The following is a 57,081-nucleotide window of genomic DNA, read 5'->3' on the forward strand; positions in this document are numbered from 1 at the left end:
GTGGGGTAGGTGGGCTTGGGCGATGTCCCACTCGGCGTCGGTGAGGTCGGAGGGGTAGGGAGTCCTGGTGGGGACGCTCATGGTCCTACCGTGCACACATCACCCCCTTTGAGGACAACCTCTCAGGGCTGGGGCACGCCCAGCCAGTCGTACCAGCCGCTGTGCAGCACCAGCCACGCCAGCAGCCCGTACCCGGCCTGACCGGGGTGGGTGCCGTCGGAGGCGGCGAGGTCGGCGTACCAGTCCTCGTGCTCCAGCAGCGGGGAGAACGTGTCCACGTAGGCGACCCGGCGGCGCGCGCACACGTCCGCGAAGGCGTCGGCCAGGTCGCCGATGCGGTCGTTGCGGTCGGCGTCGGACACGGGGGTGGGGCCCACCACGAGCGAGGGCAGCCCCCGGGCCTCGCACTCGTCCAGGACGTTGGCCAGGTTGAGGCGGCTGCGCGCCAGCGTCGTGCCCGCGTCGATGTCGGCGTGGCCCAGGCCCACGACGAGGCGGTGCTCGTCCCCGCCGACGAAGCGGCGGGACGTCTCCTCGCGCCAGCGGTTGTTCAGCTCGGTCGTGGTCTCGCCCGGCACCCCGAGCGGGAAGAACGTCACGTCCCGGTCCTCGCGCGGCGTGCGGGCCGAGACGCGGCCCACCCAGCCCAGCGCGCGGGGGTCACCGACCCCGGTGACGAACTCGTCGCCGACGAGGCACACCCGCACGTCGTAGCGGCCGTTCACTGCTGGTCCTCGCTCACGCGGGTCGTGCTCCTGTCGTGGTCGTCTCGGGTCGTCTCGGGTCGTCCCGGGTCGTCCCGGGTGCTCTCGGGCCGTCCGGGGGTCGGGGCGAGGATAGTCGCTCGCACGCACGGACCCCGCCACCCGCACCGGGTGACGGGGTCCGCGGGCGGCGGGCCTCAGCGCGCGAAGGCCTCCTCGACCAGCGCGCGCTGCTCGGCCTGGTGGCGCTTGGCCGACCCGGCGGCCGGGGACGCCGAGGCGGGACGGGACACCAGGCGCAGCTTGGCGGTCAGCGCGGGGAACAGGCCCATCGCCACGTGCCACCAGCCGCCCTGGTTCGCCGGTTCCTCCTGCACCCAGACGGGTTCGGCGTTCGGGAACCGGGACAGGACGTCCAGCACCTGCTCCAGGGGCAGCGGGGCCAGCTGCTCCAGGCGCACGATCGCCGTCGTGGTGTCCGAGCGGGCGGCCCGCTCGGCGACGAGGTCCCAGTAGACCTTGCCCGAGCACAGCAGCACGCGGTCGACCGCCGCCGGGTCCAGCCCGCCCTGGTCGCCGATGACCTCCTGGAACGTGCCCGAGGTGAAGTCCTCCACGGCCGACGTCGCGGCCTTCAGGCGCAGCATCGACTTCGGGGTGAACACGACCAGCGGCCGGCGGGGGCGGGCGTAGGCCTGCCGCCGCAGCAGGTGGAAGTAGCTCGCCGGCGTCGAGGGGACCGCGACCGTCATGTTGTCCTCGGCGCACAGCTGCAGGAAGCGCTCGATGCGCCCCGAGGAGTGGTCCGGGCCCTGGCCCTCGTAGCCGTGCGGCAGCAGCAGCACGACCGAGGAGCGCTGGCCCCACTTCTGCTCACCGGCGGCGATGAACTCGTCGATGACGGTCTGGGCGCCGTTGAAGAAGTCCCCGAACTGCGCCTCCCACAGCACGAGCGCGTCGGGCCGCTCGACCGAGTACCCGTACTCGAAGCCCATCGCGGCGTACTCCGACAGCAGGGAGTCGTAGATCCAGAACTTCGCCTGCTCGGCGCCCTCGCGGCCCAGGTACAGCAGCGGGGTCCACTCCTGCCCGGTGGCGCGGTCGGTGAGCACCGCGTGGCGCGAGACGAACGTCCCGCGCCGGGAGTCCTGCCCGGACAACCGGATCGGGGTGCCCTCCATGAGCAGCGAACCGAACGCGAGCAGTTCGCCCCAGCCCCAGTCGATGCCGCCCTCGGTCGACATCTGCGCCCGCTTGTCCAGCAGCTGGCGCAGCTTGGGGTGGACGGTGAACCCCTCCGGCGGGTTCGCCTGCACCTGGCCGATGTGCTGGAGCACGGCCGCCTCCACGGCGGTCTCGCGCGCCTGCGCCGGGGTCTGCTCGTCGGCCTCCTGCGCGGACGGCTTCTCCAGCCCGCCGCGGCTGTCCCCGTCGCCGGACCCGCCGTTCTTCGTGCCCTTGGTCTCGGCGAACGCGCGCTCGAGCTGGGCCGAGTAGTCGCGCAGCGCCTCCTCGGCCTCCTCCACGGAGATGTCGCCGCGGCCGATGAGGCCCTCGGTGTAGCTCTTGCGCACCGAGCGCTTCTTCTCGATGAGGTTGTACATGAGCGGCTGCGTCATCGAGGGGTCGTCACCCTCGTTGTGACCGCGACGGCGGTAGCACACCATGTCGATGACGACGTCCTTGTCGAACTCCTGACGGAACTCGAACGCGAGCTGGGCCACCCGCACGCACGCCTCGGGGTCGTCGCCGTTGACGTGGAAGATCGGCGCCTGGATCATCCGGCCGACGTCGGTGCAGTACACCGACGAGCGCGAGGACGCCGGGGCCGTGGTGAACCCGACCTGGTTGTTGATGACGACGTGGACCGTGCCGCCGGTGCGGTACCCGCGCAGCTGGGACAGGTTCAGCGTCTCGGCCACGACGCCCTGGCCGGCGAACGCCGCGTCGCCGTGGATGAGGACGGGCAGCACCGGGAACGAGGCGCCGGCGAGGTTGATGCGGTCCTGCTTGGCCCGGGCCACACCCTCCAGCACCGGGTCCACGGCCTCCAGGTGGGAGGGGTTGGCCGCGACGTAGACCTTGGTCTGCTCGCCGTCCTCACCGGTGAACGTGCCCTCGGTGCCCAGGTGGTACTTCACGTCGCCCGAGCCCTGGACCGTGCGCGGGTCCTGCATGCCCTCGAACTCGCGGAACACCTGCGAGTAGCTCTTGCCCGCGATGTTCGTCAGCACGTTCAGCCGGCCGCGGTGGGCCATGCCCAGGCAGACCTCGTCCATCCCGGTCGTGGCCGCGCGCGAGAGCAGCGCGTCCAGCAGGGCGATGACCGACTCCCCGCCCTCCAGGGAGAACCGCTTCTGCCCCACGTACTTCGTCTGCAGGAACGTCTCGAACGCCTCGGCGGCGTTGAGCCGGCGCAGGATGCGCAACTGCTCGGCCGCGGTCGGCTTGGCGTAGGGGCGCTCCACCCGGTCCTGGATCCACTTGCGCTGGTCCGGTTCCTGGATGTGCATGTACTCGATGCCGACGGTGCGGCAGTAGGAGTCGCGCAGCACCCCGAGGATGTCGCGCAGCTTCATGTGCGCCTTGCCGCCGAACCCGCCGGTGGGGAACTCCCGGTCGAGGTCCCACAGCGTCAGGCCGTGGGTCTCGATCTCCAGGTCGGGGTGGATCCGCTGCTTGTACTCCAGCGGGTCGGTGTCGGCCATGAGGTGCCCGCGCACCCGAAAGGCGTGGATGAGCTCGACCAGGCGGGCGGTCTTGTTGAGCTGGTCGTCGTGGCTGATCGAGATGTCCGGCGTCCAGCGGATCGGCTGGTAGGGGATGTGCAGCGCCTGGAAGACGCGGTCGTAGAACCCGTCCTCGCCCAGCAGCTTGGAGTGCACGATCCGCAGGAACTCCCCGGACCCCGCGCCCTGGATGATGCGGTGGTCGTACGTGGAGGTCAGCGTGATGACCTTGCTGACGGCCAGGCGCGTCAGCGTCTCCTCGCTGGCGCCCTGGTACTCGGCCGGGTACTCCATCGCACCGACGCCGATGATGGCGCCCTGGCCCTTGACCAGGCGCGGCACCGAGTGGACGGTGCCGATCGTGCCGGGGTTCGTCAGCGAGATCGTCGTCCCGGCGAAGTCCTCGGTGGTCAGCTTCCCGCCGCGGGCGCGGCGCACGACGTCCTCGTAGGCGCTCCAGAACTCCGAGAAGTTCTTCCCCTCGCACGCCTTGACCGCCGGCACCATGAGCTGGCGCGAGCCGTCGGGCTTGGGCAGGTCGATCGCGATGCCGAGGTTGACGTGCGCCGGCTGCAGGACGGCGGGCTTGCCCTTGGCGTCGGTGGTGTACGCGGTGTTCATCGACGGCATGGCCGACAGCGCCTCGACGACGGCGAACCCGATGAGGTGGGTGAAGGAGACCTTGCCGCCGCGAGCGCGCTTGAGGTGGTTGTTGATGACGATGCGGTTGTCGACCAGGAGCTTGGCCGGGACCGCGCGCACGCTCGTCGCGGTGGGGACCTCCAGGGAGTCCTCCATGTTCGTCACGACCCGGGCGGCGGGGCCGCGCAGGGGCGAGACGGTGTCCTGGGCGGGGGCGGCGGGTTCGTCCGCGGGCTTCTGGGCGGGCTTCCCGGCGGCCTTCTCGGCGGGCTTCTGCGCGGGCTTCTGCGCGGGCTTCGGCATGGACTTCTGCGTGGGCTCCCCGGCGGCCTCCGCCGCCTGCTGCGGTGCCGGCGTCGGTGCCGGCGTCGGTGCCGGCGGCGGCGGGGTGGTCGAGGTGGTGGACCCCTGCGCGGCGGGCTCCTTCGCGCCGGGCTCCTGCGCCCCGGTGCCCTGCGTCGTGCCGTTCGTCCCGTGCGCGCCCGAGGACTTCGTGGTCTCCGCCGGGCTCTCCGCGGGGGAGTAGTCCTCGAAGAAGTCCCACCACGCCTCGTCGACGGAGTTCTTGTCGGTCTTGTACTGCTCGAACAGCTCGTCCACGAGCCACTCGTTGGGACCGAAGGTGGCAGCGATCTTGTCCTCGTGGTGCGAGGGCTGTGATGGCACGGCGTTGTCGCCTTCTTCCTGGATGACCGAACGGACGTACGTTCTCGACTGCGGGCGCCCGTCCACCCTATCCCGGTGTGGTATGCGCCTGCCCGTCGCCCTACGGCCGCGCCGCCGCACCACCAGAGGACTTCGTCACACCCGGTGCTTCCTCAGTGACTCTGGGGAGGTGGACGTCGATGCGGCAGCCCCCCTCCGGCGGGGTCGGCGCCACGCGGATCGTGCCGCCGTGCAACTGCACCGCCCAGCGCGCGATGGCCAGGCCCAGCCCCGTGCCGCCGTCGGTGCGCGCGCTGCCGCGCTGGAAGCGCTCGAAGACGCGCTCGCGGTCGGCGTCGGCGATCCCCGGCCCCTGGTCCTGCACCGTGATCCGCACGACCTGACCCACGGTCACCGCCGAGACGAAGACCTTCCCGCCGGGCGGGGAGTGCCGCGAGGCGTTGTCCAGCAGGTTGGCCACCACCTGGTGCAACCGGGCGGAGTCGACCAGGACCTCCAGCCCCGGCGGGTCGACGTCCAGGACGAACTCCACGTCGCGCCCGGTCATCTTCATCGCCCGCGTCGCCTGGGCCAGGAACGGCTCCAGCGCCAGGTACTCCCGGTCCAGCTCCACCGCCCCGGCGTCCAGCCGCGACAGGTCCAGCAACTGCTCCACGAGCCGGCCCAGCCGCTCGGTCTGGGCCAGGGCCGTGCTGAGGGTCTCCTGGTCCGGTTCGGTGACCCCGTCGACGAGGTTCTCCATGACCGCGTGCAGCGCCGAGACCGGCGTGCGCAGCTCGTGGCTCACGTTCGCCACGAGCTCGCGGCGCTCGCGGTCGACGGCCTCGAGGTCCTCGGCCATCCGGTTGAACGCGTCGGCCAGCTCACCGACCTCGTCGCTGGACGTCGAGCGCACCCGCCGGGAGTAGTCACCCGTCGCCATCGCCCGGGCCGCGGCCGTCATCTCCCGCAGCGGGGAGGTCATGCCCCGGGCGAGGAGCTGCGTGAACACGAGGGTGACGACGATCGAGGCGGGCAGCGTGTAGCGGGGCCCGATGTGGATCTCGGCCAGCCGCAGCCCCGCCCACACCAGCAGCGAGGCCAGCGTCACCGACGCCGCCACGAGCAGGCCGAGCTTGGTCTTGATCGAGTGCACCGGGTCCAGCGGCCGCACGTCCGGCCACGGCCGCCGGGTCGCGGTCCTCGCCGCGCGGACCCGAGCGTCGTGGGCCGCCCCGCTGATCGGGATCGGGCCGGTCAGGCCCGTGCCGGCGGGGTCGGAGGAGGGGCCCGTCACGGGGCCTCCTGGGTGCCGGAGGGCTCGAAGGCGTAGCCGACGCCGTGCACGGTGCGCACGAGGTCGGCACCCAGCTTGCGGCGCAACGCCTTCACGTGGCTGTCCACGGTGCGGGTGCCGGAGGCGTCCACCCAGTCCCAGACCTCCTCCAGCAGCTTCTCGCGCGTCAGCACGGTGCGCGGGGACTCGGCCAGGCACACGAGCAGGTCGAACTCCGTGGGGGTCAGGTGCACCTCGGCCCCGGCCCGGCGCACCCGCCGCTGGGCGCGGTCGACCACCAGCTCCCCGTCGGAGACCTCGAACCGCATCGCCTCGGTCGTCGGCTGCGGCGCCCCCACCAGGGCGCGGGCCCGCTCCACGCGGCGCACGAGGCCGTTGACCCGGGCCACCAGCTCGCGCATCGAGAACGGCTTGGTCATGTAGTCGTCGGCGCCGACGCCCAGGCCGACGAGCTTGTCGGTCTCGTCGTCGCGCGCGGTGAGCATGAGGACCGGCACCGGCCGGGAGGCCTGCACGCGCCGGCACACCTCCAGGCCGTCGAAGCCGGGGAGCATGACGTCGAGCACGACGACGTCGGGGGCCACGCGCTCGCACAGCTCCACCCCGGACGGGCCGTCACCGGCCGTCTCCACGGTGTACCCCTCGGCGCGCAGCCGCCGGGCGACGGCGTCGGCGATCGTGGGTTCGTCCTCGACGACGACGGCCGTGCGCGGCGGCTGACCGTTCTGGGGCCCGCCACCGGAGGGTGCCGACGTGGTTCCGATGCTCATGGCGGCCAGCGTAGGACGGCCCGGGCCCGGTGGACCCGGACGGGAGCCGGACGGCGGCTGTGTGCACGAGCCCTGCACACGCCCTCCCGATCCGGTGCGCCGCCCGTGCGCCCGTCCGCCCGTCCGCCCGTCCGTCTGGCCCCGCCCGCCGCCTACCCTGGGGACGTGCACTTCCTCGACGGTCAGCAGCCCCGCCACGACCTCACCTACAGCGACGTCTTCCTCGCCCCGTCGCGCTCGGCGGTGACCTCCCGGCTCGACGTCGACCTGTCCACCGGCGACGGCACCGGCACCACCGTGCCCGTGGTCGTCGCCAACATGACCGCCGTCTCGGGGCGGCGGATGGCCGAGACCGTCGCCCGTCGCGGCGGGATGGCCGTCCTACCCCAGGACCTCCCCCTCGACGTGGTCGCCGAGGTCGTCGCCTGGGTCAAGGACCGCCACCCCGTCTTCGAGACGCCCGTCGTGCTGCGCGAGCACGACACGGTCGCCGACGCCCTCGCCCTCATCCCCAAGCGCTCCCACGGCGCGGCCGTCGTCCTGGACGAGGCCGGGCACGTCCTCGGCGTCGTCACCCCGGCCGACTGCGCCGACGTGGACCGCTTCACGCAGGTCGGCACCGTCATGAGCCGCGAGCCGGTCACCGTCGACGCCTCCGTCGAGGACGACCTCGAGGCCGCGTTCGGCGTGCTGCACGCCACCCGCCGCCGGTTCGCCCCCGTCGTGCGCGACGAGGGGGATGGGCCGGTCCTCGTCGGCGCGCTGACCCGGACCGGTGCGCTGCGCTCCACCGTCTACCGGCCCGCGCTCGACGCCCGCGGCCGGTTGCGCGTCGCGGCCGCCGTCGGCATCAACGGTGACGTCGCGGCCACCGCGAAGGCGTTGCTGGACACGGGGATCGACACCCTCGTCGTCGACACCGCGCACGGGCACCAGGAGAAGATGCTCGAGGCGTTGCGCGCCGTGCGGGCCCTGGACCCGGCCGTGCCGGTCGTGGCGGGCAACGTCGTCACCGCGCAGGGCGTGCGCGACCTCCTCGAGGCCGGCGCCGACATCGTCAAGGTCGGCGTGGGCCCGGGCGCCATGTGCACCACGCGGATGATGACCGGCGTGGGGCGCCCGCAGTTCTCCGCGGTCCTGGAGTGCGCCGCCGCCGCGCGCGAGCTCGGCGGTCACGTCTGGGCCGACGGCGGTGTGCGTCACCCCCGCGACGTCGCGCTCGCCCTGGCGGCCGGGGCCAGCCAGGTCATGGTCGGGTCCTGGTTCGCCGGGACCCACGAGAGCCCCGGCGACCTGGCCGTCGACGCCGGCGGCCGGGAGTACAAGGAGAGCTTCGGGATGGCCTCGGCCCGCGCCGTGGCCGCCCGCACCCGCGCCGACTCCCCGTTCCAGCGGGCCCGCAAGGGGCTGTTCGAGGAGGGCATCTCCTCCTCGCGCATGCACCTGGACCCCGCCCGCCCCGGGGTGGAGGACCTGCTGGACCAGATCACCTCCGGGGTGCGGTCCTCCTTCACCTACGTCGGCGCGCGCTCGGTGCCCGAGTTCGCCGAGCGCGCCGTCGTCGGCCTGCAGTCCTCGGCCGGCTACGACGAGGGCCGCCCGCTCCCCACCGGGTGGTGACCGGTTGATCCTGGAGGGCGTGCGACGCGCGGACGGGACCCCCGTCGACGTCACCACGTCCGGTGCCGGGCCGGGGCTCGTCCTCGTGCACGGCGCCCGGCCCGCGGCCGACTACGGCAAGCTCGCCGACCGGCTCGCGGGCCGCTTCACCGTGCACCGCTTCGACCGGGAGCAGACGGGCCGGGACGGGGCCCGCTACGCCGTCGCCGACGACGTCGCCCTCCTCGGGGCCGTCCTCACGCGCACCGGGGCCCGGCTCGTGCTCGGTCACGGGCTGGGCGGGCTCGTCGCGCTGCTGGCCACCGCCGGTCTGCTGGACCGCTGCGTCGACCGGGTCGCCGTCTACGACGCCGTCCTGCCCATCGACGGGTCGGTCCCGGAGGAGGCGCTGGAACAGGCCGCGCGGGCGCTGGCCACGAACGCCCCCGACCTCGCGCTGGCTCACCTGGACCGGCACCTGCGGACGTCCTCGCTGCAGGCCGTCGCCCGCACCGAACGCGTCCAGCGGCTCCTGGGCGGGGTGCTCGCCCGCACCGAGTGGGGACGTTCCACCGCCGCCCGGCTGCCGCAGGTGCTCGCCGAGACCCGCGCCGGGTTGCAGTTCGACGGGCCCGCCGAGGTCTACGCCGACCTGCCCGCCCGCGCCCTGCTGCTGACGGGGGAGCGGTCACCGGCCTTCTTCGGGGCCGCGGCGCACGCCATGGCCGCCGCCGTCCCCACGGCGACGGCGCTCGTGGCCGGCGGCTGCGGTCACGACTCCCTGCTGCGGGCGGCGCGGCGCTGCGTCACCCCGCTGGAGACGTTCCTGGGCGGGGACACCCTCTTCTGAGACGGGCCGCGCCGCCGGCGCGCGAGCGCCGCCACGACACCGGTCGGGGCATCGGCTGACGGGCCCGGTCGCACGTCCTGGCACTACCATCGGGGACGCCATGAGCTCAGATGCCCGGGTCGAGCCCGACCCTCCCCCCAGTCGCCACCGTCCGCACCCGGCATCTGCTGACGCACCCGCACCAGGGGTGTCCGGGTGCTGACCGAGTGGCTCCTCCTGCTCGTCGGGATCGTCCTGACCCTCGGCACCGCCGTCTTCGTCGCCGCCGAGTTCGCCTTCGTCACCCTCGACCGGTTCACCGTCGAGAAGGCGGTGGAGGACGGGGACCGGCGCGCGGCCGGGGTCCTGCCCGCCCTGCGCACGCTGTCCACCCAGCTCTCCGGCGCCCAGGTCGGCATCACCCTGACGACCCTGCTCCTGGGGTACCTCACCGAACCCTCCCTGGCCTCCCTGCTGCGCGGCCCCCTGGCCTCCCTCGGCCTCGGGGAGCGCCTCGCGGCCTCCTCCGCAGGGGTGCTCAGCGTGATCGTCGCCGCCGCGTTCTCGATGGTGGTGGGCGAGCTCGTCCCCAAGAACCTCGCGCTGTCGGTGCCGCTGCGCACCGCCGGGGTCGTCGCCCCCCTGCAGCGGGGGTTCACCTGGTTCACCGGGCCCCTGCTCGTCGTCCTGAACGGCAGCGCCAACTGGTTCCTGCGCCGCATCGGCGTCGAACCCCAGGAGGAGCTGTCCGGGGCCCGCTCGGCGCGCGAGCTGGCCGCCCTGGTGCGCCGCTCGGCCGACCTGGGCACGCTGGACGAGGGCACCGCGAACCTCATCAGCCGCTCGCTGCTGTTCGGGGACCAGACGGCCGCCGACGTGATGACCCCGCGCGTGCGGATGGAGGTCGTGCGCCTGGAGGAGTCCGCCGCCGACGTCGTCGCGCGTGCCCGGGCGACGGGGCACTCCCGCTTCCCGGTGACGGGGGACGACGACGACGACGTCCGGGGGGTCGTCCACCTCAAGGCCGCTGTCGCCGTCCCGGCCGAGCGCCGCCACGACGTGCCCGCGGCGGCCCTCATGACCGACGCCCGGCGCGTGCCGGACTCCCTGACGCTCGAACCGCTGCTGCTGCAGCTGCGGCAGAAGGGGTTGCAGCTCGCCGTGGTCGTCGACGAGTACGGCGGCACGGCGGGGGTGGTGACCCTGGAGGACCTCGTCGAGGAGATCGTGGGGGACGTCTCCGACGAGCACGACCGTGACCGGTCCGGGGTGCGCCAGCACCGCGACGGCAGCTGGACGGTGCCGGGGCTGGCCCGGCCCGACGAGGTCCGCGACGCCACGGAGGTGGAGGTGCCCGACGACCCGGCCTACGAGACCGTCGGCGGTTTCGTCATGGCCCGGCTGGGGCGCATCCCCGCCGTCGGCGACGAGGTCGAGGTCGGCGGGACCGTCCTGCGGGTGGCGCGGATGGAGGGACGGCGGGTGGAGCGGCTGCGGCTGCGGCCCCGGCCCGCCTCCGAGACCGGCACCAGCACCGGCACCGACAGGGCCGAGGCCCTGGGTGGAGGGGGGTCCCGGTGAGCGACCAGGCCGCCCTCGTCCTGGCGGGGCTCCTCATCCTGGGCAACGCCTTCTTCGTCGGCGCCGAGTTCGCCGTCCTGTCCGCCCGGCGCAGCCAGATCGAGCCGCTGGCCGAGACCAGCGCGCGGGCCCGGTCGGCGCTCGCGGCGATGGAGCACGTCTCGCTCATGCTGGCGGCCTGCCAGCTGGGGGTCACGCTGTGCTCCCTCGGGCTGGGCGCGGTGGCCGAACCGGCCATCGCCCACCTGCTGGAACCGGCGTTCCACGCCGTGCACCTGCCCGAGGTGCTCGTGCACCCCGTCTCCCTGGTCATCGCGCTGTCGATCGTGACGTACCTGCACGTCGTGGTCGGGGAGATGATCCCCAAGAACCTCTCGATCGCCGGACCGGACCGCGCCGTCCTCGTCCTGGCCCCTCCGCTGGTGGCGATCGGCCGGGTCATCGGCCCGGTCATCCGGGCGCTGAACGCGCTGACCAACGCCGTGCTGCGGCTCATGGGCGTCGAGCCCAAGGACGAGGTCTCCAGCGCCTTCACCGTCGAGGAGGTCCAGTCCATCGTCGCCGAGTCGCGCCGGGAGGGGACCCTGGACGATTCCGGCGGGGTGGTCACCGGGGCGCTGGGCTTCTCCGACCGGACGGTCGGGGACATCGCCGTGCCCCTGGCCGAGCTGCGGACGCTGCCGGTGGGGTCCTCCCCGGCGGACGTGGAGGCCCTCGTGGCCCGCACGGGGTTCAGCCGCTTCCCGCTGGTGGACCCCGCCGGGGACCTGCACGGGTACCTGCACCTGAAGGACATCCTGTACGCCGACCCCGGTGAGCACCCCGAGCGCTACGCCGAGCCGGTGCCGGACAAGCGCGTCCGTGCGCTCGGCACCCTGGGGGCGGGGGAGGAGGTCGAGGACGCCCTGGCCGCGATGCGGCGCACCGGGGCCCACCTGGCCCGCGTCGTGGACGCGGCCGGCGCGGTGACCGGGGTGGTCTTCCTGGAGGACGTGCTGGAGGAGCTGGTCGGGGAGGTCAGCGACGCCATGCAGCGCGCCCGCTCCTGAGCGGAGCTGGCGCGCGGGGGGATCAGCGGCGGGCGAGCCGCCGGCCGCTGGGGGTGTCGGCCGGGGAGTACTCCATCCCGTAGTGCACGTAGATGCGCGGCTCGTCGTCCGGGCCGAGCTCCTCGTCGGTGCCAAACGTCGGCGCCGCCTTCACCGTCTCGCGGGGGAAGGCGACCCGGATGTCGTGCCGCCCGACGGCCGCGCCCTCCAGGGGGACCAGGACGACCTTGCGGAACCCCACCACCCCGGTCTCCACGGCGGCGAAGAGCCACTCGTCGGTGGCCGCGTCGACGTAGACGGAGGCGAGGTTGCCGACCTTCTCGTCGCTCACGTCCAGGACGGGAGCGCCCTTCCACTGGTTCAGGTCCTGCACGAGGATCGTCATGGCCCACACTCTGGCGGCGCGGGCGCCGCGGCGCGACAGGAGCCTGCGCGGGACCCTTCACAGGACCCGACCGCTGCGCTGCCGGGACCCCCGCGGACGGGCTGCCACGATGAGAGCGGAATGAGCGAGCAGACCCCACCCCGGACGACCCTGACCATCAACTGGCTGCAGATCGCCGGCGGAGCCGGCGCGGCCGTGACCTCCGCCCTCCTGCTGGCCGGGCTGCGCACCTTCGGCACCTACGGCACCCTCGTGGGCGCCGCGCTGGGCAGCGTCATCGCCTCGACCGCCGCCGCGGTCTACGGGCACTACCTGCACACCAGCCGCGACCGCGTGCGCGAGGCGGCCCGCCGGGCGCGCGAGCGCCGGTCCGGTCCCGTGCCGCCGACCCCCGGCGAGGACGGGCCCGTGCCTGCGCCCGCGCCGTCGCCCGAGCCTGTGCCCGAGCCGTCGCCGGGACCGCCACGGCGCTCCCGGGTCCGGGGTGCGGTCCTGCTCGGGGTGATGGCATTCGTCCTGAGCGTCGGGGGGATCTTCGCCTTCGAGTCCCTGAACGGCCAGAGCGTCGCCGCCAAGTTCCAGGGCAGCTCGGACACGGTCAGCCGGACCGTCCTGGGGACCAGGGTGACCACGACCCCGCCGGCTCCGCCGACCCCCGCGTCCACGCCGACCGGGACGCCCACGGCCCCGGTCACGGACGGCGCCACGGCCACCGGTGGGGCCACCGGTGGGGCCACGGCGGAGCCGAGCCGCAGCCCCGGGGCGTCCCGGACGGGCACCGGCGAGGCGACCTCGACCGGCTCGTCGTCGCCGACGGCGACGTCGGAGCGGTCGAGCGCGGACCCCACCGCGACCGGGAGCTCGGGGTCCCGGGACGAGGCCCTGGCGCCCGCGTCCGCCCCGTCGAGCACGCCGTCGAGCACACCACCGAGCACGCCGTCGAGCGGGACGCCCTGACGTCCACCCGGCCGGCCGGGGTCGGCGTCGTGTCTCAGGGCACCGGTGGCACCTCTCGGTCCTGCGGCCCCGCCCTGCTGCACTCGGCCGGTCACCGCGGGGCGCGGACCTTTCCTGCACCAGGCGGGCAGCGCCAGGTGAGCCGTCAGCGGTTCACCTGCACCGCCTCGATCTCCTCGACGTCACGGTCATGGACGTCACGGTCACGGACGTCACGGTCTTAGCGAATGGCGCGAGGCCGGTCCCACGGCCGGTCCGACGTCGGAACGGCGGTGGGAACGGCGAGAACGTCGCTCTGACGGCCACCAGGCCGTTCCCACCGCCGTTCTCATCCCTAGTTCGACGTCACGGTCACCCCGCCGTCCGAGCGCTCGACAACCTCGAGGTCTTGGCGAAGAGCGCCTTCACCGCATGAGGCGAACTGCCACGATCACCGGGTGTCCCGTACCGCAACGCCCACCGCCGAAGAAGTCATCGACCGGCCTGCCGAGGTCCAGTTCGAGACCTTCATCGATCAGCACCGCGCCGCGCTGAACGCCTGCCTGGATGGACTCAGCGAACAGCAAGCCCGCGCCCGCCTGGTGACGTCGAAGACCACGCTGCTGGGCCTGGTCAAGCACGCCACCTTCGTCGAGAAGGTCTGGTTCGCCGAGGCCGTCACCGGTCGCTCCCGCGACGAGCTGGGCATCGAAGCCGGTCCCGACGAGTCCTTCGACCTGACCGAGCACGACACCGTCGCCACGGTGCGCGAAGCGCACCGGAAGGCCTGCGAGGCCTCGCGCCAGGTGGCCGCCACCCTGGGCCTGGACGACCTGGTGCACGGCAACCGGCGCGGTCCGGTGCCACTGCGCTGGGTGTACCTGCACGTGCTGCGTGAGCTGGCCCAGCACTGCGGGCACGCCGACGTCCTGCGTGAGCAGCTCCTGCACGAGCCCCTGGGCGACTGAGCGCTCACGTCGATGGCCCGCTGTTCTCGTGGCTGACGTCGTCGATCATCGCCACCACGACGATGAGGACGGGGTGCTCGACTTCGCTCGTGCTGACCGGACGAGGACGTCGTGGTGCCATCGCAGGTGGCTTCCTCATCGCGTTGACCGCCTGCTCTGCGCAGGAGTCCGCGCCCGTGCAGCAGGTCGTCGTCTGCTGGGGTGCCGAGACCCAGCCCCCAGGAGGTGACACCGTGACCTTCACCTTCGAGCAGCAAGGCCACGAGGTCGCCAGCGCGACCGCCTCGAAGGGCATCGCCCTCGCCGCGACCGTCCCCGCCGGGAAGGTGACGACGGTCCTGGCCAACGGACAGCCGCTCGGGGAAGTCGGCACGAACACCGACGAGGAGGACCTCGCCGTCGACGACGACGGTGGGACGCTGGGGTACTACGCCCTGATGGGACAGGGGTGCCCGGACCCAGCCCCCCTGGGCGAGCAACCCCCGACCAGCTGAGCGCGGTCGCACTGGCCAGGACTCGGGCCTCGACGCAGCGCACGGTCATCCCGCCGTGGGGTGGCTCTCCTCACCGGCCTCACAGGGCCAGGTGCAACCGCAAGGCGTCGTCCAGGGCACCCAACGCCTCCAGCGGCAACCGCCCCAGGGCCGGTCCCAGCCGGTCCACCGAGACGGCACGGACCTGCTCGGCCTGGGCCTTGGAGTCGACGTGCAGGCCGCTGTCCTGGGCGGTCAGCAGCACCTGGAAGGGGAACACCTGGGCGGTGTTGCTGGTCACCGGGACCACGGTGACCACGCCTCGCCCCAGGCGTTCGGCGACCGCGTTGGCCCGGTCGTTGCTGACCACGACCGCGGGCCGGCGCTTGTTCGCCTCGCTGCCCTGGACGGGGTCGAAGTCGACCAGGCGGACTTCCCCGCGGCGCATCAGCGCAGGCCGTCAGCGGTGGCGCCTTCCCACACCTCACGGTCCCCGGAGTCGTCCCAGTCCTTCCACGCGGCGGCGTAGTCCTGCTCCAGCCGTTGGTGGGTCAGGGCCCGGATGGCTCGCTGGACCGCTGCGGACCGTGACGGCAACCCGGCCTCGCGGACGTGCTCGTCGAGGGCGGCGACGTCGGCTTCGGGCAGGCTGATGCTGAGCTTCACGCACCGGATGCTACCCGGGTAGCATCGGGTGTGCCACCGCCCGATCATCCCGCTGCCGAGGACGTGTGCCGGCACGCCTCAGCCCGCCAGCCGCCCACGGTCCCGGGGCAGCGCTCTGGTCACGGCCACCCGCATGTCCATCGGCCACCTTCGACGTGTGCACCTCCGGGAGGTCCGCCCTGAACAAGACCCACATCGACATCGACGAGGACCTGCTGGCCCAGGTGGCTGCGATCACCGGGACGACCACCGAGCGCGACACCGCCGAAGCCGCCCTGCGCACCACCCTGCGCCACGAGCGTCGCCGCGCCGCCGCCGAACGCCTCATCACCCGCGCCGAGAACGGCTGCTTCGCCCCCCTCCTGCAGGAGCACCCGAAAGCCGCCGGCCAGGACGCCGACGCACCGCACACCGCGCACACTGGTGATCGAGCGCACGGCGCCGCGTGAGCTTCCTGCTCGACACGTCCGCCCACGCCCGCTGACACCTACCGGTCGTGGCCGCCCGGTTGAACGACCTCCTGCGGAAGGACCTGCTGAGCATCGCCCGGCCCAGCGTGCTGGAGATCGGGTTCTCCGTCCGCTCTTCCCAGGACTACCGTGAGGTCATCGAGGTCAGTGCGCAGATCAGCGCCCGCGCGCACGACCTGCAAGAACGTCTCACCCACCGAGGGTGGCACCGGGCGCCGGGTCCGGTGGGCCTCCTGCTCGCCGCCACGGCCATCGAGCACGAGGTGACGCTGCTGCACCTGGACGAGGACTTCGAGCTGATCGCCGGCGTCAGCTCCTCGCGGCAAGAGCGCGACGTCCCCCGAGGAACACCCACCGCCTGACCTCGACGAGGCGGCGGAGCGCCGCTGGAGCGGTACGTCCCACGCCGTACCTGCGCGGTGAACGGGTTGCCACGCACCACTTCCGCGGTGCGGCACGTTCCACCGCGGCGCACCGGCGACCACCCGGTCATCCCGCGACGGTCACCGGGGTCCTGGTGCACCACGGCCGGCCGGGGTCAGCGGGCGCGGGTGGTCTCGCCCCGCCGCAGCTCCTTCGGGACCAGCTCCAGCATCTCCTCGGGCAGCAGCGGCAGGTCCAGGAGGCTGAGCTTCACGCGCGCCCGCCGCCCGTGGTCGGTGGGGTCTAGGCGGATCACGTGCCCGGCGTCGCGCTCGGCGTGGACCTCGATGACCGACCCGGGCGGCAGCTCCCCGGCCCCGACGCCGTCGACCTCCACGACGGGCGGGCCCGAGCCCTCCAGCAGTTCCACGCGGACGGGTTCGTCCACGCCGAGCACGATGGGCCGTCCGATGCCGGACATCGGCGCGACGGGGGTGACGAGCAGGGCGTCGGCGGCGGGGGAGACGACCGGGCCGCCGGCGGCGTAGCTGTAGGCCGTCGAGCCCGTCGGGGTGGCCAGGACGACGGCGTCGCAGCGCAGGTAGCCGATCCGCTGGTCGGCCACCGACAGCGCTGCGGTGACGGTGCCCCGCCCCGGGGTGCGGGCCAGGGCGATGTCGTTGAAGGCCACGGCCTCGCGCCGCTCGCCGCCGACGTGCAGCTCGGTGCGCAGCGACAGGTGCGGTTCGACGGTGAAGTCGCCGGCGGAGATCCGTTGCAGGGCGGCGGGCAGCTCGCGGGGTTCGAGCTCGACGAGGAACCCGAGGTGGCCGAGGTTGACGCCGAGGACGGGCACGCGCCGGCCGACGACCAGGCGCAGCGCCCCGAGCATGGTGCCGTCCCCGCCCAGGCTGACGACGGCGTCGACGGTGGCGGCGAACTCCTGCTCCCCGACCCGCGTCACGGTGGAGGGCAGCCGGGCCGCGTCCGCGCGCAGCCCCACGACCTCCTTGCCGTGCTCGGCGGCCCAGCGTTCCACGACCCGGGCCTGCTCGACGGTGTCGCGCACGGGGTGCACGACGAGTCCGAGGCGTCCGAGGGGTCCGGGGTGCACGTGCGACACGCTAAGGGTCCGGTGGCCGGCAGGGCAGCGGGGGTCGCCCGCTCAGACCCGGCCGGGGGCCGGGGCCCGGTCCGGGGGCGGCCCGGGCTGGTGCCCGGCGTCCCGCCCCAGCCGGCTCGTGCGGGCCCGGGGGACCACCAGCGGCGTGCCGGTCTCGGGGTCGGGGACGACCACGCACGGCAGGCCGAACACCGCCTCGACCAGCTCGGCCGTGACGACCCGCGCCGGGTCGCCCTGGGCCATCACGGCGCCGTCCTTCATCGCGATGAGGTGGGTGGCGTAGCGCGCGGCGTGGTTGAGGTCGTGCAGGACGGCGACCAGCGTGCGGTCCTGCTCCTCGTGCAGCTGCGCGCACAGGTTGAGCACCTCGATCTGGTGGGCGATGTCGAGGTACGTCGTCGGCTCGTCCAGCAGCAGGATCGGGGTGTCCTGGGCCAGCGCCATCGCGATCCACACCCGCTGGCGCTGCCCGCCGGAGAGCTCGTCGACGGTCCGGTCGGCCAGGTCGGCGACCCGCGTCCAGGCCATCGCGGCGTCCACGGCGCGCTCGTCCTCGCGCGACCACTGCCGCAGCAGCCCCTGGTGCGGGAACCGGCCGCGGGCCACGAGGTCGGCCACCGTGATGCCGTCGGGGGCCGTGGCGGTCTGCGGCAGCAGCCCCAGCCGGCGGGCCACCTCCTTGCCCGGCAGGGAGTGGATCTGCTCGCCGTCGAGGAAGACCGACCCCCGCCGGGGTCTGAGCATCCGCGCCAGCGCCCGCAGCAGCGTCGACTTCCCGCACGCGTTGGGGCCGATGATGACGGTGAAGGACCCGTCGGGGATCTCCACGCCCAGGTCGCGGGCGATGGTGCGGTCGTCGTAGGCGAGGGTCAGGCCCTCCCCGCGCAGTCGGGTGTCCATGGGGTGCTCCGTTCCGGGAGTCGGCACCGGTCAGCCGCGGCCGCGGCGCCACTGCGAGACCAGCAGCCAGGCGAGGTAGAGGCCGCCGACGGCGCCGGTGACGACGCCGACGGGCAGCTGGGTGGGGGCGAAGACGCGCTGGGCGGCGAGGTCGCTGACCAGCAGCATGAGCGCGCCGGTCAGGCCCGCGGGGACCAGCCCGGCGCCCACGGCCCGGGTCAGGCGGCGGGCCACCTGGGGGGCGGCGAGCGCCACGAAGGCGACGGGACCGGCGGCCGTGGCGGCCAGGGCCGTCAGCGCGGTGGCCAGGACGAGGACGAGGGCGCGGGTGCGGCCCACGTCCACGCCCAGGGCCCGGGCGGCGTCGTCGCCCAGGTCCAACACCGTCAGCGCGCGCCCGGCGGCCAGCAGCACGGGCAGCAGGACGGCCAGGCCGATCCCCAGCGGTGCCGCCTGCTCCCAGCCGCGGCCGTTGAGGGACCCGGTGATCCACACCTGGGCGCTCTGGGCGTCCTCCACGCGGGAGCGGGTGAGCAGGTAGCTGTTCACCGCCTGCAGCACGGCCGAGGTGCCGATGCCGACGAGGATGAGGCGGTAGCCCTGCACCCCGCCCCGGCTGGACAGGGCGTAGACGACGGCCGCGGCCAGGCCACCCCCGGCGAGCGCCCCGAGGGAGACCGCCCACCCGCCGAGCTGCAGGACGAGCAGGACGACCAGGGCCCCGGTGACGGCGCCGGAGGTGAAGCCGATGACGTCGGGGGAGCCCAGGGGGTTGCGGGTCACGAGCTGGAAGACGGCGCCGGCCACCCCCAGGGCCAGACCCACGAGCAGTCCCGTGACGACCCGCGGCAACCGCAGGCCCAGCACGATGAACTCCTGGGCCCCGTCCCCGCGGCCGAGGAGGGTGCGCAGCACGTCGGGCACGGACAGGGGGTAGTCGCCGGTCGTCAGGCTCACCGAGACCACCGCGGCCAGCAGGACGAGCAGCAGCCCGCAGACGGTCACGGTGCGGCCCTCGACGCGCACGGACAGGCGGCGCCCGGCGCGGACGGTGCGTCCGGCGCGGGCCCGGTCGGCCACCGGGGGCCGGGGGACGGTCCCGTCCAGGCTCGCCGCGCTCACAGCTGCGCCAGCCGGCGCCGGCGGACCAGGGCGATGAGGACTGGGGCCCCCAGGATCGCGGTCACGATGCTGACCTCCAGTTCACCGGGCCGCACGACGACCCGGCCCAGGACGTCCCCGGTCAGGAGCAGGGCGGGGGACAGGACGCAGGACAGGGGCAGGACCCAGCGCTGGTCCGGGCCGGTCAGGGCCCGCACGAGGTGCGGTACGGCCAGCCCGACGAAGGCGATGGGCCCGGCGGCCGCGGTCGCGGCCCCGCACAGCAGGGTGACGGCCACGGCGGTCAGGACGCGCGTGCGCCCGACGTGCGCGCCGAGCGCGCGGCCGGAGTCCTCCCCGAGCGCGAGGGCGTTCAGGGCCCGGGCCTGGCTGAGCCCGAGCACGGTCCCGACGGCGAAGAACGGCAGCAGCTGGGCCGCGACCGACAGGTCGTGCCCGGCGAGGGTGCCGACCTGCCAGAACCGGAAGCGGTCGAAGGTGCGGGTGTCCAGCAGGACCTGGCCGCTGACGTAGGCGTAGAGGGCGGCCGAGATCGCGGTGCCCGCCAGGGCCAGCCGCACCGGGGTGGCCCCGCCGCGCCCGGTGGCGCCCAGCAGGTACACCGCGACGGAGACGACCGCGGCCCCGAGCAGGGCCGCCCAGACGAGCTGCAGGCGCGAGGTCAGGCCCAGGACCCCGACGGCGGTGACCATGGCGGCGGCGGCGCCGGCGTTGACGCCGAGCAGGCCGGGGTCGGCCAGCGGGTTGCGGGTCAGGGCTTGCATGAGGGCACCGGACAGGCCCAGGGCCACGCCCACGGCGATGCCGACGAGCGTGCGCGGGACCCGCAGCTCGCGGACCACGAGGACGTCCTGGGGGTTCGCGCCGGTCCCGCGCAGCGCGTCCAGGACCGTGCCGAGGGCGATCTCGCGGGAGCCGACGGCGAGGCTGGCCAGGACCGCGGCCGCCAGCAGCAGGACCGCCACGAGCAGGGCCACCGGGCGCCGCCCGCGCCGTCGGGCGCTCGCCGGGCGGCCCGGGGCGGCCGGCGCCGGCCGGGGCGTCGTCGAGGTGGGCACGACAGGTGAGGTTAGCCTCTCCAGCCTCTCCCGTGCACGGCCGGTGCGGTGCCGGTGCGGTGCCGGTGCGACGCCCGGCACGACGTCCGGCACGACGTCCGGCGCGACGCGCGGCTGAGGTCCGGCGGGCCGGCGCCGATGGAGGGGTGGCGTCCACCCGGGCCACGGCCCACTAGGGTGGGCGCCGGCGGTCACCGGAGGTGACCGCGGTCGAGTGTTCAGTCCGGGTGCGCCCGGGCGCAGGTCCCCCGTGGTCCACGGGTGCGGTCGGGCACCACGGCCGATCCCCGTGTCCGACCACCGGAAGGCTCTCCGTGACCTCGTCCGCGCCCCGCGGCTCCCGCACGTCCACCTCCAGCAGCACCCCCGGCGCCGGGCGTCCCGACGGCTCCGTGCCCGCCCCGCGCCGTCGCCGCCGCAGCGGCCAGGGCAGCGCCCAGAACGCCCAGGGCGCCCAGGCCCCCGCACCGCGCGGGCAGGGCGCGCGCCCGGCCCGGCCCGAGGCCGCCCCGAGCACCGTGCCGGGCACCGTGCCCGACACCGTCACCGAGGTCGGGACCGACACCCGCTCCTTCGCCGAGCTCGGCGTCCCGCAGGCCCTGGTCGACGTCCTGGCCGCCCGCGGGGTCCAGGACCCGTTCCCCATCCAGACCGCGACGCTGCCGGACTCCCTGGCCGGCCGCGACGTCCTGGGCCGCGGCCGCACCGGCAGCGGCAAGACGATCGCCTTCGCCCTGCCGCTGGTGGCCCGGCTGGCCGCCTCCGGGACCCCGCGCCGCAGCACCCGGCCCCGCTCGCTGGTCCTCGTGCCGACCCGCGAGCTGGCCAACCAGGTCGCCGCGACCGTGACGCCGCTGGCCCAGGCCGCCGGCCTGCGCACCACCGTCGTGTTCGGCGGGGTCGGGCAGAACCCGCAGGTCAGCGCGCTCAAGGACGGCGTCGACGTCCTCATCGCCTGCCCGGGCCGGCTGGAGGACCTCATCGGGCAGGGCCACTGCCGCCTGGACGCCGTCGAGGTCACCGTGCTCGACGAGGCCGACCACATGGCCGACCTCGGCTTCCTGCCCGGCGTCAAGCGGCTCATGGACGCCACCCCGGTCGTGGGGCAGCGGCTGCTGTTCTCGGCCACGCTCGACAACGGCATCGACGTCCTGGTCCGGCGCTACCTGTCCGAGCCCGTCGTGCACTCGGTCGACCCCGCGGTCGCGCCCGTGTCCACGATGGAGCACCACGTCCTGGAGGTCGCCATCGACACCAAGGCGGCCCTGGTGCGCGAACTGGCCGCCGGTCAGGGCCGCACGGTCCTGTTCACCCGGACCAAGCACACGGCCAAGAAGCTGGCCAAGCAGCTCACCGCGGCGGGCATCCCCGCCGTCGACCTGCACGGCAACCTCAGCCAGAACGCCCGCGAGCGCAACCTCGGCGCGTTCTCCGACGGGTCGGTCCGCGTGCTGTGCGCCACCGACATCGCCGCCCGCGGCATCCACGTCGACGAGGTCGGCCTCGTCGTGCACGTGGACCCCCCGACCGAGCACAAGGCCTACCTGCACCGCTCCGGGCGCACGGCCCGCGCCGGCGCCGGTGGTCTCGTGGTGACGGTGGCGACCCCCGACCAGCGCGGTGACGTGCGCACCCTGGCCCGCCAGGCCGGCATCTCCCCGCAGTGGACGCCGGTGGGCACCGGGCACGCCCTGACCGCCCGGCTCGTCGGCCCGACCGCGGCGTACGTCGACCCCGCCGACTCGCCCGTGCCGACCGCCCCGCCGCAGCCGCAGCGGGCGGCCGCGGCGCGCACGACGACCACCACGACCACGAAGTCCACCGGGACGGCCGGCAGGGCTCCCGCGTCCGGGCGCCCGGCCGGTGCGGGTGCGGCCCCCGGGGGCGCTCCGCGCCGTCGTCGCCGCGGGGGTCGCGGCGGCCGTGGCGGCGCCGGCGGCGCGGGGACCGCGACGCGCTGAGCCGTCCCGGCCTAGCCTGCTGCGGTGGGCGGGCGGCGTCGCTGGTGGGGGTACACCCACCCGCGCAGCCGCGCCGCCGTCCACCTGGCCTTCTGGCTGCTCCTCGCCGGCCTCGCCGGGGCCGTGTGGTGGTGGGTGCGCGGCCGGCGCGCGCCGCTGCGCCCGGCGCCGGTGCGGGTCGCGCAGGGCGTCGCGGCCGGTCTGGCCGTCGGTCTGGTCCTCGTCGGCACCACGTGGCGCAGCGTCACCGACCTCGGTGACGCCCCCGTCTGCTCGGCCCCGCCGGGGGAGGAGTGGGAGTCCACCGGGGAGGTGGGGACGCTCACGCCCGGTGTCCTGGCCCAGAAGGTCGCGACCTGGCCCGAGACCGGGCTGGCCATGCTCTACGCCGACGCGCGCGGTCTGTCCGTGTGCCGCTACGCCGCCGCCGACTACTACGTCGGGGTGGACCCCGTCGCGGTGGCCGGGCGGCGGACGGTGAACGTCGGGGACATGGTCATCTCCCCGCGCTTCCCGACGGTCCCGGCCGAGGCCGCCGCCCTGGCCCGGCACGAGTCGCGGCACCGCCCGCAGTGGGCCGTGGCCACCGTCCTGGCCGGCCCGGCGGCCTTCCCCCTCGCCTACGCCGTGGACGACCTGTTCTTCCCCGGCGCGCGCAACCACTTCGAACGCCTCGCCGGCCTGGACGACGGCGGGTACGTGCTCGAGGGGACCGGCCCCGTGCTCGGCCCGCTCCAGGTGGGTGTCCTCCTCGTGGCCGGGGCCGCGGTGGCCGTGCCCGTCGTGCGCCGGGTCCGCCGGGTCCGTCTCGACCGCCGTGACCGCCGTCGGCGCGCGGGCACCGCCGGGGCAGGATGACCCGGTGCCGACGGGACCGCTGACCGACCCCCTGGGGCCCGTGGTGGACGCGCTCCTGGCCTCCCACCGCGACGCGCTGCCCGTGGCCGCCGCCGTCCCCGGGCTCCTGGCCGCCCTGGAGACGCACGGGGCCGCGGTGCTGCAGGCCCCGCCCGGCACCGGCAAGACCACGCTCGTGCCGCTCGCCCTGGCCGCCGGCCGGGGGCGGGTCGTCGTGGCCGAACCGCGGCGGGTCGCGGCCCGCGCGGCCGCGGCGCGGATGGCCGCGCTGCTGGGTGAACCGGTCGGCGGCACGGTCGGGTACGCCGTGCGCGGGGACCGGCGCGTCGGCCCCGCCACCCGCGTCGAGGTCGTCACGACGGGTCTGCTGCTGCGCCGGCTGCTGCGCGACCCGGAGCTGCCCGGGGTCTCGGTGCTCCTGCTCGACGAGGTCCACGAGCGCCAGCTCGACGCCGACCTCGTCCTGGCCTTCGCCCTGCAGACCCGCGAGCTGCTGCGCGAGGACCTGCGCCTGGTCGCCGCCTCGGCCACCCTCGACGTCCCGCGCCTGGCCGGGCTGCTCGCCGCGCCCGTCGTGACCGCGAGCGCCCCCGTGCACCCCCTCGACGTGCGGTGGTGCCCGCCGGCGCGGCCCGTGCGCCCGCCGGAGGGGCTGCGGGTGGACCCGGCGCTGCTGGACCACGTCGCCGGGCTCGTGCGCCGGGCGCTGGGCGAGCGGGACGGGGACGTCCTCGTCTTCCTGCCGGGCACCGGGGAGATCCGCGCGCTCGAGGGGCGGCTGGCCGGCGCCGTCCCCGACGTCGACGTGGTCCCGTTGCACGGCAGGCGGTCCGCGGCCGAGCAGGACGCCGCGCTGCGGCCGGGACCGCGCCGGCGCGTCGTGCTGGCCACCGCGGTGGCCGAGTCCAGCCTCACCGTCCCGGGCGTGCGCGTCGTCGTCGACGCCGGCCTGGCCCGGGTGCCCCACTTCGACCACGCCCGCGGCCTCGGCGGGCTCGACACCGTGCGGGTCTCCCGCGCCGGGGCCGACCAGCGCGCCGGTCGCGCGGCCCGCGAGGCCCCCGGCACGGTCTACCGCGCGTGGTCACCGGCCGAGCACGCCCTGCTGTCCCCGCACACGGCTCCCGAGGTCCTCACCGCCGACCTCACCGGCTTCGCGCTGCTGTGCGCGGGGTGGGGCGACGTGGCCGACCTGCCGCTGCTGGACGCCCCACCGCCCGGGCCGCTGGCGGCCGCCCGGGAGGCTCTGCACCGGCTGGGGGCGCTCTCCGACGGTGCCCTGACCCCGCTGGGCCGGCGGATGGCCGACGTCGGGCTGCACCCGCGGCTGGCCCGGGCCCTGCTCGAGGGGGCCGACCGGGTGGGGCGGCGGACCGCGGCCGAGGTCGTCGCCCTGCTGTCCGAGGACGGCGGGCCCGGGGCGGGGGACGACCTCCTCGCCCGCTGGCGCGCCGCGGACCGGGAGCGGTGGCCGCAGTGGCGCCGCGAGGTCGACCGGCTGCTCGCCGCGCTGCCCGCGGACGCGGGCGCCCGGGCGGGCGCGGGGACGCCGCGCGACCTCGCCGCCGGCCTCGTCGTCGCCCTGGCCCACCCCGAACGGGTCGCCCGGCGCCGCAGCGAGGACGGGACGGCCTACGCCACCGCGGGCGGGACGGGCCTGGAGCTGGCCCCCGGCAGCGGCCTGCGCGGGTCGCCGTGGCTGGCGGTGGCCGTCGCCGACCGCGCCCCCGGCCGGGCCGCCGCCCGGGTGCGGACCGCCGCCCCCCTGGAGGAGGACACCGCCCGCGCCGTCGTCGGCGTGCGGGTGGCCGACGAGGTCGGCTGGGACGGGGACGTGCGGGCCCGGCGCGTGGAGCGGCTCGGGGCGCTGGAGCTGTCGGCCCGCCCCCTGGCCGACCCGCCCGCGGGCGCCGTCGCCGCGGCCGTCGCCGAGGGCGTCCGGCGCGAGGGGCTGCACCTGCTGACGTTCGGGGCCGCGGCGCGTTCGCTGCGGGCCCGCGTCGCGTGCTGCCGTGCGGCGCAGGGCGACCCGTGGCCGGACCTGTCCGACGAGCACCTGCTGGCGACCCTGCCGGACTGGCTGGGCGTGCCGCTGGCCGGCGTCCGCTCGCGCCGCGACCTGGCCCGGATCGACGTGCTCACCGCGGTGCGCGCGCTGCTGCCGTGGCCGCAGGCGGGCCGGCTGGACGAGCTGGCCCCCCTCGACCTGCCGGTCCCCTCCGGGCGGCGGGTGGCGCTGGACTACACCGACCCGGCCGCGCCCGTGCTCGCGCTGAAGCTGCAGGAGGCGTTCGGCTGGACCGCCACGCCGCGGCTGGTCGAGGGCCGCGTCCCCGTCGTGCTGCACCTGCTCTCCCCGGCGGGCCGGCCGCTGGCGGTCACCGCGGACTTGGCCTCGTTCTGGCGCACCGTCTACCCCTCGGTGCGCGCGGAGAACCGCGGCCGGTACGCCAAGCACCCGTGGCCGCAGGACCCGTTGAGCGCCGTCCCCACCGCCCGCACGACGCGGGCCGCCCGGGGGTCAGGCTGAGGCGACCCCGGGCACGGGACCCTGCGCCGACCACGGGAACTCGATCCAGCGGTCGGTCCCGCGCCAGGCCCAGTCCGGCTCCCGCGTCGTCGTCGGCTTGCGGTAGACGACGACCGAGCGGGCCCGCACCCCGGCCTCGGCGCACATCGCCACGACGACCCCCAGGGTGCGGCCGGTGTCGGCGACGTCGTCGACGACGAGCACGTCGCGCCCGGCCAGCTCGGCCAGGTCCACCGACGGCGCCAGCACCACCGGCTCGGGCAGCCGGGAGTCGACCCCGGTGTAGAACTCGACGTTGATGGTGGCGGTCTCCTTCACGTCCAGCGCGTAGGCCAGGCCCGCGGCCAGCGGCAGCCCGCCCCGGGCGATGCCGAGCACGACGGCCGGGCGGAAGCCGTCACCGGCGATGGTCGTGGCGAGGTCGCGGACGGCGTCGCCGAAGGTCGACCACGTCAGCACCTCCCGCGTCCCGGGTGCGGCGCTGGTGGGGGCGGGGGCGTCGGTCACGGGGCGAGGCTAGTGCGGCCCGCGGGGGCCCGGGCGCCCGCTTCCCCGACGCGCCGGCCGCCGGGACACTACGATCACTGACCGTGACCACTGGTGCGCGGCGTCGAGCGGGGGGAGGGGCGTGAGTCCCGCCCTGCACACCGTCGACGTGGTCGTCGTCGGGGCCGGGCAGGGCGGCCTGTCCGCCGCGTTCGCCCTCGACCGCGCCGGGCTGGACCCCGGACGCGGGTACGTGGTCCTGGACGCCGGCGACGAACCCGGCGGCGCCTGGCGGCACCGCTGGCCCGGTCTGGTCATGGCCCGCGTCAACGGGGTCCACGACCTGCCCGGCTTCCCGCTCGGCGCCGTCGACCCGCGGGCCCCGGCGCGCGAGGTCGTGCCCGCCTACTTCGCCGAGTACGAGCTGCGGCTGGGGCAGCCCGTCCGCCGGCCCGTCGTCGTGGAGGACGTCCGTCCCGCCGGGGCCCGGCTGCTCGTCACCTCCTCGGCGGGGACGTTCGCGGCGCGCGCGGTCCTCAACGCCACCGGGACGTGGACCCGGCCGTTCTGGCCGTCCTACCCCGGCCGGGAGACCTTCCGCGGCCGGCAGCTGCACACCGCCGACTACGCCGGTCCGCAGGAGTTCGCCGGGCAGCACGTCGTCGTCGTGGGCGGGGGCGTCTCGGCCGTGCAGCACCTGGAGGACCTCACCGCCCACGGCGTCGGCACGACGTGGGTGACGCGCCGCGAGCCCGTCTTCCGGGAGGACTTCGACGTCGAGGCGCGCCGGGAGGCCGTGGAGGTCGTGGCCCGGCGGGTGGCGGCGGGGGAGCCGCCCGGCAGCGTCGTGTCGGCCACCGGGCTCCTCCTGACCCCGGAGGTGGCGGCGCTGCGCGACCGCGGCGTGCTCAAGCGCCACCCGGCGTTCACGCGCGTCACGCCCGACGGCGTGGAGTGGGCCGACGGGTCGCGCCAGGGCGCCGACGCGATCCTGTGGGCGACCGGGTTCCGTCCGGCCCTGGACCACCTGCGCAGCCTGCACCTGCGCGAACCCGGTGGCGGGATCCTCGTCGAGGGCACCCGCGTCGTGCGCGAACCGCGGCTGCACCTCGTCGGCTACGGGCCCGCGGCCAGCACGGTGGGGGCGAGCCGGGCCGCCCGCCAGGCCGTCCACGAGGTGCTCACCGGACGCTGAGGGGCCGCGGGTACGTTCTGCGCCCATGAGCTCCCCCTTCTCCGTCCCCCTCACCGCCCTCACCGGCGGCCCGCTGCCGGCCGAGACCCTCGACGGTCGTGCCGTGCTCGTCGTCAACGTCGCCTCCCGGTGCGGGCTGACCCCGCAGTACGAGGCCCTGGAGGCCCTGCACCGGGAGTTCTCCGACCGCGGGTTCACCGTGCTCGGCGTGCCCTGCAACCAGTTCAAGGGCCAGGAACCGGGCACGGACGCCGAGATCGCGCAGTACTGCTCGGCCACGTGGGGCACGACGTTCCCCATGACGACCAAGGCCGACGTCAACGGCCCGGACCGCCACCCGCTGTACGAGGCGCTCACCGCGACGCCGGACGCCGACGGGGAGGCCGGGGACGTGGCCTGGAACTTCGAGAAGTTCCTCGTGGCCCCCGACGGCCGCGTCGCGGGTCGCTTCCGGCCGCGCACGACCCCGGAGGACCCGGCCCTGCGGGCGGCGGTCGAAGCGGTCCTGCCGCGCTGAGCAGGGCTCACGCGCCCACGGGTTCGGCCAGGGCGAACGGCACGGTGAGCACGCCGTGCCGCACCCGGACGTGGTACCGGGACCGGCCCACCGTCACGACCTCCCCGGTGCTGCCCGCGTGCGGACCACCGCCGCCGACCCGCACCCGGGTGCCGACGTCCAGCCGCTCGCGCACGACGGGGCCGGTGCGGCCGGCCTCCAGGTGCGCCCAGTCCTCCCGGTAGCTCTCCGGCAGCGCCGACACCGGGACGGGGCGGCCCCGGAAGGCCCAGCGCACGACGTTCGCCGGGTCGAAGCCCGGCCCGCAGCGCGCGCACGCCACGACGCGGGTCGGGCGCCGGTGCCGGGTGAGGACGTGGCCGGCCGGGCAGGTGCCCGTCCACGCACCGGGCGGGCGCGGCGCGCCCGAGGTCCGCTCGCCCGAGCAGCCGATGCGCCGGGCCGCGGCCCGCCACACCGCGTCGTGGCCGTGCCCGGGGCCGACGAGGGCGTGGGCGATCTCGTGCAGCACGGTGTCGCGGACCTCGGCCTCGGTGTGCAGGGCCGTCAGCGGGGCGCTCAGCCCGATCTCGCGCCGGTCGGCCCGGCAGACCCCGGCCCGCGTCTTCGCGCGGTCGAGCACGACCGTCCAGCCGTCCAGCCCGTGCCGGTCCAGCAGCTCCCGCGCCATCGCCAGCGCCTCGCGCCCGTCCACCCGCACCCCTCGCCCCGCACCACCTCGACGTGCCGCATCAGAGCACGGGGCTCCGACACGGGCCCTGGACACGGCGAAGGGCGCCGCACGGTGTGCGGCGCCCTTGGTGGTGGTGCCCCCGGCAGGACTCGAACCTGCGCACACGGCTCCGGAGGCCGATGCTCTATCCGCTGAGCTACGGGGGCCCTGCGGTGCGTCGCAGACACTACCAGCGATGCTCCGCGTTCCCGACCAGACCCGCCCCGTCCGGCCCTCCCGCGCAACCCCGCGGGTGGCGGACGGAGGCCGGGCCCTGCGCCGGTAGGCTTGCCGCTCGTGACTCCCGCCGAGCTCTCAGCTGCCCTGAGGGACGCCCTGACCGCGGCCGTGACGGCCGCAGAGCTGTCCCTCGACCCCGCCGACGTGCCGGCCGAGGTCCGCGTGGAGCGCCCGAAGAACCGCGACCACGGGGACTGGGCCACCAACGTGGCCCTGCAGCTGGCGAAGAAGGCCGGGACGGCCCCGCGCGAGGTCGCGTCCGTGCTGCAGCGCCGCCTGCAGCAGGTCGAGGGCGTCGAGGCGGTCGACATCGCCGGTCCGGGGTTCCTCAACATCACCCTGGAGGCCGCCGCCGCCGGTGACCTCGCCCGCGTCGTCGTCGAGGCCGGCCCGGCGTTCGGGCGCGCCGCGGTGCCCAGCGGCGAGAGGGTGAACCTGGAGTTCGTCTCGGCCAACCCGACCGGTCCCATCCACCTCGGCGGCACCCGCTGGGCCGCCGTGGGCGACTCCCTGGCCCGCGTCCTAGAGGCCGGCGGCGCGCAGGTGACGCGCGAGTACTACTTCAACGACCACGGCGCGCAGATCGACCGGTTCGCCCGCTCGCTGCTGGCCCGCGCCCACGGCGAGCCGGCGCCGGAGGACGGTTACGGGGGCGACTACATCGGCGACATCGCCGACGCCGTGCTGGCCCGCGTGCCCGGTCTGCTGGAGCAGCCGCGCGAGCAGCAGCAGGAGACGTTCCGCCGCGAGGGCGTCGACCTCATGTTCGGCGAGATCAAGCAGTCCCTGGCCGAGTTCGGCGTCGAGTTCGACGTGTACTTCCACGAGGACTCCCTGCACGGCACCGGCGCGGTCGACCGCGCCGTGCAGCGGCTGCGCGACCTGGGGCGGATGTACGAGGCCGACGGCGCGACCTGGTTGCGCACCAGCGACTTCGGCGACGACAAGGACCGCGTCGTCCTCAAGAGCGACGGGAACCCGGCCTACATCTCCGGGGACCTGGCGTACTACCTCGACAAGCGCGAACGCGGTTTCGACCGCTGCGTGATCATGCTCGGCGCCGACCACCACGGCTACGTCGGCCGGATGATGGCGATGTGCGCGGCGTTCGGCGACGAACCCGGTGTGAACCTCGAGATCCTCATCGGCCAGATGGTCAACCTCGTCCGCGACGGCGTCCCCGTGCGGATGAGCAAGCGCGCCGGCACGGTCGTGACGATGGAGGACCTCGTCGGCGCGGTCGGCGTCGACGCGGCCCGGTACTCCCTCGTGCGCTCCAGCGTCGACTCCAGCATCGACATCGACCTGGACCTGCTGACGAGGCGGACGAACGACAACCCCGTCTTCTACGTGCAGTACGCCCACGCGCGCACCGCGAACGTCGCCGTCAACGCCGCCACGGCCGGGGTGCGCCGGCAGGACGCCTTCGACCCCGCGCTGCTCACGGACGAGACCGAGTCGCTGCTGCTGGCCGCCCTCGCCGAGTTCCCCGACGTCGTGCGCCGCGCCGGGGAACTGCGCGAACCGCACCGCGTCGCGCGCTACCTGGAGGAACTGGCCGGGCGGTTCCACAAGTTCTACGACGCCTGCCGCGTCACGCCCCGCGCGGGCGAGGACGTCACCGACGTGCACCGCACCCGGTTGTGGCTCAACGACGCCACCCGCCAGGTGCTCGCCAACGGTCTGGCCCTGCTCGGCGTCTCGGCGCCGGAACGCATGTGAGGGGGAGGGACACCCGTGGCGGACATCGCCGTCGTCCCCGCGTGGCTCACGCCGCCGGCTGACGTCAACGAACTCCTCCCGCAGCTGTGGGCGCAGACCGTGACCCGCGGCACCGACGGGGCCCTGCGCGTCGGCGGAGTGGGGGTGGACGACCTGGCGCGCGAGCACGGCACGCCCCTGTTCGTCGTCGACGAGCTGGACTTCCGCTCGCGGGCGGTCGCCTTCCGCGACGCCTTCGCCGACGCCTTCGCCGACCTGTGCGGCGGGGCGGACGTCTACTACGCCTCCAAGGCGTTCCTGGCCACCGGTGTGGCCCGCTGGCTCGCCGAGGACGGCCTGCACCTGGACACCGCCTCCGGTGGTGAGCTCGCCCTGGGGCTGCGCGGCGGGGTCCGCCCGGAGCGGATCGCGCTGCACGGCAACAACAAGTCCCGCCGTGAGATCACCACCGCGCTGGAGGCCGGCGTCGGGCGGATCGTCGTGGACTCCCTCGGGGAGATCGACCTGGTGGCCGACCTGGCCCGGGAACGGGGCGTGGTGGCGCCGGTCATGCTCCGCGTCACCGTGGGCGTGGAGGCGCACACCCACCAGTACGTCGCGACGGCGCACGAGGACCAGAAGTTCGGGCTGTCGCTGGCCTCGGGGCAGGCCGAGACCGCCGTCGCCCGCGTCCTGGCCCGGCCCGAGCTGCGGCTGCTCGGCCTGCACAGCCACATCGGCTCGCAGATCTTCGACCTCGGCGGGTTCGAGGTCTCGGCCCGGCGGTTGCTGGAGCTGCACCGCCGGGTGGAGCGCGAGCACGGGGTGGAGCTGCCCGAGATCGACCTCGGCGGCGGGTACGGCGTGGCCTACACCTCCGAGGACACCCCGTTGCCGCCGGCCGAGATCGCGGGCCGGCTGGCCGAGATCGTCGCCCGCGAGTGCCTGGTGCAGGGGATCGCCGTGCCGCGGGTCTCGGTCGAGCCGGGCCGGGCCATCGCGGCGCCGAGCACCTTCACCCTCTACGAGGTCGGCGCGACGAAGGACGTCCAGCTCGACGGGGGCACGCGGCGCCGGTACGTCTCGGTCGACGGCGGCATGAGCGACAACATCCGCACAGCCCTGTACGACGCGGACTACTCCGCGACGGTCGCCTCGCGGGCCTCGACGGCCACCGGGGTCCTGTCCCGCGTCGTCGGGAAGCACTGCGAGAGCGGGGACGTCGTCGTGCGCGACGAGTTCCTGCCCGACGACACCGGCGCGGGGGACCTGCTGGCCGTGCCCGGCACGGGGGCCTACTGCCGCAGCATGGCGAGCAACTACAACCAGGTGCCGCGCCCGGCGGTGGTGGCCGTGCGGGACGGGACGACGTCGCTGCTGGTGCGGCGCGAGACGCCGGAGGACCTGCTCGCGCTCGACGCGGGCTGAGGGGCCCGCCCAGCGCGGGTGAGAGGGTTGGCCGGGACTCCCGCCGGACGGGACGGACGGACGAGTCGGACGCACGCGTCGCGACGGACGGGCGGGGACGATGCTGGACGGATGTGGGGAGCACACGCGGTGGAGCCGGTGAAGGTCGCGCTGCTCGGGTGCGGTGTCGTGGGCACCGAGGTGGCGCGTCTGTTGACGACGCAGGCCGACGAACTGGCGGCGCGCGTGGGTGCGCCGCTGGAGCTGGTGGGCATCGCGGTGCGCCGCCTGGCCCGTGAGCGCGGGCTGGGGATCGACCCGTCCCTGTTCACGACCGACGCCGAGGACCTCGTGACGCGCGCCGACGTCGTCGTGGAGGTCATCGGCGGGATCGAGCCGGCGCGCTCGCTCATCCTGCGCGCCGTCGGGCACGGCGCCTCGGTCGTGACCGCCAACAAGGCGCTGCTGGCGGCCGAAGGCCCAGCGCTCTACGAGGCGGCCGCCGAGGCGGGGGTCGACCTCTACTACGAGGCCTCCGTCGCCGGGGCCATCCCGCTGCTGCGCCCGCTGCGCGAGTCCCTGGTCGGCGACCGCGTCACGCGGGTGCTGGGCATCGTCAACGGGACGACGAACTACGTCCTGGACCAGATGGACACCACGGGCATGGGCTTCTCCGAGGCCGTCGAGCAGGCCCAGGCCCTCGGGTACGCCGAGGCCGACCCGACCGCCGACGTGGAGGGCTTCGACGCCGCGGCCAAGGCCGCCATCCTGGCCTCCCTGGCCTTCCACACCCGCGTGGGCCTGGACGACGTGCACCGCGAGGGCATCTCGGAGGTCAGCGCGGCCGACGTGCGCGCCGCCCAGCTGCAGGGCTGCGTCGTGAAGCTGCTGGCCATCTGCGAACGCGGCACCGACGCCGAGGGGAACGAGGCCGTCTCGGTGCGGGTGCACCCGGCGATGCTGCCGCGCGGGCACCAGCTCGCCGGGGTGCGCGGCGCCTTCAACGCCGTCTACGTCGAGGCCGAGTCGGCCGGGCAGCTCATGTTCTACGGCCCCGGCGCCGGTGGGCAGCCGACCGCGAGCGCCGTCATGGGTGACGTCGTGGCCGTGGCCCGGCACAAGGTCGTCGGCGGTCGCGGGCCGGGGGAGTCGGCCTACGCGCAGCTGGCCGTGCAGCCGATGGCCGAGACGGTCACGCGCTACCACGTGCGGCTCGACGTGGCCGACCGGCCGGGGGTGCTGGCGCAGGTCGCGGGCGTCTTCGCCGCGCACGGGGTCTCGATCGAGGCCGTGCAGCAGCGCCACGACGACGCCGGGCGGGCCGTCCTGGTCGTCGTGACCCACAGCGCCACCGACGCGGCCCTGTCGGGCACCGTCGACGAGCTCGAACAGCTGGACATCGTGGACTCCGTGGCCGGTGTGCTGCGGGTCGAGGGAGGGGACGCCTGATGGCGCACGTGTGGCGGGGACTCATCGAGGAGTACCGGGACCGGCTGCCCGTCACCGAGGCCACCCCGGTGGTCACCCTGGGCGAGGGCGGCACGCCGCTCGTCCCGGCGCGGCACCTGTCGGAGCTGGTGCGCGGCCGGGTCCTCATCAAGGTCGAGGGCTGCAACCCGACCGCGTCCTTCAAGGACCGCGGCATGACGATGGCCATGAGCAAGGCCAAGGAGAACGGCGCCGAGGTCGTCATCTGCGCCTCCACCGGCAACACCTCGGCCTCGGCCGCGGCCTACGCCACCGCCGCGGGCATCCGCTGCGCGGTGCTCGTGCCCGACGGCAAGATCGCGATGGGCAAGCTGTCCCAGGCCGTCGCCCACGGCGCGACGATCCTGCAGGTCGACGGCAACTTCGACGACTGCCTGAACCAGGCCCGCAAGCTGGCCGAGGCCTACCCTGTCGAGCTGGTGAACTCGGTCAACCCCTACCGCATCGAGGGGCAGAAGACGGGGGCCTTCGAGGTCGTCGACGTCCTCGGTGACGCCCCGGACATCCACGCCCTGCCCGTCGGCAACGCCGGCAACATCACCGCGTACTGGAAGGGTTACACCGAGTACGCCAAGGACGGTGTCGCCTCCCGCACGCCGGCGATGTGGGGCTTCCAGGCCGCCGGGGCCGCGCCCATCGTCAAGGGTCACCCCGTCGACGAGCCCGAGACCATCGCCACGGCCATCCGCATCGGCCACCCCGCGTCGTGGACGGGGGCCACCGCGGCCCGCGACGACTCCGGCGGCCGCATCGAGGCCGTCACCGACGAGCAGATCCTCGCCGCGCACCGCTGGCTGTCGGCGCGCGAGGGCGTCTTCGTCGAACCCGCCTCCGCCGCGGGGGTCGCCGGTCTGCTCGCCGCCGCCGAGGCCGGGGAGGTCGAGCCCGGCCAGACGATCGTCATCACCGTCACCGGGCACGGGCTGAAGGACCCGCAGTGGGCCCTGCAGCTGGCCGCCGGGGCCGAGGGGTCGGTCGAGCCGGTCCGCGTCCAGCCCGACGCCGTCACCATCGCCCGCGCCATCGGCGTGGACGTCTGAGGAGCGTGGACCCCGTGTCCAGCCCCGCGAGCAGTCCCGCGAGCAGCCCGGTGGCGAGCCCGGCCCGCCCGGGCGTGCTCGCGGCGCTGCCCGCCGGCACCGCGGCCACCGTCCGGGTGCCGGCGACGAGCGCCAACCTCGGGCCCGGGTTCGACGCCTTCGGCCTGGCCCTGGACCTGTGCGACGAGGTCCGCGCCGAGGTCGTCGCCGGCGCGGGGCTGCGGGTGGGCGTGCAGGGGCAGGGTGCCGGTGCCGTGCCGACCGACGAGCGCCATCTCGTCGTGCGCGTCCTGCGCGAGGAGCTGGCCGCCGCGGGGTTCACCGCCCCCGGGCTGGACGTGCTGTGCCGCAACGCCATCCCGCACGGGCGCGGGCTGGGCTCGTCGGCCTCGGCGATCGTCGCGGGCCTGGCCGCGGCCCGGGCGCTGCTGCGCGCGGCCGGGGTCGTGGCCGAGGACGAGGCGCAGGTGCGCGACCGGGTCCTGCTCGAGGCCTCCCGCCGCGAGGGGCACCCCGACAACGCCGCCCCCGCCGTGCACGGGGGGTTCACCATCGCCTGGACGCGCGGGGAGGACCCCACGCACCCCGACGCCGTGCGCTGCGTGCGCCTGGCCGTGCACCCCGACGTGCGGGCCGTGGTGTGCGTGCCGGCCGAGGAGCTGGCGACGTCGCGGGCCCGGGCGCTGCTGCCGGCGACCGTCCCGCACGGCGACGCCGCGCTGACGGCCGGTCGCGCCGGGTTGCTGGTGCACGCGCTGACCGCCGACCCCTCGCTGCTGCTCGACGCCACCGAGGAACGGCTGCACCAGGCCCAGCGGGCCCCGGCCATGCCGGGTTCGGCCCGGCTCCTGGGGGCGCTGCGGGCCGAGGGGCTGGCGGCCGTGGTCTCCGGCGCCGGACCCAGCGTGCTGGTGCTGACCGACGAGCCCGGTGTGGAGCGGGTGCGGGCCCTGGCCGCACCGGGCACCTGGGACGTGCACGCCCGCCCGGTGCAGGACGCGGGCGTGCAGACGGTGCCCGGGCGCTGACCCGACCCCGACCCGCCCGCCCGTCCGTCCGCCCGTCCGCCCGTGCGTCGCAGGACGGTCCGCGGTGCGCCGAACGGGGGACCGGGAACGTGGGCGCGGCAGCGGGTGTTAGCATCGGAGACAGCACCCACGGCGGGACGTTCACGGTGGGGCTCTCTCGAGTCGAGAACCGTCCCAGCTGCGTCCACTCCCCGTCTCCGGGTGCGTCTCCACGTTCTCGCCGGGCTTCTGCGCCTGGCCGTGGTTTCCCATCCTGCCCATCGGGCAGTCACCGCGACACCCCCGGACCCGACGAAGCGCCGGTTCCGCCGGTCAGTCGCACCGACGAGGGGGAAGGACCTTCGTGACCGACACCACCGACATCGCCGCCACCGACGGCACGTCCGAGGCGCCCGCGCGCCGCACGGGCAGCCTGTCCGCGTTGCGGCTCCCGCAGCTGCAGGCCCTGGCGTCCGAGCTGGGCATCACCGGCACCGGCCGCATGCGCAAGGTGGACCTGCTCGCCGCCATCCGTGAGCACCAGTCCGGCACGGCGCAGAGCGGCGCCCGCACCGAGGCTCCCGCGCAGGCTCCGGCCCCCGCGGTCGCCGAGCCCGCCGCCCCGCAGGCCGAGCAGCCCGCCGCCGAGCAGCCTGTCGCCGAGCAGCCCGAGCAGCCCGCCCGGCAGGCCCCGCGCAGCCGTTCGCGCCGGGCCGGTGCCCCCGCCGGCGCCCCGCCGGCCACCGCACCGGCGGCCGAGGAGCAGTCCGCCGCCCAGGTGCCCGCGCAGGCTCCGGCCCCCGAGGTCCCCGCGGCCTCCGGTGCCTCCGAGGCCCCCGAGGCGGGGCAGGCCCCCGCCGCGCGCACGGAGCCGACGCTGGACGACTTCACCCGCAACCGCGGTGAGCGGTCCGAGCGCGGTGAGCGCGCAGACCGGTCCGAGCGCCAGGACGAGGCCCCGCAGCGGCTCTCGCGCCGCGAGCGCGCCCGGCGCGAGCGGGTCCGCGAACCCGACCAGCAGGTCGAGCTGCCGAGCATGCCCCGCCGCGAGGGCGCCGAGGGCGAGACCCGCCGGGACCGGCAGGAGCGCACCGACCGTCCCGAGCGCACCGAGAACCGGAACGACCGCGAGGACCGGAACGACCGGGGTGACCGGAACGACCGGACCAACGACCGGTCCGAGCGCGGTGAGCGCCCGCAGGCCGCGCAGCACGGCCCGGACGACGACGGTGACGGCGGCCGCCGCGGCCGGCGCAACCGCTACCGCGACCGCAAGGGCCGCCGCGGCGGCCGGGACGGCGGCGGGGCGCCCGAGGTCGACGAGAACGTCTCCGAGGACGACGTCCTGCTGCCCGTGGCGGGCATCCTGGACGTCCTGGACAACTACGCGTTCATCCGCACGTCCGGCTACCTTGCCGGCGCGAACGACGTCTACGTCTCCCTGGGCCAGGTGAAGAAGAACAACCTGCGTCCCGGCGACGCCGTCACCGGCGCCGTCCGCCAGCCCCGCGAGGGCGAGCAGACCGGGGCCCGGGCCAAGTTCAACGCGCTCGTGCGCGTCGACACCGTCAACGGTGCGCCGCCGGAGAACGCCCGGAACCGCCCGGACTTCACCAAGCTCACGCCGCTGTACCCGCAGGAGCGGCTGCGCCTGGAGACCGAGCCCAACGTCCTGACCACGCGCATCATCGACCTGATGTCGCCGCTGGGGAAGGGGCAGCGCGGTCTCATCGTCGCCCCGCCCAAGGCCGGCAAGACGATGGTCATGCAGGCCATCGCCAACGCGATCACGACGAACAACCCCGAGTGCCACCTCATGGTCGTCCTGGTCGACGAGCGGCCCGAAGAGGTCACCGACATGCAGCGGACGATCAAGGGTGAGGTCATCGCCTCCACCTTCGACCGTCCCGCCTCCGACCACACCGCGGTCGCCGAGCTCGCCATCGAGCGGGCCAAGCGCCTGGTGGAGCTCGGCAACGACGTCGTCGTGCTGCTGGACTCCCTGACCCGCCTGTCGCGCGCCTACAACATCTCGGCGCCGGCCAGCGGCCGCATCCTGTCCGGTGGTGTCGACGCCTCGGCGCTGTACCCGCCGAAGCGGTTCTTCGGGGCGGCCCGCAACGTCGAGAACGGCGGCTCGCTGACGATCCTGGCCTCGGCCCTGGTCGAGACGGGTTCCAAGGCCGACGAGGTCATCTTCGAGGAGTTCAAGGGCACCGGGAACATGGAGGTCCGCCTGTCGCGCCAGCTGGCCGACAAGCGCATCTTCCCGGCCGTCGACGTGCCGGCCTCGGGCACGCGGCGCGAGGAGATCCTCATGTCCCGCGAGGAGCTGCAGACCGTCTGGAAGCTGCGCCGCGTGGTCACCGCGCTGGACGCGCAGGCCTCCATCGAGCTGCTGCTGGACCGCCTCAAGAAGACCCGCAGCAACCTCGAGTTCCTGCACCAGGTCCAGACGTCCACCCCGCTGGTCCAGAAGGACTGAGGGGAACAACTCCCGGGGGTCGCCGGTTGTGAAGGACCGGCGGCCTCCTGTGGGAGACTGCTTCGACACCGCAGGTACCGGCTCACGCCAGCTCGACCGAGAACGACCAGGCGACCCGGTACCGACTGAGCGCCTTGAGGAGAGAACCATGAAGGCTGGGATCCACCCGGACTACGTCGAGACCCAGGTCACCTGCACCTGCGGCGCGACGTTCACCACCCGCAGCACCGAGAAGAGCGGGGAGATGCGCGCCGACGTGTGCAGCGCCTGCCACCCGTTCTACACCGGCAAGCAGAAGATCCTGGACACCGGTGGCCGCGTGGCCCGCTTCCAGCAGCGCTACGGCAAGAAGACCGCCAAGTAGTCCGCTCACAGCGCCGGTCCCACCGCCCTCCGGGGTGGTGGGGCCGGCGCTGTCGCGTTCCCGCCCCTCCGCCCACCAGGAGCCCTGAGTGTTCGAGACCGTCCAGCCGCTGCTCGACGAGCACGCCGAGCTCGAACGCCGGCTGGCGGACCCGGCCGTGCACGCCGACGCCGGGCTGGCCCGTCGCCTCGGGCGGCGCTACGCCGAGCTGCAGCAGGTCGTGGAGGCGCACGCGGCGTGGCGGGCGTCCACGGACGACGCCGAGGCCGCGCGGGAGCTGGCCGCCGAGGACCCCGGGTTCGCCACCGAGCTGCCCGGCCTGGAGCAGGCCGCGGCCGAGGCGGGGGAGCGGCTGCGCCGGGTGCTGCTGCCGCGCGACCCCGACGACGCCCGCGACGTGATCCTGGAGATCAAGGCCGGTGAGGGCGGGGAGGAGTCCGCGCTCTTCGCCGGCGACCTGCTGCGGATGTACCTGCGCTACGCCGAGCAGCGGGGGTGGGCGACCGAGCTGCTGGACGCCACGCCCAGCGACCTGGGCGGGTACAAGGACGTGTCGGTGGCCGTGAAGAGCCGCGGCGCCGCGGCCGAGGGCGTCTGGCACCGGCTGAAGTACGAGGGCGGGGTGCACCGCGTCCAGCGCGTGCCCGTCACCGAGTCCCAGGGGCGCGTCCACACCTCCGCCGTCGGGGTCCTCGTCGTGCCCGAGGCCGAGGAGGTCGAGGTGGCCATCGACCCGAACGACCTGCGCGTCGATGTCTTCCGCTCCTCCGGCCCCGGCGGCCAGAGCGTCAACACGACCGACTCGGCCGTGCGCATCACCCACCTGCCCACGGGCATCGTCGCGAGCTGCCAGAACGAGAAGTCGCAGCTGCAGAACAAGGAGCAGGCGCTGCGCATCCTGCGGGCCCGGTTGCACGCCGTGGCCCAGGAGGCCGCCGACGCGCAGGCCTCGGCCGCGCGCCGGTCCCAGGTGCGCACGGTCGACCGCTCCGAGCGGATCCGGACCTACAACTACGGCGAGAACCGCATCGCCGACCACCGCACCGGGTTCAAGGCCTACAACCTCGACACCGTGCTCGACGGTGAGCTCGACCCCGTCGTCCAGTCGGCGATCGACGCCGACGAGGCCGCGCAGCTCGCCGCCCACTGACCCGCCCGCTCGTTCGACCCCGTCGTCGCTACGGTGATGCGTAGGAGCTACGGATCTGCGTAGCATCGACGGGTGGACGACGAACGGTGGGCCCTCCTGGAGAAGCGCCTCGCCGCGCTGGAGACCCGCGTCGCCGACGGGTCGGACCCGCGCGACGACGACCGGTTCTGGGCGCTGCGGGAGCTGAAGCGGCAGGCGGAGGGACGGTCGCACGTCCTGTTCACCGGCAGCCTCACGCTGCCGACGGGGGCGCACCACGAGTGGCAGGAGACCGTCGAGGTCTCCTCGATGCTGCAGGCCGACCCGACGCAGGCCGTCGCGGTGCTGTCCGCCCTGGCGCACCCGGTGCGCCTGCAGCTGCTGCACAAGGTGCTGCACGGACGGCACACCGTCCCGGAGCTGGGGGAGGGCCTGGGCACCTCCGGGCAGCTCTACCACCACCTGCGCCAGCTCGTCGCCGAAGGCTGGCTGGCCACCTCCGGCCGGGGCCGGTACGACGTCCCGGCTGAGCGCGTCGTCCCGCTCGTGACCCTGCTCGCCACCGCCGGACTGAGGTGATCGCGTTGCCCGTCAACCCGTTCCGATCCGCACTGCGCAGGAGCGGCGCACTGGCCGCCGCGGCCGTCGCGGTCCTCGCCCTGACCGCGGCCGCCGCGCCGGCGGCGCCGGCCCTGCCGATGCCGCCGACGCCCTCGGCCGACACCACCGGGGACCCGGCCCTGGCCGCCCGGCTGCGGGCCGCCACGGCGGACCTGGCGGGGCAGGGGTTCGCCGTCGCCGCCGGTGAGGCCACCGCGGGTGCCTCCGCGGCCATCGGCACCGCCGCGCCCGGTCGGGCGCTGACCGCGGCCACCCCGCAGGAGATCGGCTCGGTGACCAAGGGGCTCACCGGCCTCCTGCTGGCCGACGCCGTCGAGCGCGGGGAGGTCGAGCCCACGACCACGCTCGGCGACGTCCACCCGTGGCTGACCGGGCACCTGGCCGCCACGACGCTCGAAGAACTGGCCACGCACACCTCGGGGCTGCCGCGGCTGAGCACACGGGCCGCCCTCGCCGCGCCGATCACCGCCATCACCTACGGGAACCCGTACCGGTGGGACACCCCGGAGAACCTGCTGCGCGACGCGGCCTGGACGCCGCTGCGCGGCCCGCGGGGCGAGCACGCCTACTCCAACCTCGGGTACGCCCTGCTCGGCAACGCCCTCGCGCAGCGGCTGGGACGGCCGTACCCGCAGCTGCTGCACGAGCGGGTCCTGCAACCGCTGGGGATGGACGCGACGCGGGCCGCGCCGGACCCCCTGCCCGCCGGCCGCGCCCGCGAGCTCGGCCCGGACGGCCGGCCCAGCACCCCCTGGCGCTCCAGCGGCAGCACCCCGGCCGGGGTGGGCGTGTACTCCACGGCCGAGGACCTGGGCCGGCTGGCCCGCGCGGCGGCGAGCGGTGAGCTGCCCGGGGCCCGCGCCCTCGAACCGGTCCTGGACACCCCCGGCGCCCGGGTCGGGTGGGGCTGGCTGTCCGCCGACGTGGGGGGCCGCACCGTCGTCGGCGTCAACGGTGCCACGACCGGTGTCCGCACCTCGGTGTGGGCGGTGCCGGGGACGGGGCAGTGGGTCGCGGTGACCTCCCCGAGCGGCAGCACCGGCGAGGCCGACACCCAGACGGTGGCGTTCCGGCTGCTCGGCCTGGCCTAGCCTGCGCGGGTGGTCACCGCGCGTCAGCTGCTCCTCGAGGCCGAGCGGCGGCTCGCCGCGGCCGGCGTCCCCACCCCCGGTCCGGACGCCGAGATGCTCCTGGCGCACGCGCTGGGGGTGACCCGGTCCCGGCTCGGGGTGCTCACCGCCCTGGGGGACCCGGTGGAGGCGGGGTCGTTCGCCGACCTGCTCGACCAGCGCGCCGAGCGGGTGCCGCTGCAGCACCTGACCGGTCGCGCCGGGTTCCGCGCGCTGGACCTGCGCGTCGGCCCGGGCGTGTTCGTCCCGCGCCCGGAGACCGAGACGGTGGCCCAGCTCGCGGTCGAGGAGGCCGCGCGGCGCACGGGCCCGGTGGTCGTGGACCTGTGCACCGGGTCCGGGGCCATCGCCCTGGCGGTGGCGACGGAGGTGCCGGGGGCCCGCGTGCACGCCGTCGAGCTGGACCCCATGGCCCACGCCTGGGCCCGGCGCAACGTCGACGACCTCGCCCCGGCGGTGGACCTGCGCCTGGGTGACGCCGCGACGGCGTTCGCCGACCTCGACGGGACCGTCGACGTCGTCGTGAGCAACCCGCCCTACGTCCCGCCGGGGGCGGTGCCCGTGGACCCGGAGGTGGCCCGGCACGACCCGCAGGTCGCGCTCTACGGCCTCGGCGACGACGGGCTGCAGGTGCCGCGCCGCGTCGTCGCCACCGCCGCGCGGTTGCTGCGGCCCGGCGGTTACGTCGTCGTCGAGCACGCCGAGGTGCAGGAGCGCGCGGCGCGGGCGATGTTCGGCGCCGCGACCTGGACCGACGTGGACGGCCACCGCGACCTCACCGGCCGTCCCCGCGCCACGACGGCCCGTCGCCGCTGACCCGCCGCTGACCCGCCGCGGACGCGCCGGGGCACGGCTGCCGTCCCGCGGCCCGGCCGCGGTGGGAGACTCTTGCCCCGTGAGACCCCCGTTCGACTGCGCCGACCCCGTCACCCGCGACCGCGGCCTGTCCGCCGCGCACAACGCGATCAAGCGCGGTGAGGTCGTCGTCCTGCCGACCGACACCGTCTACGGCATCGGCGCCGACGCCTTCAACCCCGCCGCGGTCAAGCGCCTGCTGGAGGCCAAGGGCCGCGGGCGCGAGATGCCGCCGCCGGTCCTGGTCCCCGAGACGCGCACGATCGACGGCCTGGCCAGCTCCATCCCCTTCGCCGTCCGCGAGCTCATCGACGCGTTCTGGCCCGGGGCGCTGACCATCGTGTGCCGGGCCCAGCCGTCGCTGACGTGGGACCTGGGGGAGACGAACGGGACGGTGGCCCTGCGGATGCCGCTGCACCCGGTCGCCCTGGAGCTGCTGGCGCGCACCGGTCCGATGGCCGTCTCCAGCGCGAACACGACCGGGCGCCCCGCGGCGACCCTGGTCCAGGAGGCCGTCGAGCAGCTCGGGGAGTCGGTCCGCGTCTACCTCGACAGCGGCGCCAGCCCCGAGGGCGCCCCCTCGACCATCGTGGACGCCTCCGACGGCCCCCTGCGCATCCTGCGCCTGGGCGCGATCAGCGAGGCGGAGCTGAAGGCCGCCGTCCCCGACGGCTGGGCCGAGCCCGACCGGCCCGCCGACGCCGCGCCCGTTGCACCCGAGGCACCCGAGGCACCCGGCGCCGCCGCCGCGCCGGAGCCCGGGACGGCGCCGCCGACCAGCGGATGAGGGCCTACCTGCTCGTCGTCGTCGTGGCGGCCGCGGTGACGTACCTGACGACGCCGCTGGTGCGCCGCCTGGCCCAGCGGGTGGGGGCGGTGACCCCGCTGCGGGACCGGGACGTGCACACCGTCCCCATCCCGCGGCTCGGCGGGCTGGCGATGCTGTTCGGGATGGTGGCCGCGCTCGTGGTCGCCAGCCGCATCCCCTTCCTGTCCCGCGTGTTCGACACCGACCCCGGCCCGCTGTGGGTGCTGGTCGGCGCCGCGGTGGTCGTCGCCGTCGGGGTCGCCGACGACATCGTCCAGCTCGACGCCGTCACCAAGCTGGCCGGTCAGGTGCTCGCCGCGGGGATCATGGGCTGGCAGGGGGTGAGCCTGCTGCAGCTGCCCATCGGCGGGGTCACGCTGCTGTCCGGGCGCACCATGATGATCATCACGATCCTCGTCGTGCTCGTGTCCGTGAACGCCGTGAACTTCGTCGACGGCCTCGACGGCCTGGCGGCGGGGATCGTCGGCATCGGGGCCACCGCCTTCTTCGGCTACTCCTACGCGCTGCAGCGCGGGAGCGCGCCGGACGACTTCTCCTCCCTGGCCACGCTCATCGCCGCCATCACGATCGGCGTGTGCCTGGGCTTCCTGCCGCACAACTTCCACCCGGCGCGCGTGTTCATGGGCGACTCGGGGTCGATGCTCCTGGGGCTGCTCATGGCCAGCTCGACGATCGCGGCGACGAGCACGGTGGACCCCACCACGGTCGAGAACGAGCAGATCGCCCCGGCCTTCTTCCCCCTGCTGCTGCCGATCGCGGTCCTGCTCGTGCCCTTCAGCGACATGCTGCTGGCCGTCGTCCGGCGCACCCGGGCGGGCAAGGCGTTCTGGCACCCCGACAAGAAGCACCTGCACCACCGGCTCCTGCAGATCGGCCACTCGCACCGGGTCGCCGTGCTCGTCATGTACTCGTGGGCGGCCTTCCTCAGCTTCGGGGCCGCGACCTCGGCGTTCCTGCCGCCGGCGCAGGCGCTCGCGGTGGCGTTCGCGGCCGGCTGCCTCGTGCTCGCGCTGACGTTCCTGCCGCTGTACTGGCGGCGGAAGCGACCGGTGGTGGACTCCTCCCCGGGGGAGCAGGACACTGCCCGGCACGCGGAGCTCGACGCCCCGAGTGAGACGTCGCGCACATGACCTCAGGTCGTCCACGACGTCGCGTAGGAGGTCGGTGAGTTCGTGATAGCTTTCACGAAGTCCCCCCGGCGCCGTCACGGCGCCGACGGAGGCCGCCGACGAGCCGAACCCTTCGGACGACCCGCCGACGACGAGAGAGCAGCCACCGTGAGCAGCACAGCCGACGACGTCTACCGCGTCGTGCCGCGCCGTTCCCTGCCGCCCGTCCTCGCCGTCGGTGTCGCCTGCACCCTCGTGGGGGCGACGGCCGGGTGGTCCGGGGCCCTGGGCGCCGCGGCCGGTTCGGTCCTGGCGATCGTGTTCCTGGCGTCGACGTTCTGGCTGCTGCGGATCCTGCGCGACCTGGCCGCCGGGCTCAGCCTGGCCGTCGCCCTCGCCGTCTACCTGTTCAAGATCACGACACTGGCGACGGCGGTGCTCGTGCTGCTGCGGGTGGACGCGCTGTCCGCCCGGGCCGTGGCCCTGGCCGCCGCCGCCTGCACCGTGGCCTGGCTCGCCGCCGAGGTCCGCGCCTTCTCGCGGATGCGGACCCCGGTCTTCGTCCCGCCGCCCGGCGAGTCGAGGCGGTGAGCGTGGCAGGAGACGAACGTCCTGTTACGGTGCAGCCGGTCATGGGTGAGTCCGGGGACGACCACAGCGACGACGCGCCGCGTGCCGAGGACGGCCGGCCCGTCGGGGAGAACACGCCCGTGGTCCGGTCCGACTCCGACGTCGCCTGGAACTCGATGGCCTACCTGCTGTCCGGTCTGCTGTTCGGGCTCGGCGGGGGCATCGCCCTGGACGCCTGGTGGGGGACGTCGTTCATGACGCCGACCCTGACCGTGCTCGGCCTGGCCTCGACCGTCTACTACGTGTGGTTCAGGTACGGTTCGCGCTGATGCCACCCCTTGTCAGCGGGTTCCCAGGACCCCGTTCATCCATCCCCACCAGCATCGAGGAGAGGTCGTGACCGTGCACGCGATGGCCGCCGCCCAGGCGGCCGAGGAGGGCTGGCACGCCCCCGGGGTCGCCGACTTCTGGCAGCCGCTGATCGGCGACGGGAACTGGGCGATCACCCGCCCGGCGATCGTCTTCGCCCTGACGGCGATCATCCTGGGCATCGTCCTCGTCGCCGCGACCCGCAAGCTCAAGCTCGTCCCGGGCAAGGGCCAGTTCCTGCTCGAGAGCGGCTACGACTTCATCCGCAACGGCATCGGCCGGGACGTCATCGGGAGCAAGGAGTTCCTGAAGTTCGTCCCGCTGCTGTTCACGATGTTCACCCTGATCCTGGTGAACAACCTGGTCGGCGTCATCCCGCCGGTGCAGTTCCCGACCATGAGCCGGATCGGTTTCCCGATCGCGCTCATGCTGGTGGTCTACGTGAGCTACCACGCGGTCGCGGTGCGCCGGAAGGGCGGTCTGGGGTACCTCAAGAGCCTCATGCCGCCGGGCGTGCCCGGGTGGATCTCGCCGCTGGTCTACGTGCTGGAGCTGGCCACGTACTTCGTGACCCGCCCCTTCACCCTGGCCCTGCGGTTGTTCGCCAACATGTTCGCCGGGCACATGCTCATCCTCGTGCTCGTGCTCGGCGGTGAGTACCTGCTCCTGCACACCGACGGTCTCCTCCCGGTGACCGGCGTGGTCGCGTTCGTCTTCAGCATCGTCATGATGTTCTTCGAACTGCTGATCCAGGTGCTGCAGGCGTACGTCTTCACCCTGCTGACGGCGACCTACCTGGCCGACGCGGTCTCGAACGAGCACTGACCCACCGGTCTCCCCGACCCCCACGAATCCCCGACCCGTGGCGCACCGGCGCCACGGACCGAGACGAAGGAAGAAGAATCATGGACGGCAGCCTCAACGCAGTCGGTTACGGTCTCGCGGCGATCGGCCCCGCGATCGCGGTCGGTCTGATCTTCGCGGCCTACATCAACGGTGTGGCCCGGCAGCCCGAAGCGCGCGGCATGCTGCAGCCCATCGCCATCCTGGGCTTCGCCCTCGCCGAGGCGCTGGCCCTGCTGGGCTTCGTCCTCGCGTTCATCGCCTGACGTTCGCCCACCCGGTCCCAGAGCGAGGAGTTGCCGTGCCGGCCCTGTTCATGGAAACGACGTCCACCGAGGGCGGCGGTTTCTGGGAGGAGGCGTACCCGATCCTCCCGCACCCCGTCGAGCTGATCGTCGGGCTCGTCTTCCTGGCGATCCTCTACGCCCTCGTGGCGAAGCTGGTCGTCCCCGCCATCGAACGGACCTACCGCCAGCGGGCGGAGGCCATCGAAGGCGGGATGGAGAAGGCGGAACGCGCGCAGGCCGAGGCCCGGCAGGCGCTGGAGGAGTACCAGAAGCAGCTGGCCGACGCCCGTGGCGAGGCCAACCGCATCCGCGAGGAAGCGCGCCAGCAGGGTGCGCAGATCCTGTCCGAGATGCGCGAGCAGGCCCAGGCCGAGTCCGAGCGCATCACGACCGCGGCCCGCACCACCATCGAGGCCGAGCGGGCCCAGGCCAGCGCGCAGCTGCGGGCCGAGGTGGGTCGCCTGGCGACCGACCTGGCCTCCCGCATCATCGGTGAGTCGCTGCAGGAGCCCGCTCGCCAGAGCGGCGTCGTGGACCGCTTCCTCGCCGACCTCGAGCGCAGCGAGTCGGGGGCGACCCCCCGATGAGCGAGCTCGACTCCGGCGTCGCGAAGGCGAGCCTCGCCGCCGCGCAGCGGGTGCTCGAGGCGCAGCTGGCCACCGAGGGGGCCGACGCGGGCCGGACGGGGGAGGACCTCTTCGCCGTCACCAGCCTGCTCGACTCCTCGGTGGGGCTGCGCCGGGCGCTGACCGACCCGTCGCGGGAGGGCTCGGCCAAGGCCGAGTTCGTGCGCCGCACGTTCACCGGCAAGATCGGCACGGCGGCCGTCGAGACGGTCGCCGCGCTGGCCTCCTCGCGCTGGTCGGCCGGTCGGGACCTGCCCGACGCGACCGAACGGCTCGCCGTCGTCGCCGTCGTGGTGCAGGCGGAGCGCTCGGGGCACCTGGACGCGCTGGAGGACGAGCTCTTCCGGTTCTCCCGCACCATCGCCGGCACCCCGGCGCTGCGCGACGCCCTCGCCGACCGCAGCGCCCCGGACGCCAACCGGGCCTCCCTGGTCTCCCGGCTGCTGCTCGACCGGGCGGCACCCGAGACGGTCCAGCTGGCCCGTCGCGCGGCGGTCTCACCGCGCGGCCTGCGGGCCGAGCGGCTGCTCGAGGAGTGGGTCGAGGTCGTGGCCGCGCGCCGCGAGCAGCTCGTGGCCCACGTCGTGAGCGCCACGGCGCTGAGCCAGGCCCAGCGCGACCGCCTCGCGGCCTCGCTGTCGCGCCAGTACGGCCGGGCCATCAGCGTCACGGTCGACGTCGACCCCCACCTCGTCGGTGGGCTCCGCGTGAGCGTCGGCGACGACGTCATCGACGGGTCGATCGCGACCCGCCTCGACGAGGCCCGTCGCCGCCTGGCCGGCTGAGCACCGCCCTGAACACCCCACCCCGCGGGACGCGGGGGATGATGGACTTCGAGAACCGCAGGACCCGAGAAGGAGAGCAGGGCATCCCATGGCCGAGCTGACCATCCGCCCGGAGGAGATCCGGGACGCTCTCGACGCCTTCGTGGCGTCGTACGACCCCGGCACCGCCGCGCGTGAGGAAGTCGGCCGCGTGACCGACGCGGGCGACGGCATCGCCCACGTCGAGGGCCTGCCCTCGGTCATGGCGAACGAGCTGCTGCGCTTCGAGGACGGCACCCTCGGCCTCGCGCAGAACCTCGACGTCCGCGACATCGGTGTCGTCGTCCTCGGCGACGCCGCCGGCATCGAGGAGGGCCAGGCGGTCCACCGCACGGGCGAGGTCCTGTCGGTCCCCGTCGGTGACGACTTCCTGGGCCGCGTCGTCGACCCGCTGGGCGCGCCGATCGACGGCCTGGGCCCGATCGAGGCCGAGACCCGTCGTGCGCTGGAGCTGCAGGCCCCCTCGGTCGTGCAGCGCCAGGAGGTCCGCGAGCCGCTGCAGACCGGCATCAAGGCCATCGACGCGATGATCCCCGTCGGCCGCGGCCAGCGGCAGCTGATCATCGGCGACCGCCAGACCGGCAAGACCGCGATCGCGATCGACACGATCATCAACCAGAAGGACAACTGGGCCTCGGGCGACCCGAAGCAGCAGGTCCGCTGCATCTACGTCGCCATCGGCCAGAAGGGCTCCACGATCGCTTCGGTGAAGCGCTCGCTGGAGGAGGCCGGCGCGATGGAGTACACGACCATCGTCGCGGCCCCCGCCTCGGACCCGGCCGGCTTCAAGTACCTCGCCCCGTACACCGGCTCGGCCATCGGCCAGCACTGGATGTACGCCGGCAAGCACGTCCTCATCGTGTTCGACGACCTGTCCAAGCAGGCCGAGGCCTACCGCGCCGTGTCGCTGCTGCTGCGCCGCCCGCCGGGCCGCGAGGCCTACCCCGGTGACGTCTTCTACCTGCACTCCCGCCTGCTGGAGCGTTGCGCGAAGCTGTCCGACGAGCTCGGCGCCGGCTCGATGACGGGTCTGCCGTTCATCGAGACCAAGGGCAACGACGTCTCGGCGTACATCCCGACCAACGTCATCTCCATCACCGACGGCCAGATCTTCCTGCAGTCGGACCTGTTCAACGCCAACCAGCGTCCCGCGATCGACGTCGGCATCTCCGTCTCCCGCGTCGGTGGCGCGGCCCAGACGAAGGCCATCAAGGGCATCTCCGGGACGCTGAAGCTGGACCTGGCGCAGTTCCGGGCCATGGAGGCGTTCGCGATGTTCGCCTCCGACCTGGACCAGGCCTCCCGCAACCAGCTCGCCCGCGGTGCGCGCCTCGTCGAGCTGCTCAAGCAGCCGCAGTACACGCCGTTCTCCCTGGAGGAGCAGGTCGTCTCGATCTGGGCCGGCACCACCGGCCAGCTCGACTCCGTGGAGGTCTCGGACATCTCCCGCTTCGAGCGCGAGTTCCTCGAGCACGTCAAGCGCAACCACGGCGAGCTCATGCAGGGCATCCGCGAGACCAAGCAGTTCTCCGACGGGGCCAAGGACGAGCTGAAGAAGGCCATCGACGCCTTCAAGCCGCAGTTCTCCCCGGGCAAGCAGGACGCGGCCGTCCCCGGTGACGAGGACCACGGCGCGACCGACGCGGACGACATCTCGCAGGAGCGGATCACCACCCAGAAGCGCTGACGCGCTCCCGGACGATCACGCACCACCACCCCAGCAGGGACCGAGCGGAGCAAGGAAGAGGAGCAGGACATGGCAGGCCAGTTGAGGGCCTACCGGCGGCAGATCCGCTCGGTCCAGGCGACCAAGAAGATCACCCGCGCGATGGAGCTCATCGCGGCGTCGCGGATCATCAAGGCGCGGGCGAACGTCGCCGCGTCGACCCCCTACGCCCGGGCGCTGACCCGCGCCGTGTCGGCGGCGGCGTCGAACTCCTCGCTCGACCACCCGCTGATCACCGAGAAGCCGGAGGTGAAGCGGGCGGCGGTGCTGGTCTGCTCCTCCGACCGCGGTCTCGCCGGGGCGTACTCCTCCAACGTCCTGCGCGAGGGCGAGCGGCTCACGGCGGCCCTGCGGGCCGAGGGCAAGGAGGTCTCGCCGTACCTCGTCGGTCGCAAGGCGGTGTCGTTCTACAACTTCCGCCGACGCACGGTCGCGGAGTCGTGGGCCGGGTTCACCGACTCGCCGAGCTACGAGGACGCCAAGGTGATCGGTGACCGCCTGGTCGGCGACTTCGCCCGGGAGTCCGCCGAGGGTGGGGTCGACGAGATCCACGTCGTCTACACCCACTTCGTCAGCATGGTCACGCAGGAGCCCCGGGTCATCCGGCTCCTGCCCCTGGAGGTCGTCGAGGGGGTCGAGGCCCCCGACGACGGTGACCTGCAGCCGCTGTACGGGTTCGAGCCGAGCGCCGACGCGGTGCTCGACGCGCTGCTGCCGCAGTACGTCAACAGCCGCATCTACAACTGCCTCCTGCAGGCGGCGGCCTCTGAGCTCGCCGCGCGCCAGCGGGCGATGAAGAGCGCCACGGACAACGCCGACGAGCTCATCAAGAAGCTGACCCGGCTGGCGAACAACGCCCGCCAGGCCGACATCACCCAGGAGATCAGCGAGATCGTCGGCGGTGCCGACGCGCTGGCCTCCTCCGGCTCGCGCGCCTGACCTCGCGCTCTGCCCCCACCCACTTCAGCAAGAACTCACGCGACGAAGGAAGCCCGAGGAGCGACATGACCGCCACCGTCAACGAAGCGCCGAGCAGCACCAGCAAGGGTGCGACCGGTCGCATCGCCCGAGTCATCGGCCCCGTCGTCGACGTCGAGTTCTCGGCCGACGCGATGCCGGACCAGAACAACGCCCTCACCACCGAGGTGACCATGGGCGGCGAGACCCAGCTCGTGACGCTGGAGGTGGCCGCCCACCTCGGTGACAACATGGTCCGCGCCATCTCCCTGAAGCCGACCGACGGCATGGTCCGCGGTGCGGCCGTCGTCGACACCGGGGCCCCGATCTCGGTGCCCGTCGGCAACGTGACCCTCGGCAAGGTCTTCAACGCGATCGGCGACGCGCTGAACCTGGAGCCGGGGGAGAAGCTCGAGGTCACCGAGCGCTGGCCGATCCACCGCAAGGCGCCGGCCTTCGACCAGCTCGAGTCGAAGACCACGATGTTCGAGACCGGCATCAAGGTCATCGACCTCCTCACCCCGTACGTCCAGGGTGGGAAGATCGGCCTCTTCGGCGGTGCGGGCGTCGGCAAGACCGTCCTCATCCAGGAGATGATCCAGCGCGTCGCGCAGAACCACGGTGGTGTGTCGGTGTTCGCCGGTGTCGGCGAGCGCACCCGTGAGGGCAACGACCTCATCGGCGAGATGGCCGAGGCCGGCGTCTTCGACAAGACCGCCCTCGTGTTCGGCCAGATGGACGAGCCGCCGGGCACGCGTCTGCGGGTCGCGCTGTCCGCCCTGACGATGGCGGAGTACTTCCGCGACGTGCAGAAGCAGGACGTGCTGCTGTTCATCGACAACATCTTCCGGTTCACCCAGGCCGGTTCCGAGGTCTCCACGCTGCTGGGCCGCATGCCCTCGGCCGTCGGGTACCAGCCCACGCTGGCCGACGAGATGGGTGTGCTCCAGGAGCGCATCACCTCCACCCGCGGTCACTCGATCACCTCGCTGCAGGCGATCTACGTCCCCGCGGACGACTACACCGACCCGGCGCCGGCCACGACGTTCGCGCACCTGGACGCCACGACGGAGCTGTCCCGCGAGATCGCCTCGCGCGGTCTGTACCCGGCTGTGGACCCGCTGGCGTCGACGTCGCGCATCCTCGACCCGCTGTACATCGCGCAGGACCACTACGACACCGCGGTCCGCGTCAAGCAGATCCTCCAGCGCAACAAGGAACTGCAGGACATCATCGCCATCCTCGGTGTCGACGAGCTGTCGGAGGAGGACAAGCTGACGGTGAGCCGCGCTCGCCGCGTCCAGCAGTTCCTCTCGCAGAACACGTACATGGCCGAGAAGTTCACCGGTGTCGAGGGCTCGACGGTCCCGCTGAAGGACACCGTCGAGAGCTTCAAGCGCATCGCGGACGGCGAGTTCGACCACGTCGCCGAGCAGGCCTTCTTCAACGTCGGTGGCCTCGAGGACGTCGAGCGCAAGTGGGCTCAGATCCAGAAGGAGAACTGAGTCGTGGCGCTGCAGGTCGACCTGGTGGCCGCGGACCGCTCCGTGTGGTCCGGTGAGGCCTCGCTGGTGCGCGCGCGCACCGCGGAGGGTGAGATCGGCATCATGTCCGGTCACGAACCGCTGCTGGCCATCCTCGCCCCCGGCGACGTGGCGATCTCCGGGTCGGGCGCGGACGGTGTGACCGCCACCGTGAGCGGTGGGTTCTTCTCGGTGGACCACGACAAGGTGACGATCGTCGCCGAGCAGGTCGAGGTCACCGCGGGATCCGGCGCGCGCTGAGAACGGCTGGGCGACGGTGTACGAGGTCCTGCTCTCCCTGGAGATCGCAGGCGCGTGCGCCGTCGCCCTCGTCGTGGTGCTCGTCCTGGTCGTGCTGCGCCGCCGGCGCCTCCTGGCCCGGCTGGGGACCTTCGACTGCTCGATCCGCCAGGCCCGGGGTGCCCGCCGGCGCTGGGCCCTGGGGGTCGCGCAGTACGAACGCGACCGCCTGGACTGGTACCGCACCTTCTCCCTGTCCCCGCGCCCGTCGTGCACCTACGCACGGCGGGCGCTGGCCGTCACCGTGTTCCGCGACGCCGAGGGGCTGGAGCTGGCCGCCGTGCAGCCGGGCGCGATGATCGTGGAGTGCCGCCTGGAGACCGGCGCGGTCGCCGGGCAGGGTGAGGAGATCGAGTTCGCGATGGGCCGCGACGCCTACACCGGGTTCGCGAGCTGGCTGGAGTCCGCCCCGCCCGGCCAGGGCGTGAACGTCGCCTAGCGTCCCTGCTGCTCCAGGATCTGCCGGGCCAGGCCCGCCTCGGCGGGGAAGACCATGACCCGCGGCCCCTCCGTCGTGGGGGCGAGGGTGGCCCGGATGCCCGCGTCGGTCAGGGTGCGCCGCTGCACCTCGGCCTCGACGAAGGTGGGCGGGGCCGAGACCACCTCCAGCAGGCCGTACTCCTCGCTGGACCCGCTGCGCGGACGGCGTTCCACGACGGACTTGCCGTGCGAGAACGTCCAGCGCAGCAGCAGCACCAGCACCCCGACCGCGACGAGCGCCACCGCGGGGCCGAAGGCGTAGGAGTAGCTGCCCCAGTTGATCTGCACGCCCCCATCCTCCCCCCGCGCGGGCCCCAGGTCACCGTTGGGCAACGGCTGGGGGCTTCGCCCGCTCGGGGACCGCCCCCGGTGGCAGAGTGCGTACACAGCGTGACCTCAAGATCGTCCCGCCCCCGCGCCCACCGGTCGGACCCGGTGCGGAACGGGTGCAACCGGCCGGGGGTCCGCTGCGTCTGACCGGTGACGATCACACGATCACGACCGGCGTCCTCGGGGGAGGAACAGATGGCGATCGGACTCGCGACGGTGCCCGGCACCGTCCTGCAGGACCCGCCCGCGCCCAGCGCGGCCGACGACGTGGCCGCCCGCCGCGCGGCGCGCGCGGTCCCGGGCGGGGCGGTGACCGTGGACGACGTCGTCCCCGGTCACGTCGTGCACGTCGGTGGACGGCTGGACGTGCACACCGTCCCGGACGTCCGGACCGCCCTGCACGCGGCGGTCGACGCGGGCACCGGGGACCTCGTGGTGCAGGTCGAGGGCATCGTCGTGGCCGACGCGACGGGCCTGGGCGTCTTCCTCGGCGCCCACCGCCGCGCCCAGCGCACCGGCCGTCGGCTCGTGCTGCGCGAGGTGCCGCTGCCGGCGCTGCGGCTGCTGCGGGTCACCCGGTTGCACCTGGTCCTGCAGGTGGAGGACGCCCCCGGGCGGACCGTGGACCGCACGGCCGTGCGCCGCGCCCGGGCCGAGGCCCTCCTGCGCCGCGGCGGGGCCGGGGGCCGGGGCCCGCTCGGGCCTCAGAACAGCCGCGAGTCCACGTCGTCGATCCCGCGCAAGGCGTCGTAGTCCAGCACCACGCAGCGGATCCCGCGGTCGGTGGCCAGCGTCCGGGCCTGCGGCCGGATCTCCTGGGCGGCCAGGACGCCGGTCACCGGCGCCAGCAGCGGGTCGCGGTTGAGCAGGTCGAGGTAGCGCGTGAGCTGCTCAACGCCGTCGATCTCGGCGCGCCGCTTGATCTCCACCGCGACGGCCCGGCCGTCGGCGTCGCGGGCGAGGATGTCGACCGGGCCGATGGCGGTCATGTACTCGCGGCGCACCAGCGCGTACCCGTCCCCGAGGGTGCCGATGTGCTCGGCCAGCAGCTTCTGCAGGTGCGCCTCGACCCCGTCCTTGACCAGGCCGGGGTCCACACCGAGCTCGTGCTCGGACTCGTGCAGCACCTCGTGGACCGAGACGACGAGGCGGTCGTCGGTCTTGAGGTGCTGGACCGTCCACGTCTCCACGACCCCGGCCTCCCGCGCGTCCTCGCCGGGCACGTCCACGGTCAGCTTCGCGGGCGGGCTCATCCAGTTCAGCGGTTTGTAGCTGCCGCCGTCGGAGTGCACGAGCACGCTGCCGTCGGCCTTGACCAGCAGCAGCCGCGTGGCCAGCGGGAGGTGGGCGGTGAGCCGGCCCGCGTAGTCGACGGAGCAGCGGGCGATGACGAGACGCACGAGGGGCGAGCTTACGAGACGCCGGGGCCGGTCCCGGGCGGGCTCCTGTAACGAAACCGGCCCCGGGCACGACTACCGCTCAGAACCGGGCGCGGCCACGGTGGTGTGGAGGGGACACCACCGCGGCAGCGCCCGGTCGGGCCGATCGGTCCCGCGCTTGAGAGCATGGCGCCCGTGCCCCGCGCGAACCGCCGCCGCCCCGAGTCCCCGCCCCGCGCGCCGCTGGGACGCGGGGTCGACCGCACCGTCTCCGGCCCCGACGGGGACTGGGTCGTGCGGGAGCTGCGGGGCACGACGTCGGAGAAGACCTACACGTGCCCCGGTTGCCGGCAGGACATCCCGCCGGGCACCCCGCACCTGGTCGTCTGGCCCTCGCGCGGCACCTTCAGCCCAGGCGACGGCGCCACCGAGCGGCGGCACTGGCACCGGGCCTGCTTCGGCGCCCGTGGCCGCCGGTTCTGAGGCCCGCGGGTAGCGTGCCGGGGTGAGCACCGCCTCCCTCCCCGCCCCCTCCGAGCACACGGCCCAGCGGCACGACCCGGCGCTCCGGGGTTTCGCCAGCGACAACGCCGCCGGCATGCACCCGGAGGTCCTGCAGGCCCTCGTCGCCGCGAACGGCGGCCACGTCCCCAGCTACGGCGCCGACGCCTACACCGGCGCCCTCACCGAGGCCCTGCGCGCCCACTTCGGCGCGGACACCACCAGCGCCCCGGTCCTCACCGGCACCGGGGCGAACGTCGTGGCGCTGCAGGCGATCACGCAGCGCTGGGAGTCGGTGCTGGCCTCGGATCAGGCCCACGTCCTGCACGACGAGGCCGGCGGGCTCGAGCACGTCGGCGGGACGAAGGTCATCGCCCTGCCCACGGTCGACGGGCTGGTGGACCCCGCGGACGTCGAGCGCGCCGTGCGCGACGCCGACAGCCCGATGCGCGCCCCCGTCGGTGCGCTGACCCTCACCCAGAGCACCGAGCTCGGCACGACCCACGACCTCGAGCAGCTGCGCGACCTCGTCCGCGTCGCCCACGGCCTCGGCGTCCGGGTCCACGTCGACGGGGCGCGGCTGTCCAACGCCGCGGTCTCCCTCGGCTGCGGGCTGGGGGAGATGACGACGGCCCTGGGCGTCGACGCGGTCTCCGTCGGGGGCACGAAGAACGGCGCGGCGCTGGCCGAGGCCGTCGTCGTGCGCGGCGAGGGTCCCGCGGAGGCGTTGCGGCGCCTGGTGAAGCCGTCGATGCAGCAGTCGTCGAAGACGCGGTTCGTCTCGGCCCAGCTGCTGGCGCTGTTCGGCGGGGACCTGTGGCGGCGCACGGCCACGGCCGCCAACGACGCCGCGACCGCGCTGGCCACGGCCGTCCGGGCCGCCGGGGTGGCCACCACGCGCCCGGTGCAGGCCAACGCGGTGTTCGCGGCGCTGCCGCCGGCGGTGGCGCGGCGCACGGCCGCCCGGGTGCCCTTCCACGTGTGGGACGAGCGGTGGGCCCCCGGCCTCGTCGAGGTCCGCCTCGTCGCCTCCTTCGACACGACCGCCGCGGACGTCGACGGGTTCGCGACCGTGCTGGGGGAGGAGCTGGCCCGTGGGTGAGATCCGCTCCGACACCGTCCTGCCGGCCCGCCGCGAGGACGTCGAGCTGCACACGGCCGACGGCGTGACCCTGGTCGGGGAGCTGGCCCTGCCGGCCGACCGCGACCCCGTCGCCACGCTGGTGACGCTGCACCCGCTGCCGACCGCGGGTGGGTTCATGGACTCCCACGTCCTGCGCAAGGCGGCCAACCGGCTGCCCGCGCTCGCCGACCTGGCCGTCCTGCGCTTCAACACGCGCGGCACGCAGTCCCCGCGCGGGCGCAGCGGGGGCACCTTCGACGCCGGCGGCGCCGAGCGCTTCGACGTGGCGGCGGCGCTGGAGTTCGCCGAGTTCGCCGACCTGCCCCGCGTGTGGCTGCTGGGCTGGTCCTTCGGCACCGACCTGGCCCTCGTCCACGGCCGGGACCCGCTCGTGGAGGGGCTGGTGCTGCTGTCCCCGCCGCTGCGCTGGTCCACCGAGGACGACCTGCGGGCCTGGGCGGAGTCCGGGCGGCCGGTGACGGCGCTCGTGCCGGAGTTCGACGACTTCCTGCGCCCGACCGAGGCCGTGCGCCGCTTCGCCCCGCTCACCCAGGCCGAGGTCGTCCCCGTCGCCGGCGCCCGCCACCTGTGGGTGGGGGAGAGCGCGGTGCGCCGCGTGCTGGACGAGGTGGTCGCGCGGGTCGTGCCCGCGCGCTCACCCCTGCCGACGGAGCACCCCGCCGCCTGACCCCCGCCGCCTGACCCCCCGCCTGACCCTCCTCAGCCGGGCTGCTGGACCGGTGCGGCCCCGGTGACGTCGACCTCGCGGGGCCCGACCTCGCGGGGCCCGACCTCGCGGGGCCCGACCTCGCGGGGCCCGGCCTCGCGGGGCCCGGCCTCGCGGGGCCCGGCCTCGCGGGGCCCGGCCTCGCGGGCGGGCAGCTCCGGGGCCAGCCCCAGCAGGCCGCGCAGGTCGTCGAGCTGGTCGGTGATCTGGTCGCGCTGGCTCATCAGCTCGTCGACCTCGGCGGCGGCCCCGGCGCGGGAGCGCTCGGCCTGCTCCCGGGCGGTCTCGACCATCGCCTGGGCGCGGGCCCGGGCGTCGGCCAGCAGCTCGTCGGACTCCCGGCGGGCGGTCTCGGCGCGCACGGCCGCCTGGGCGATGGCGTCGGCCCGGATCGACTCGGCCGCCTCCACGGCCTCGCGCGCCCGTTCCTCGGCCTCACCGGCCCGCTGCTCGGCCTCGGCGATGCGGGCCGCGGTGCGGGCCGCGGCGACCTCCAGGCGCTGCCGGTCCTCCTCCGCGGCCTGCTCGCGGGCCGCGGCCAGG

57 protein-coding genes, 1 tRNA gene and 1 pseudogene (1 of these 59 only partly in view) are annotated in these 57,081 nt (G+C 74.7%); 42 read left to right on the forward strand and 17 right to left on the reverse strand.

The annotated features are described in order from the left end of the window. Window positions 1-122 precede the first annotated feature (122 nt). The 4 genes from AB2L27_RS16020 to AB2L27_RS16035 all read right to left on the reverse strand — a co-directional run bounded on the left by AB2L27_RS16020 (window position 123) and on the right by AB2L27_RS16035 (window position 6,787). Window positions 123-725: a GDSL-type esterase/lipase family protein gene (locus AB2L27_RS16020; protein WP_370442493.1), complete on the reverse strand. Its 603-nt coding sequence runs from the start codon at window positions 723-725 to the stop codon at window positions 123-125. A gap of 176 nt (window positions 726-901) precedes the next feature. After that, window positions 902-4,741 (reverse strand): multifunctional oxoglutarate decarboxylase/oxoglutarate dehydrogenase thiamine pyrophosphate-binding subunit/dihydrolipoyllysine-residue succinyltransferase subunit, encoded by a 3,840-nt coding sequence (locus AB2L27_RS16025; RefSeq protein WP_370442494.1) that lies wholly within the window; start codon window positions 4,739-4,741, stop codon window positions 902-904. A 100-nt stretch (window positions 4,742-4,841) separates the two neighbouring features. Then, the gene (locus tag AB2L27_RS16030; RefSeq protein WP_370442495.1) at window positions 4,842-6,017 is read right to left on the reverse strand and encodes a sensor histidine kinase; all 1,176 of its coding nucleotides are present in this window, start codon (window positions 6,015-6,017) and stop codon (window positions 4,842-4,844) included. Continuing rightward, window positions 6,014-6,787, reverse strand: a complete 774-nt coding sequence (locus AB2L27_RS16035; protein ID WP_370442496.1) for a response regulator transcription factor — start codon at window positions 6,785-6,787, stop codon at window positions 6,014-6,016. Before AB2L27_RS16035 ends, AB2L27_RS16030 begins: the two co-directional genes overlap by 4 nt. Before the next feature lie 165 nt (window positions 6,788-6,952). Between AB2L27_RS16035 and AB2L27_RS16040 the strand changes: the two genes are divergently transcribed. From AB2L27_RS16040 to AB2L27_RS16055, 4 genes are all read left to right on the forward strand, one after another. After that, entirely contained in the window at window positions 6,953-8,407 is a 1,455-nt protein-coding gene (locus tag AB2L27_RS16040) for a GuaB1 family IMP dehydrogenase-related protein (RefSeq protein WP_370442497.1), read from the forward strand. Between the two features lie 19 nt (window positions 8,408-8,426). Beyond that, window positions 8,427-9,236, forward strand: a complete 810-nt coding sequence (locus tag AB2L27_RS16045; RefSeq protein ID WP_370442498.1) for an alpha/beta fold hydrolase — start codon at window positions 8,427-8,429, stop codon at window positions 9,234-9,236. Between the two features lie 195 nt (window positions 9,237-9,431). Continuing rightward, window positions 9,432-10,796 (forward strand): hemolysin family protein, encoded by a 1,365-nt coding sequence (locus AB2L27_RS16050; protein WP_370442499.1) that lies wholly within the window; start codon window positions 9,432-9,434, stop codon window positions 10,794-10,796. After that, window positions 10,793-11,845, forward strand: coding sequence for a hemolysin family protein (locus tag AB2L27_RS16055; RefSeq protein WP_370442500.1), 1,053 nt, complete (start codon window positions 10,793-10,795; stop codon window positions 11,843-11,845). The genes AB2L27_RS16050 and AB2L27_RS16055 overlap by 4 nt, the downstream gene beginning before the upstream one ends. Window positions 11,846-11,867: 22 nt before the next feature. On the opposite strand, the gene AB2L27_RS16060 is transcribed toward AB2L27_RS16055, so the two are convergent. Further along, complete coding sequence (locus AB2L27_RS16060) at window positions 11,868-12,230, reverse strand: PRC-barrel domain-containing protein (protein ID WP_370442501.1); 363 nt, start codon at window positions 12,228-12,230, stop codon at window positions 11,868-11,870. 120 nt (window positions 12,231-12,350) lie between these two features. On the opposite strand from AB2L27_RS16060, the gene AB2L27_RS16065 reads away from it, so the two are divergent. From AB2L27_RS16065 to AB2L27_RS16075, 3 genes are all read left to right on the forward strand, one after another. Continuing rightward, window positions 12,351-13,187: a hypothetical protein gene (locus AB2L27_RS16065; protein ID WP_370442502.1), complete on the forward strand. Its 837-nt coding sequence runs from the start codon at window positions 12,351-12,353 to the stop codon at window positions 13,185-13,187. Between the two features lie 437 nt (window positions 13,188-13,624). After that, window positions 13,625-14,134 carry a DinB family protein gene (locus AB2L27_RS16070; protein ID WP_370442503.1) on the forward strand — a complete coding sequence of 170 codons (510 nt, stop codon included), beginning with the start codon at window positions 13,625-13,627 and terminating at the stop codon, window positions 14,132-14,134. 233 nt (window positions 14,135-14,367) lie between these two features. Continuing rightward, a complete protein-coding gene (locus AB2L27_RS16075; RefSeq protein ID WP_370442504.1) occupies window positions 14,368-14,628 on the forward strand; it encodes a hypothetical protein in 261 nt (86 codons plus the stop codon). A gap of 79 nt (window positions 14,629-14,707) precedes the next feature. On the opposite strand, the gene AB2L27_RS16080 is transcribed toward AB2L27_RS16075, so the two are convergent. Both AB2L27_RS16080 and AB2L27_RS16085 read right to left on the reverse strand, forming a co-directional pair. Continuing rightward, window positions 14,708-15,058, reverse strand: coding sequence for a type II toxin-antitoxin system PemK/MazF family toxin (locus AB2L27_RS16080; protein ID WP_370442568.1), 351 nt, complete (start codon window positions 15,056-15,058; stop codon window positions 14,708-14,710). Further along, window positions 15,055-15,273: a ribbon-helix-helix domain-containing protein gene (locus tag AB2L27_RS16085; RefSeq protein ID WP_370442505.1), complete on the reverse strand. Its 219-nt coding sequence runs from the start codon at window positions 15,271-15,273 to the stop codon at window positions 15,055-15,057. Before AB2L27_RS16085 ends, AB2L27_RS16080 begins: the two co-directional genes overlap by 4 nt. A 155-nt stretch (window positions 15,274-15,428) precedes the next feature. Between AB2L27_RS16085 and AB2L27_RS16090 the strand changes: the two genes are divergently transcribed. Beyond that, window positions 15,429-15,722 carry a type II toxin-antitoxin system VapB family antitoxin gene (locus tag AB2L27_RS16090; protein ID WP_370442506.1) on the forward strand — a complete coding sequence of 98 codons (294 nt, stop codon included), beginning with the start codon at window positions 15,429-15,431 and terminating at the stop codon, window positions 15,720-15,722. 47 nt (window positions 15,723-15,769) lie between these two features. Next, window positions 15,770-16,105 (forward strand): PIN domain-containing protein, encoded by a 336-nt coding sequence (locus tag AB2L27_RS16095; RefSeq protein ID WP_370442507.1) that lies wholly within the window; start codon window positions 15,770-15,772, stop codon window positions 16,103-16,105. A 176-nt stretch (window positions 16,106-16,281) separates the two neighbouring features. Here the strand turns inward: AB2L27_RS16095 and AB2L27_RS16100 are convergent, their stop codons facing one another. The 4 genes from AB2L27_RS16100 to AB2L27_RS16115 are packed head-to-tail and all read right to left on the reverse strand — an operon-like array spanning window position 16,282 to window position 20,309. Continuing rightward, window positions 16,282-17,220: an NAD(+)/NADH kinase gene (locus AB2L27_RS16100; protein ID WP_370442508.1), complete on the reverse strand. Its 939-nt coding sequence runs from the start codon at window positions 17,218-17,220 to the stop codon at window positions 16,282-16,284. A 51-nt stretch (window positions 17,221-17,271) separates the two neighbouring features. Continuing rightward, a complete protein-coding gene (locus AB2L27_RS16105) occupies window positions 17,272-18,129 on the reverse strand; it encodes an ABC transporter ATP-binding protein (RefSeq protein ID WP_370442509.1) in 858 nt (285 codons plus the stop codon). Between the two features lie 30 nt (window positions 18,130-18,159). Then, window positions 18,160-19,251, reverse strand: coding sequence for a FecCD family ABC transporter permease (locus tag AB2L27_RS16110; RefSeq protein ID WP_370442510.1), 1,092 nt, complete (start codon window positions 19,249-19,251; stop codon window positions 18,160-18,162). Beyond that, window positions 19,248-20,309: a FecCD family ABC transporter permease gene (locus AB2L27_RS16115; RefSeq protein WP_370442511.1), complete on the reverse strand. Its 1,062-nt coding sequence runs from the start codon at window positions 20,307-20,309 to the stop codon at window positions 19,248-19,250. The genes AB2L27_RS16110 and AB2L27_RS16115 overlap by 4 nt, the downstream gene beginning before the upstream one ends. Window positions 20,310-20,623: 314 nt before the next feature. Here AB2L27_RS16115 and AB2L27_RS16120 point away from each other — a divergent pair, with 314 nt between their 5' ends. The 3 genes from AB2L27_RS16120 to hrpB are packed head-to-tail and all read left to right on the forward strand — an operon-like array spanning window position 20,624 to window position 25,658. Then, window positions 20,624-22,270, forward strand: a complete 1,647-nt coding sequence (locus AB2L27_RS16120) for a DEAD/DEAH box helicase (protein ID WP_370442512.1) — start codon at window positions 20,624-20,626, stop codon at window positions 22,268-22,270. 24 nt (window positions 22,271-22,294) lie between these two features. Next, window positions 22,295-23,128, forward strand: a complete 834-nt coding sequence (locus AB2L27_RS16125; RefSeq protein WP_370442513.1) for a hypothetical protein — start codon at window positions 22,295-22,297, stop codon at window positions 23,126-23,128. Window positions 23,129-23,171: 43 nt separating this feature from the next. Continuing rightward, window positions 23,172-25,658 (forward strand): ATP-dependent helicase HrpB, encoded by a 2,487-nt coding sequence (hrpB, locus tag AB2L27_RS16130; RefSeq protein WP_370442569.1) that lies wholly within the window; start codon window positions 23,172-23,174, stop codon window positions 25,656-25,658. Here the strand turns inward: hrpB and AB2L27_RS16135 are convergent. Next, the gene (locus tag AB2L27_RS16135) at window positions 25,650-26,165 is read right to left on the reverse strand and encodes a phosphoribosyltransferase (RefSeq protein ID WP_370442514.1); all 516 of its coding nucleotides are present in this window, start codon (window positions 26,163-26,165) and stop codon (window positions 25,650-25,652) included. The two genes, hrpB and AB2L27_RS16135, sit on opposite strands and share 9 nt — an antisense overlap. Window positions 26,166-26,286: 121 nt before the next feature. Here AB2L27_RS16135 and AB2L27_RS16140 point away from each other — a divergent pair, with 121 nt between their 5' ends. Further along, the gene (locus tag AB2L27_RS16140; RefSeq protein ID WP_370442515.1) at window positions 26,287-27,339 is read left to right on the forward strand and encodes an NAD(P)-binding domain-containing protein; all 1,053 of its coding nucleotides are present in this window, start codon (window positions 26,287-26,289) and stop codon (window positions 27,337-27,339) included. Between the two features lie 25 nt (window positions 27,340-27,364). Further along, entirely contained in the window at window positions 27,365-27,856 is a 492-nt protein-coding gene (locus tag AB2L27_RS16145) for a glutathione peroxidase (RefSeq protein ID WP_370442516.1), read from the forward strand. A gap of 7 nt (window positions 27,857-27,863) precedes the next feature. On the opposite strand, the gene AB2L27_RS16150 is transcribed toward AB2L27_RS16145, so the two are convergent. Both AB2L27_RS16150 and AB2L27_RS16155 read right to left on the reverse strand, forming a co-directional pair. After that, the gene (locus AB2L27_RS16150) at window positions 27,864-28,550 is read right to left on the reverse strand and encodes a SprT-like domain-containing protein (protein WP_370442517.1); all 687 of its coding nucleotides are present in this window, start codon (window positions 28,548-28,550) and stop codon (window positions 27,864-27,866) included. Between the two features lie 110 nt (window positions 28,551-28,660). Next, a tRNA-Arg gene (locus AB2L27_RS16155) sits at window positions 28,661-28,735 on the reverse strand. A gap of 130 nt (window positions 28,736-28,865) precedes the next feature. On the opposite strand from AB2L27_RS16155, the gene argS reads away from it, so the two are divergent. The 24 genes from argS to AB2L27_RS16275 all read left to right on the forward strand — a co-directional run bounded on the left by argS (window position 28,866) and on the right by AB2L27_RS16275 (window position 52,437). Next, window positions 28,866-30,530 (forward strand): arginine--tRNA ligase, encoded by a 1,665-nt coding sequence (gene argS, locus AB2L27_RS16160; RefSeq protein WP_370442518.1) that lies wholly within the window; start codon window positions 28,866-28,868, stop codon window positions 30,528-30,530. 15 nt (window positions 30,531-30,545) lie between these two features. Further along, complete coding sequence (gene lysA, locus AB2L27_RS16165) at window positions 30,546-31,937, forward strand: diaminopimelate decarboxylase (protein ID WP_370442519.1); 1,392 nt, start codon at window positions 30,546-30,548, stop codon at window positions 31,935-31,937. Between the two features lie 111 nt (window positions 31,938-32,048). Further along, window positions 32,049-33,365: a homoserine dehydrogenase gene (locus AB2L27_RS16170; RefSeq protein ID WP_370442520.1), complete on the forward strand. Its 1,317-nt coding sequence runs from the start codon at window positions 32,049-32,051 to the stop codon at window positions 33,363-33,365. After that, the gene (gene thrC, locus AB2L27_RS16175) at window positions 33,365-34,444 is read left to right on the forward strand and encodes a threonine synthase (protein ID WP_370442521.1); all 1,080 of its coding nucleotides are present in this window, start codon (window positions 33,365-33,367) and stop codon (window positions 34,442-34,444) included. Before AB2L27_RS16170 ends, thrC begins: the two co-directional genes overlap by 1 nt. Window positions 34,445-34,458: 14 nt before the next feature. Continuing rightward, window positions 34,459-35,472 (forward strand): homoserine kinase, encoded by a 1,014-nt coding sequence (gene thrB / locus AB2L27_RS16180; protein ID WP_370442522.1) that lies wholly within the window; start codon window positions 34,459-34,461, stop codon window positions 35,470-35,472. A gap of 343 nt (window positions 35,473-35,815) precedes the next feature. Beyond that, window positions 35,816-37,936, forward strand: coding sequence for a transcription termination factor Rho (gene rho / locus AB2L27_RS16185; protein WP_370442523.1), 2,121 nt, complete (start codon window positions 35,816-35,818; stop codon window positions 37,934-37,936). A gap of 148 nt (window positions 37,937-38,084) precedes the next feature. Beyond that, the gene (gene rpmE, locus AB2L27_RS16190; protein WP_367639502.1) at window positions 38,085-38,300 is read left to right on the forward strand and encodes a 50S ribosomal protein L31; all 216 of its coding nucleotides are present in this window, start codon (window positions 38,085-38,087) and stop codon (window positions 38,298-38,300) included. A gap of 88 nt (window positions 38,301-38,388) precedes the next feature. After that, complete coding sequence (gene prfA / locus AB2L27_RS16195; protein ID WP_370442524.1) at window positions 38,389-39,450, forward strand: peptide chain release factor 1; 1,062 nt, start codon at window positions 38,389-38,391, stop codon at window positions 39,448-39,450. Window positions 39,451-39,522: 72 nt separating this feature from the next. Further along, window positions 39,523-40,008 carry an ArsR/SmtB family transcription factor gene (locus AB2L27_RS16200; protein ID WP_370442525.1) on the forward strand — a complete coding sequence of 162 codons (486 nt, stop codon included), beginning with the start codon at window positions 39,523-39,525 and terminating at the stop codon, window positions 40,006-40,008. Continuing rightward, window positions 40,005-41,141 (forward strand): serine hydrolase domain-containing protein, encoded by a 1,137-nt coding sequence (locus AB2L27_RS16205; protein WP_370442526.1) that lies wholly within the window; start codon window positions 40,005-40,007, stop codon window positions 41,139-41,141. Before AB2L27_RS16200 ends, AB2L27_RS16205 begins: the two co-directional genes overlap by 4 nt. A 9-nt stretch (window positions 41,142-41,150) precedes the next feature. Beyond that, window positions 41,151-41,996: a peptide chain release factor N(5)-glutamine methyltransferase gene (gene prmC, locus AB2L27_RS16210; protein ID WP_370442527.1), complete on the forward strand. Its 846-nt coding sequence runs from the start codon at window positions 41,151-41,153 to the stop codon at window positions 41,994-41,996. 79 nt (window positions 41,997-42,075) lie between these two features. Next, window positions 42,076-42,822: an L-threonylcarbamoyladenylate synthase gene (locus AB2L27_RS16215; protein WP_370442528.1), complete on the forward strand. Its 747-nt coding sequence runs from the start codon at window positions 42,076-42,078 to the stop codon at window positions 42,820-42,822. Further along, entirely contained in the window at window positions 42,819-43,994 is a 1,176-nt protein-coding gene (locus AB2L27_RS16220) for an MraY family glycosyltransferase (protein WP_370442529.1), read from the forward strand. Before AB2L27_RS16215 ends, AB2L27_RS16220 begins: the two co-directional genes overlap by 4 nt. Before the next feature lie 147 nt (window positions 43,995-44,141). Next, entirely contained in the window at window positions 44,142-44,564 is a 423-nt protein-coding gene (locus tag AB2L27_RS16225; protein ID WP_370442530.1) for a hypothetical protein, read from the forward strand. Between the two features lie 41 nt (window positions 44,565-44,605). Next, complete coding sequence (locus AB2L27_RS16230) at window positions 44,606-44,872, forward strand: hypothetical protein (RefSeq protein ID WP_370442531.1); 267 nt, start codon at window positions 44,606-44,608, stop codon at window positions 44,870-44,872. A 67-nt stretch (window positions 44,873-44,939) separates the two neighbouring features. Then, the gene (atpB, locus tag AB2L27_RS16235) at window positions 44,940-45,737 is read left to right on the forward strand and encodes a F0F1 ATP synthase subunit A (protein WP_370442532.1); all 798 of its coding nucleotides are present in this window, start codon (window positions 44,940-44,942) and stop codon (window positions 45,735-45,737) included. A gap of 80 nt (window positions 45,738-45,817) precedes the next feature. Next, window positions 45,818-46,021, forward strand: coding sequence for a F0F1 ATP synthase subunit C (locus tag AB2L27_RS16240; protein ID WP_370442533.1), 204 nt, complete (start codon window positions 45,818-45,820; stop codon window positions 46,019-46,021). 50 nt (window positions 46,022-46,071) lie between these two features. Continuing rightward, window positions 46,072-46,629, forward strand: a complete 558-nt coding sequence (locus AB2L27_RS16245; protein WP_370442570.1) for a F0F1 ATP synthase subunit B — start codon at window positions 46,072-46,074, stop codon at window positions 46,627-46,629. Then, on the forward strand, window positions 46,626-47,453 hold the full coding sequence (locus AB2L27_RS16250; RefSeq protein ID WP_370442534.1) for a F0F1 ATP synthase subunit delta: 828 nt from the start codon (window positions 46,626-46,628) through the stop codon (window positions 47,451-47,453). The genes AB2L27_RS16245 and AB2L27_RS16250 overlap by 4 nt, the downstream gene beginning before the upstream one ends. Window positions 47,454-47,541: 88 nt before the next feature. Further along, window positions 47,542-49,179: a F0F1 ATP synthase subunit alpha gene (gene atpA, locus AB2L27_RS16255; RefSeq protein WP_370442535.1), complete on the forward strand. Its 1,638-nt coding sequence runs from the start codon at window positions 47,542-47,544 to the stop codon at window positions 49,177-49,179. A gap of 69 nt (window positions 49,180-49,248) precedes the next feature. Beyond that, window positions 49,249-50,157, forward strand: coding sequence for a F0F1 ATP synthase subunit gamma (locus AB2L27_RS16260; protein ID WP_370442536.1), 909 nt, complete (start codon window positions 49,249-49,251; stop codon window positions 50,155-50,157). 65 nt (window positions 50,158-50,222) lie between these two features. Further along, a complete protein-coding gene (gene atpD / locus AB2L27_RS16265) occupies window positions 50,223-51,680 on the forward strand; it encodes a F0F1 ATP synthase subunit beta (RefSeq protein WP_370442537.1) in 1,458 nt (485 codons plus the stop codon). Window positions 51,681-51,683: 3 nt separating this feature from the next. Then, a complete protein-coding gene (locus tag AB2L27_RS16270; protein ID WP_370442538.1) occupies window positions 51,684-51,959 on the forward strand; it encodes a F0F1 ATP synthase subunit epsilon in 276 nt (91 codons plus the stop codon). 16 nt (window positions 51,960-51,975) lie between these two features. Then, window positions 51,976-52,437 carry a DUF2550 domain-containing protein gene (locus AB2L27_RS16275; protein WP_370442539.1) on the forward strand — a complete coding sequence of 154 codons (462 nt, stop codon included), beginning with the start codon at window positions 51,976-51,978 and terminating at the stop codon, window positions 52,435-52,437. Here AB2L27_RS16275 and AB2L27_RS16280 read toward each other — a convergent pair. After that, on the reverse strand, window positions 52,434-52,766 hold the full coding sequence (locus tag AB2L27_RS16280) for a hypothetical protein (RefSeq protein ID WP_370442540.1): 333 nt from the start codon (window positions 52,764-52,766) through the stop codon (window positions 52,434-52,436). The two genes, AB2L27_RS16275 and AB2L27_RS16280, sit on opposite strands and share 4 nt — an antisense overlap. Before the next feature lie 357 nt (window positions 52,767-53,123). On the opposite strand from AB2L27_RS16280, the pseudogene AB2L27_RS16285 reads away from it, so the two are divergent. After that, window positions 53,124-53,411 (forward strand): annotated as a pseudogene (locus AB2L27_RS16285) (STAS domain-containing protein); the annotation flags it as partial. 101 nt (window positions 53,412-53,512) lie between these two features. Here AB2L27_RS16285 and nucS read toward each other — a convergent pair. Next, the gene (nucS, locus tag AB2L27_RS16290; RefSeq protein WP_370442541.1) at window positions 53,513-54,208 is read right to left on the reverse strand and encodes an endonuclease NucS; all 696 of its coding nucleotides are present in this window, start codon (window positions 54,206-54,208) and stop codon (window positions 53,513-53,515) included. A 165-nt stretch (window positions 54,209-54,373) separates the two neighbouring features. Between nucS and AB2L27_RS16295 the strand changes: the two genes are divergently transcribed. From AB2L27_RS16295 to AB2L27_RS16305, 3 genes are read left to right on the forward strand one after another with little or no spacing between them, the layout of a single operon-like run. Beyond that, entirely contained in the window at window positions 54,374-54,670 is a 297-nt protein-coding gene (locus tag AB2L27_RS16295; RefSeq protein ID WP_370442542.1) for an LIM domain-containing protein, read from the forward strand. 22 nt (window positions 54,671-54,692) lie between these two features. Then, window positions 54,693-55,790, forward strand: coding sequence for a threonine aldolase family protein (locus AB2L27_RS16300; RefSeq protein ID WP_370442543.1), 1,098 nt, complete (start codon window positions 54,693-54,695; stop codon window positions 55,788-55,790). Further along, entirely contained in the window at window positions 55,783-56,499 is a 717-nt protein-coding gene (locus tag AB2L27_RS16305) for an alpha/beta hydrolase (RefSeq protein WP_370442544.1), read from the forward strand. Before AB2L27_RS16300 ends, AB2L27_RS16305 begins: the two co-directional genes overlap by 8 nt. A 32-nt stretch (window positions 56,500-56,531) precedes the next feature. Here AB2L27_RS16305 and AB2L27_RS16310 read toward each other — a convergent pair whose 3' ends face one another. Next, window positions 56,532-57,081, reverse strand: partial view of a coiled-coil domain-containing protein gene (locus AB2L27_RS16310; protein WP_370442545.1) — the end only. Its footprint extends 638 nt past the window's final position; only the last 550 of its 1,188 coding nucleotides appear in the window; its start codon lies off the right edge, out of view; it ends in the stop codon at window positions 56,532-56,534.

Source organism: Kineococcus halophytocola (assembly GCF_041276425.1).
GTDB classification, from domain to species: domain Bacteria; phylum Actinomycetota; class Actinomycetes; order Actinomycetales; family Kineococcaceae; genus Kineococcus; species Kineococcus halophytocola.

Coding starts and splice junctions, on each gene's coding strand:
- AB2L27_RS16035 (WP_370442496.1), bottom strand. CDS start 6,787: ATGAGCATCGGAACCACGTCGGCACCCTCCGGTGGCGGGCCCCAGAAC.
- rpmE (WP_367639502.1), top strand. CDS start 38,085: ATGAAGGCTGGGATCCACCCGGACTACGTCGAGACCCAGGTCACCTGC.
- AB2L27_RS16220 (WP_370442529.1), top strand. CDS start 42,819: ATGAGGGCCTACCTGCTCGTCGTCGTCGTGGCGGCCGCGGTGACGTAC.
- AB2L27_RS16065 (WP_370442502.1), top strand. CDS start 12,351: ATGAGCGAGCAGACCCCACCCCGGACGACCCTGACCATCAACTGGCTG.
- AB2L27_RS16170 (WP_370442520.1), top strand. CDS start 32,049: ATGTGGGGAGCACACGCGGTGGAGCCGGTGAAGGTCGCGCTGCTCGGG.
- AB2L27_RS16295 (WP_370442542.1), top strand. CDS start 54,374: ATGGCGCCCGTGCCCCGCGCGAACCGCCGCCGCCCCGAGTCCCCGCCC.
- AB2L27_RS16145 (WP_370442516.1), top strand. CDS start 27,365: ATGAGCTCCCCCTTCTCCGTCCCCCTCACCGCCCTCACCGGCGGCCCG.
- AB2L27_RS16060 (WP_370442501.1), bottom strand. CDS start 12,230: ATGACGATCCTCGTGCAGGACCTGAACCAGTGGAAGGGCGCTCCCGTC.
- AB2L27_RS16260 (WP_370442536.1), top strand. CDS start 49,249: ATGGCAGGCCAGTTGAGGGCCTACCGGCGGCAGATCCGCTCGGTCCAG.
- thrC (WP_370442521.1), top strand. CDS start 33,365: ATGGCGCACGTGTGGCGGGGACTCATCGAGGAGTACCGGGACCGGCTG.
- AB2L27_RS16230 (WP_370442531.1), top strand. CDS start 44,606: ATGGGTGAGTCCGGGGACGACCACAGCGACGACGCGCCGCGTGCCGAG.
- AB2L27_RS16250 (WP_370442534.1), top strand. CDS start 46,626: ATGAGCGAGCTCGACTCCGGCGTCGCGAAGGCGAGCCTCGCCGCCGCG.
- AB2L27_RS16240 (WP_370442533.1), top strand. CDS start 45,818: ATGGACGGCAGCCTCAACGCAGTCGGTTACGGTCTCGCGGCGATCGGC.
- AB2L27_RS16245 (WP_370442570.1), top strand. CDS start 46,072: ATGGAAACGACGTCCACCGAGGGCGGCGGTTTCTGGGAGGAGGCGTAC.
- atpD (WP_370442537.1), top strand. CDS start 50,223: ATGACCGCCACCGTCAACGAAGCGCCGAGCAGCACCAGCAAGGGTGCG.
- atpA (WP_370442535.1), top strand. CDS start 47,542: ATGGCCGAGCTGACCATCCGCCCGGAGGAGATCCGGGACGCTCTCGAC.
- AB2L27_RS16105 (WP_370442509.1), bottom strand. CDS start 18,129: ATGGACACCCGACTGCGCGGGGAGGGCCTGACCCTCGCCTACGACGAC.